This window comes from Halobacteriovorax sp. RT-2-6 (genome assembly GCF_047085025.1).
In the GTDB taxonomy this organism is placed as follows: Bacteria; Bdellovibrionota; Bacteriovoracia; order Bacteriovoracales; family Bacteriovoracaceae; genus Halobacteriovorax_A.
Window position 1 is genome coordinate 288,358 of the sequence record NZ_JBKIYH010000003.1, and the last position, 57,671, is coordinate 346,028.

58 protein-coding genes and 1 other RNA gene (2 of these 59 only partly in view) are annotated in these 57,671 nt (G+C 36.0%); 41 read left to right on the plus strand and 18 right to left on the minus strand.

What is annotated here, in order from left to right:
* The 6 genes in view from ACMAYS_RS15250 to ACMAYS_RS15275 are tightly spaced (at most 37 nt apart) and all read right to left on the minus strand, a layout consistent with a single transcriptional unit that may run on beyond the window.
* Positions 1-509, minus strand: the 5' portion of a protein-coding gene (locus tag ACMAYS_RS15250; protein ID WP_103218440.1) for an alpha/beta fold hydrolase. Its footprint begins 379 nt before the window's first position; only the first 509 of its 888 coding nucleotides appear in the window; the start codon lies at positions 507-509; its stop codon lies off the left edge, out of view.
* Positions 484-921 (minus strand): hypothetical protein, encoded by a 438-nt coding sequence (locus tag ACMAYS_RS15255; protein ID WP_103218439.1) that lies wholly within the window; start codon positions 919-921, stop codon positions 484-486. Before ACMAYS_RS15255 ends, ACMAYS_RS15250 begins: the two co-directional genes overlap by 26 nt.
* 37 nt (positions 922-958) lie before the next feature.
* Positions 959-3,037 carry an ATP-dependent DNA helicase RecG gene (locus ACMAYS_RS15260; RefSeq protein ID WP_412463564.1) on the minus strand — a complete coding sequence of 693 codons (2,079 nt, stop codon included), beginning with the start codon at positions 3,035-3,037 and terminating at the stop codon, positions 959-961.
* On the minus strand, positions 3,024-3,494 hold the full coding sequence (gene greA / locus ACMAYS_RS15265; protein WP_392993748.1) for a transcription elongation factor GreA: 471 nt from the start codon (positions 3,492-3,494) through the stop codon (positions 3,024-3,026). Before greA ends, ACMAYS_RS15260 begins: the two co-directional genes overlap by 14 nt.
* Positions 3,495-3,505: 11 nt before the next feature.
* Entirely contained in the window at positions 3,506-3,802 is a 297-nt protein-coding gene (locus tag ACMAYS_RS15270) for a hypothetical protein (RefSeq protein ID WP_412463565.1), read from the minus strand.
* Positions 3,802-4,293, minus strand: a complete 492-nt coding sequence (locus tag ACMAYS_RS15275; protein ID WP_103218435.1) for a hypothetical protein — start codon at positions 4,291-4,293, stop codon at positions 3,802-3,804. Before ACMAYS_RS15275 ends, ACMAYS_RS15270 begins: the two co-directional genes overlap by 1 nt.
* 90 nt (positions 4,294-4,383) lie before the next feature.
* On the opposite strand from ACMAYS_RS15275, the gene ACMAYS_RS15280 reads away from it, so the two are divergent.
* On the plus strand, positions 4,384-6,099 hold the full coding sequence (locus tag ACMAYS_RS15280) for an ABC1 kinase family protein (protein ID WP_103218434.1): 1,716 nt from the start codon (positions 4,384-4,386) through the stop codon (positions 6,097-6,099).
* Here the strand turns inward: ACMAYS_RS15280 and ACMAYS_RS15285 are convergent.
* Entirely contained in the window at positions 6,096-7,097 is a 1,002-nt protein-coding gene (locus ACMAYS_RS15285; RefSeq protein WP_392993744.1) for a GNAT family N-acetyltransferase, read from the minus strand. The two genes, ACMAYS_RS15280 and ACMAYS_RS15285, sit on opposite strands and share 4 nt — an antisense overlap.
* A gap of 243 nt (positions 7,098-7,340) precedes the next feature.
* On the opposite strand from ACMAYS_RS15285, the gene ACMAYS_RS15290 reads away from it, so the two are divergent.
* From ACMAYS_RS15290 to ACMAYS_RS15300, 3 genes are all read left to right on the plus strand, one after another.
* Positions 7,341-8,189 carry a flagellin gene (locus ACMAYS_RS15290; RefSeq protein WP_021267425.1) on the plus strand — a complete coding sequence of 283 codons (849 nt, stop codon included), beginning with the start codon at positions 7,341-7,343 and terminating at the stop codon, positions 8,187-8,189.
* A 257-nt stretch (positions 8,190-8,446) separates the two neighbouring features.
* The gene (locus tag ACMAYS_RS15295; RefSeq protein WP_103218432.1) at positions 8,447-9,280 is read left to right on the plus strand and encodes a flagellin; all 834 of its coding nucleotides are present in this window, start codon (positions 8,447-8,449) and stop codon (positions 9,278-9,280) included.
* 92 nt (positions 9,281-9,372) lie between these two features.
* Complete coding sequence (locus ACMAYS_RS15300; RefSeq protein WP_103218431.1) at positions 9,373-10,353, plus strand: SDR family oxidoreductase; 981 nt, start codon at positions 9,373-9,375, stop codon at positions 10,351-10,353.
* Positions 10,354-10,359: 6 nt separating this feature from the next.
* Here ACMAYS_RS15300 and ACMAYS_RS15305 read toward each other — a convergent pair whose 3' ends face one another.
* Both ACMAYS_RS15305 and ssrS read right to left on the minus strand, forming a co-directional pair.
* Entirely contained in the window at positions 10,360-10,890 is a 531-nt protein-coding gene (locus tag ACMAYS_RS15305; RefSeq protein ID WP_103218430.1) for a hypothetical protein, read from the minus strand.
* Between the two features lie 70 nt (positions 10,891-10,960).
* Positions 10,961-11,133, minus strand: a non-coding RNA gene (gene ssrS, locus ACMAYS_RS15310) — 6S RNA.
* Between the two features lie 234 nt (positions 11,134-11,367).
* Here ssrS and ACMAYS_RS15315 point away from each other — a divergent pair.
* From ACMAYS_RS15315 to ACMAYS_RS15390, 16 genes are all read left to right on the plus strand, one after another.
* A complete protein-coding gene (locus tag ACMAYS_RS15315; protein ID WP_021267549.1) occupies positions 11,368-11,556 on the plus strand; it encodes a Flp family type IVb pilin in 189 nt (62 codons plus the stop codon).
* A gap of 326 nt (positions 11,557-11,882) precedes the next feature.
* On the plus strand, positions 11,883-12,389 hold the full coding sequence (locus ACMAYS_RS15320) for a prepilin peptidase (RefSeq protein ID WP_103218429.1): 507 nt from the start codon (positions 11,883-11,885) through the stop codon (positions 12,387-12,389).
* Positions 12,359-12,673, plus strand: a complete 315-nt coding sequence (locus tag ACMAYS_RS15325; RefSeq protein WP_103218428.1) for a hypothetical protein — start codon at positions 12,359-12,361, stop codon at positions 12,671-12,673. Before ACMAYS_RS15320 ends, ACMAYS_RS15325 begins: the two co-directional genes overlap by 31 nt.
* Positions 12,660-13,187, plus strand: a complete 528-nt coding sequence (locus ACMAYS_RS15330; protein ID WP_103218427.1) for a hypothetical protein — start codon at positions 12,660-12,662, stop codon at positions 13,185-13,187. The genes ACMAYS_RS15325 and ACMAYS_RS15330 overlap by 14 nt, the downstream gene beginning before the upstream one ends.
* A 1-nt stretch (position 13,188) precedes the next feature.
* On the plus strand, positions 13,189-13,698 hold the full coding sequence (locus tag ACMAYS_RS15335; protein ID WP_146037871.1) for a hypothetical protein: 510 nt from the start codon (positions 13,189-13,191) through the stop codon (positions 13,696-13,698).
* 83 nt (positions 13,699-13,781) lie between these two features.
* Positions 13,782-14,597: a Flp pilus assembly protein CpaB gene (gene cpaB / locus ACMAYS_RS15340; RefSeq protein ID WP_103218425.1), complete on the plus strand. Its 816-nt coding sequence runs from the start codon at positions 13,782-13,784 to the stop codon at positions 14,595-14,597.
* The gene (locus tag ACMAYS_RS15345) at positions 14,597-16,120 is read left to right on the plus strand and encodes a pilus assembly protein N-terminal domain-containing protein (RefSeq protein WP_103218424.1); all 1,524 of its coding nucleotides are present in this window, start codon (positions 14,597-14,599) and stop codon (positions 16,118-16,120) included. Before cpaB ends, ACMAYS_RS15345 begins: the two co-directional genes overlap by 1 nt.
* Positions 16,120-18,375: an ATPase, T2SS/T4P/T4SS family gene (locus tag ACMAYS_RS15350; RefSeq protein WP_103218423.1), complete on the plus strand. Its 2,256-nt coding sequence runs from the start codon at positions 16,120-16,122 to the stop codon at positions 18,373-18,375. The genes ACMAYS_RS15345 and ACMAYS_RS15350 overlap by 1 nt, the downstream gene beginning before the upstream one ends.
* Before the next feature lie 15 nt (positions 18,376-18,390).
* Complete coding sequence (locus ACMAYS_RS15355; protein ID WP_103218422.1) at positions 18,391-19,281, plus strand: type II secretion system F family protein; 891 nt, start codon at positions 18,391-18,393, stop codon at positions 19,279-19,281.
* A gap of 88 nt (positions 19,282-19,369) precedes the next feature.
* Complete coding sequence (locus ACMAYS_RS15360) at positions 19,370-21,001, plus strand: RHS repeat domain-containing protein (RefSeq protein WP_103218421.1); 1,632 nt, start codon at positions 19,370-19,372, stop codon at positions 20,999-21,001.
* A 12-nt stretch (positions 21,002-21,013) separates the two neighbouring features.
* On the plus strand, positions 21,014-21,211 hold the full coding sequence (locus ACMAYS_RS15365; RefSeq protein WP_103218420.1) for a hypothetical protein: 198 nt from the start codon (positions 21,014-21,016) through the stop codon (positions 21,209-21,211).
* Between the two features lie 189 nt (positions 21,212-21,400).
* Positions 21,401-21,583 (plus strand): hypothetical protein, encoded by a 183-nt coding sequence (locus ACMAYS_RS15370; RefSeq protein WP_412463566.1) that lies wholly within the window; start codon positions 21,401-21,403, stop codon positions 21,581-21,583.
* Between the two features lie 99 nt (positions 21,584-21,682).
* The gene (locus ACMAYS_RS15375) at positions 21,683-23,047 is read left to right on the plus strand and encodes an aldehyde dehydrogenase family protein (protein ID WP_412463567.1); all 1,365 of its coding nucleotides are present in this window, start codon (positions 21,683-21,685) and stop codon (positions 23,045-23,047) included.
* A 67-nt stretch (positions 23,048-23,114) separates the two neighbouring features.
* Positions 23,115-23,732 (plus strand): hypothetical protein, encoded by a 618-nt coding sequence (locus ACMAYS_RS15380; RefSeq protein WP_392993729.1) that lies wholly within the window; start codon positions 23,115-23,117, stop codon positions 23,730-23,732.
* Positions 23,733-23,758: 26 nt separating this feature from the next.
* Complete coding sequence (locus tag ACMAYS_RS15385; protein WP_412463568.1) at positions 23,759-24,823, plus strand: PQQ-dependent sugar dehydrogenase; 1,065 nt, start codon at positions 23,759-23,761, stop codon at positions 24,821-24,823.
* A gap of 136 nt (positions 24,824-24,959) precedes the next feature.
* Complete coding sequence (locus ACMAYS_RS15390) at positions 24,960-25,172, plus strand: hypothetical protein (protein ID WP_103218416.1); 213 nt, start codon at positions 24,960-24,962, stop codon at positions 25,170-25,172.
* 1 nt (position 25,173) lies between these two features.
* Here the strand turns inward: ACMAYS_RS15390 and ACMAYS_RS15395 are convergent, their stop codons facing one another.
* The 3 genes from ACMAYS_RS15395 to lon form a co-directional block, all read right to left on the minus strand.
* Positions 25,174-25,530: a hypothetical protein gene (locus ACMAYS_RS15395; protein WP_103218415.1), complete on the minus strand. Its 357-nt coding sequence runs from the start codon at positions 25,528-25,530 to the stop codon at positions 25,174-25,176.
* Between the two features lie 4 nt (positions 25,531-25,534).
* The gene (locus ACMAYS_RS15400) at positions 25,535-25,930 is read right to left on the minus strand and encodes a response regulator (protein ID WP_158246902.1); all 396 of its coding nucleotides are present in this window, start codon (positions 25,928-25,930) and stop codon (positions 25,535-25,537) included.
* 62 nt (positions 25,931-25,992) lie between these two features.
* Entirely contained in the window at positions 25,993-28,416 is a 2,424-nt protein-coding gene (gene lon, locus ACMAYS_RS15405; protein WP_103218413.1) for an endopeptidase La, read from the minus strand.
* A gap of 206 nt (positions 28,417-28,622) precedes the next feature.
* Between lon and glmU the strand changes: the two genes are divergently transcribed.
* The 7 genes from glmU to ACMAYS_RS15440 all read left to right on the plus strand — a co-directional run bounded on the left by glmU (position 28,623) and on the right by ACMAYS_RS15440 (position 38,129).
* Positions 28,623-30,011, plus strand: a complete 1,389-nt coding sequence (glmU, locus tag ACMAYS_RS15410; protein ID WP_412463569.1) for a bifunctional UDP-N-acetylglucosamine diphosphorylase/glucosamine-1-phosphate N-acetyltransferase GlmU — start codon at positions 28,623-28,625, stop codon at positions 30,009-30,011.
* 79 nt (positions 30,012-30,090) lie between these two features.
* Complete coding sequence (glmS, locus tag ACMAYS_RS15415; RefSeq protein WP_103218411.1) at positions 30,091-31,920, plus strand: glutamine--fructose-6-phosphate transaminase (isomerizing); 1,830 nt, start codon at positions 30,091-30,093, stop codon at positions 31,918-31,920.
* A gap of 26 nt (positions 31,921-31,946) precedes the next feature.
* Positions 31,947-34,178, plus strand: coding sequence for an ATP-dependent helicase (locus ACMAYS_RS15420; protein WP_412463570.1), 2,232 nt, complete (start codon positions 31,947-31,949; stop codon positions 34,176-34,178).
* 18 nt (positions 34,179-34,196) lie between these two features.
* Complete coding sequence (locus tag ACMAYS_RS15425; RefSeq protein WP_412463571.1) at positions 34,197-36,434, plus strand: hypothetical protein; 2,238 nt, start codon at positions 34,197-34,199, stop codon at positions 36,432-36,434.
* Entirely contained in the window at positions 36,427-37,335 is a 909-nt protein-coding gene (locus ACMAYS_RS15430) for a hypothetical protein (protein ID WP_412463572.1), read from the plus strand. Before ACMAYS_RS15425 ends, ACMAYS_RS15430 begins: the two co-directional genes overlap by 8 nt.
* Entirely contained in the window at positions 37,316-37,759 is a 444-nt protein-coding gene (locus tag ACMAYS_RS15435; protein WP_158246901.1) for a cyclic nucleotide-binding domain-containing protein, read from the plus strand. The genes ACMAYS_RS15430 and ACMAYS_RS15435 overlap by 20 nt, the downstream gene beginning before the upstream one ends.
* A complete protein-coding gene (locus tag ACMAYS_RS15440; protein WP_103218406.1) occupies positions 37,752-38,129 on the plus strand; it encodes a hypothetical protein in 378 nt (125 codons plus the stop codon). Before ACMAYS_RS15435 ends, ACMAYS_RS15440 begins: the two co-directional genes overlap by 8 nt.
* On the opposite strand, the gene ACMAYS_RS15445 is transcribed toward ACMAYS_RS15440, so the two are convergent.
* Complete coding sequence (locus tag ACMAYS_RS15445) at positions 38,124-38,555, minus strand: FliG C-terminal domain-containing protein (protein WP_103218405.1); 432 nt, start codon at positions 38,553-38,555, stop codon at positions 38,124-38,126. The two genes, ACMAYS_RS15440 and ACMAYS_RS15445, sit on opposite strands and share 6 nt — an antisense overlap.
* A gap of 18 nt (positions 38,556-38,573) precedes the next feature.
* Complete coding sequence (locus ACMAYS_RS15450; RefSeq protein ID WP_103218404.1) at positions 38,574-38,999, minus strand: hypothetical protein; 426 nt, start codon at positions 38,997-38,999, stop codon at positions 38,574-38,576.
* An 82-nt stretch (positions 39,000-39,081) separates the two neighbouring features.
* Between ACMAYS_RS15450 and ACMAYS_RS15455 the strand changes: the two genes are divergently transcribed.
* Positions 39,082-40,263 carry a thiolase family protein gene (locus tag ACMAYS_RS15455; RefSeq protein WP_392993708.1) on the plus strand — a complete coding sequence of 394 codons (1,182 nt, stop codon included), beginning with the start codon at positions 39,082-39,084 and terminating at the stop codon, positions 40,261-40,263.
* Complete coding sequence (locus ACMAYS_RS15460; RefSeq protein WP_103218402.1) at positions 40,264-41,589, plus strand: hypothetical protein; 1,326 nt, start codon at positions 40,264-40,266, stop codon at positions 41,587-41,589.
* Positions 41,590-41,776: 187 nt separating this feature from the next.
* Here the strand turns inward: ACMAYS_RS15460 and ACMAYS_RS15465 are convergent, their stop codons facing one another.
* Complete coding sequence (locus ACMAYS_RS15465) at positions 41,777-42,322, minus strand: hypothetical protein (RefSeq protein ID WP_103218401.1); 546 nt, start codon at positions 42,320-42,322, stop codon at positions 41,777-41,779.
* A gap of 90 nt (positions 42,323-42,412) precedes the next feature.
* Between ACMAYS_RS15465 and ACMAYS_RS15470 the strand changes: the two genes are divergently transcribed.
* From ACMAYS_RS15470 to ACMAYS_RS15505, 8 genes are all read left to right on the plus strand, one after another.
* The gene (locus tag ACMAYS_RS15470) at positions 42,413-43,282 is read left to right on the plus strand and encodes a HEAT repeat domain-containing protein (RefSeq protein ID WP_392993702.1); all 870 of its coding nucleotides are present in this window, start codon (positions 42,413-42,415) and stop codon (positions 43,280-43,282) included.
* Between the two features lie 111 nt (positions 43,283-43,393).
* On the plus strand, positions 43,394-43,897 hold the full coding sequence (locus ACMAYS_RS15475; protein WP_021267552.1) for a ubiquinol-cytochrome c reductase iron-sulfur subunit: 504 nt from the start codon (positions 43,394-43,396) through the stop codon (positions 43,895-43,897).
* Positions 43,898-43,926: 29 nt separating this feature from the next.
* Positions 43,927-44,709, plus strand: coding sequence for a cytochrome b N-terminal domain-containing protein (locus ACMAYS_RS15480; RefSeq protein WP_103218399.1), 783 nt, complete (start codon positions 43,927-43,929; stop codon positions 44,707-44,709).
* Between the two features lie 31 nt (positions 44,710-44,740).
* Positions 44,741-45,817, plus strand: coding sequence for a hypothetical protein (locus ACMAYS_RS15485; RefSeq protein ID WP_199177554.1), 1,077 nt, complete (start codon positions 44,741-44,743; stop codon positions 45,815-45,817).
* 61 nt (positions 45,818-45,878) lie between these two features.
* Positions 45,879-48,710, plus strand: coding sequence for a c-type cytochrome (locus ACMAYS_RS15490; protein WP_103218398.1), 2,832 nt, complete (start codon positions 45,879-45,881; stop codon positions 48,708-48,710).
* A 13-nt stretch (positions 48,711-48,723) separates the two neighbouring features.
* Positions 48,724-49,362, plus strand: coding sequence for a heme-copper oxidase subunit III (locus ACMAYS_RS15495; RefSeq protein WP_199177553.1), 639 nt, complete (start codon positions 48,724-48,726; stop codon positions 49,360-49,362).
* A gap of 105 nt (positions 49,363-49,467) precedes the next feature.
* Positions 49,468-49,701, plus strand: coding sequence for a hypothetical protein (locus ACMAYS_RS15500; RefSeq protein WP_412463573.1), 234 nt, complete (start codon positions 49,468-49,470; stop codon positions 49,699-49,701).
* A complete protein-coding gene (locus ACMAYS_RS15505; protein ID WP_412463574.1) occupies positions 49,685-50,218 on the plus strand; it encodes a DUF420 domain-containing protein in 534 nt (177 codons plus the stop codon). The genes ACMAYS_RS15500 and ACMAYS_RS15505 overlap by 17 nt, the downstream gene beginning before the upstream one ends.
* Here the strand turns inward: ACMAYS_RS15505 and ACMAYS_RS15510 are convergent.
* From ACMAYS_RS15510 to ACMAYS_RS15520, 3 genes are read right to left on the minus strand one after another with little or no spacing between them, the layout of a single operon-like run.
* Complete coding sequence (locus ACMAYS_RS15510) at positions 50,208-50,993, minus strand: acyltransferase (RefSeq protein ID WP_392993697.1); 786 nt, start codon at positions 50,991-50,993, stop codon at positions 50,208-50,210. The two genes, ACMAYS_RS15505 and ACMAYS_RS15510, sit on opposite strands and share 11 nt — an antisense overlap.
* A gap of 6 nt (positions 50,994-50,999) precedes the next feature.
* Positions 51,000-52,142, minus strand: a complete 1,143-nt coding sequence (locus ACMAYS_RS15515; protein ID WP_392993694.1) for an aminotransferase class V-fold PLP-dependent enzyme — start codon at positions 52,140-52,142, stop codon at positions 51,000-51,002.
* A 1-nt stretch (position 52,143) separates the two neighbouring features.
* The gene (locus ACMAYS_RS15520) at positions 52,144-53,238 is read right to left on the minus strand and encodes a tryptophan 2,3-dioxygenase family protein (RefSeq protein WP_103218393.1); all 1,095 of its coding nucleotides are present in this window, start codon (positions 53,236-53,238) and stop codon (positions 52,144-52,146) included.
* Positions 53,239-53,337: 99 nt separating this feature from the next.
* On the opposite strand from ACMAYS_RS15520, the gene ACMAYS_RS15525 reads away from it, so the two are divergent.
* From ACMAYS_RS15525 to ACMAYS_RS15540, 4 genes are all read left to right on the plus strand, one after another.
* Positions 53,338-54,300, plus strand: coding sequence for a COX15/CtaA family protein (locus ACMAYS_RS15525; protein ID WP_392993688.1), 963 nt, complete (start codon positions 53,338-53,340; stop codon positions 54,298-54,300).
* Positions 54,300-56,051 (plus strand): heme o synthase, encoded by a 1,752-nt coding sequence (gene cyoE, locus ACMAYS_RS15530; RefSeq protein ID WP_103218391.1) that lies wholly within the window; start codon positions 54,300-54,302, stop codon positions 56,049-56,051. The genes ACMAYS_RS15525 and cyoE overlap by 1 nt, the downstream gene beginning before the upstream one ends.
* Before the next feature lie 77 nt (positions 56,052-56,128).
* Positions 56,129-56,935, plus strand: coding sequence for a cytochrome c oxidase subunit II (locus ACMAYS_RS15535; RefSeq protein WP_103218390.1), 807 nt, complete (start codon positions 56,129-56,131; stop codon positions 56,933-56,935).
* A gap of 29 nt (positions 56,936-56,964) precedes the next feature.
* A protein-coding gene (locus ACMAYS_RS15540) for a cbb3-type cytochrome c oxidase subunit I (protein ID WP_103218389.1) crosses the window boundary here: on the plus strand, positions 56,965-57,671 show its start. It continues 1,033 nt past the right edge of the window; 707 of the gene's 1,740 nt are visible here — the first part of the coding sequence; it begins with the start codon at positions 56,965-56,967; the stop codon falls past the right edge of the window.

A 57,671-nucleotide genomic window follows, 5' to 3' on the forward strand; every position in this document is an offset into this window, starting at 1 on the left:
AATTGTGACTTCCATCTATCTTTAAGTTCTTTGATATAAGGCTCAGTCATATCAATTATATTAGAATCAAACATGACATCTTGAGGAGGAAAGATTGTTCCAGAAATTAATACAATTTTTTGTACTTCTTCAGGATATTTATGAGCATAGTCGAGTGTTACATTCACTCCCATTGAGTGGCCAATATGGATACTTGTTTTAATATTTAATGCACGAACTAATGAGTTAATATCATTAATAATATTTTTGAAGGTAATTGATTCAATTCCCTGTGTCGTCTCTGACTTGTAATGTCCTCTGTAGTCATGAAGAAGTATTTTATAGCCAAGCTTTTCGAAGTGATCAATTTGGTAAACAAAGTGTCTTACATTACAAACAAGGCCATAGTTAAAAACAATAACTTGATTATGTTCTTCATCTAAGTTTTCAATATTTGTCCAATATTGAATCTTAGTTGTCTCATCAACTTGGTGATACTTCGCTTTATTTCTCCAAGAGGTCATTGTCATATTTTCCAGTTAAAGTTACGTAATGTTCTTCTAGTGATTGAATAAAGTCGTATTTTGCAGGATCTTCTTCTTTAATACGCTCAAGATATTTATAGTAGTCCTGAAAGTCATTTTCATCACTCTTTTGAAATTCTATTATTTGTATCTGTATACCTTGGCATTCAAGAATATCATTTTGTTCTAATCTTATAATTCCTTCAACTGACTTAGAGTTTACTTTGTAAGCTGAGCTTGTTTCAAAAACTAAGTGATGGCCGATGGATTTTAAAACACCAAGCTCTTTTGATAATGTTTTGTCTTCAATAATTAGATTATTGTGAACCGAGCTTCCAATATAAACTCTTGGTAGTTGAAATTGATATTCTCCAAGAGATAGTAGATCGTTAGTTTTTAATACTTTAAGATGAATCATAGCTTTATTTTATACTCGATCTGAGTTTTTTGCTAAGTTAAATCGTAGTGAAAACTTTTTCATCATGGTTCATAAAATTTATGATGGAATCAAAGTCATTAGGGTATTTTTTGATATCTTCAATCGCTTCATAGAGGATATCTTGGTTGAGTACAATATTGGCCAATCTTTTTTGCGTCACAACTCCGGATTGCTCTTGACCATATAAGTCTCCCTCTCCACGTATTTTTAAATCTTCTTCCGCAATCTTAAAGCCATCAGTATATTTTTCGATTACTTGTAGTCGTTGCATACTGTCAGGAGTTATTTCTCTATCAGTAACAAGAAAGCAGAAGCCTGGTTTATTTCCTCTTCCAACACGTCCTCTCATTTGATGGAGGCTACTTAGTCCAAATCTTTCAGGGCTTAGAATCGCCATTATAGTGGAGTTGATAATATTAATACCTACTTCAATAACAGAGGTCGCAATTAGAATATCAGTTTTATGTTCTTTGAAGTCTGTTATAGCTGCTTGTTTTTCATCTGGAGACATTCTTCCGTGTAAGTAAGCAATTCTAAATTCAGGAAAGTATTGTTTATATAGCTCGTATGTATGTTCAAGGTTTCTGATATCATCATTTTCTGATTCTTCAATGGCCGGAACAACGATATAAGCTTGCTCTTTCATTTCAAGTCTTGTTTTTACAAAACTTAAATAGTTATTTAAGTTGGCATTTGTAACAATCCTTGTTTTCTGCCCCTTCCTACCTCCTGGCATTGTTTTAATTATCGAGATATCGAGATCGCCATACTTTGTTAAACTTAGAGAGCGTGGAATAGGTGTAGCGGACATAATTAAGCAATGAGGATTTTCACCTTTTTTCATTAGCTTGATTCTCTGCTCAACACCAAATTTATGTTGTTCATCAATGATCGCTAATTCAAGATTTTTAAAATTCACGCTATCTTGAAATAAAGAATGTGTGCCGATGACAATATCGCAATCTCCACTCTCTAGTGATTCGTTAATCTTTTTCTTTTCACTGGCTTTCGTGCTTCCAACTAAAAGTTCCACTTTAAATTCATTTCCAAGAATTTCTTCAATTTCACGAAAGTGTTGTAGTGCTAGTGTTTCTGTTGGGCACATGAGTGCTACTTGTCCACCAGTCTTAAGAATTAAGTATGCTGAGGCGACGGCAACTGTTGTTTTTCCGCAACCAACATCTCCTTGAATTAATCGCATAGCTGGCGTTGTTCCTGAAAAGTCAGATACAATATCATCTAAAGCCTTATCTTGATCAATAGTTAACTGATAGGGGTAGAGCGATTTTGCTTTTTGAATCTGATCTAAACTAATCTTTAGGCTTTTCCTCGATAATTCCGTTCTCTTATTTTTTCGTAATTTGATCTTTAGTTGATCATAGATAAATTCTTCATAAATAATTCGACGTTTTGCTTGATCAAACTTGTCTTGACTCCATTCATTAGATGGAACTCTTCCGTGTAGGTATTTAAAGGCCATACTGCGAGAGAGAAGGCCTTTGTCTTCTAGAATATTACTTGGGATTATTTCTGGAATTTTGTCCCAAAATCCATTTGGTAATTTATCGAAAACCTTTTGAATATGATGAGACTTAACACTTTCAATTGTAGGGTAGGTAATACGTAAACCACTTTCGGAATCTGATTTACCAATTTCAAAAAGCTCTGGATTCACAATTTGTAACGAATCATTAAATACAGAAACGACACCTAAGAATTCAAGATGCTTTAGTTGCTCTAGTTTTTTTTGAATCGATTGATAGGCATTAAACCATTTAAGAGTAATATAGTTATCACTAAGATCATCTTTAACTGTAACAGCAATATTTAAAAGAACCGCTCGTCCTTTTCCTCTTGATTTAAAATTAGGCTTGGCCTGCATGGAAACAATCGTTCCACGTCCTCTAAAAAAGTCACCAATATTTGCATATTGAAAATTTGCAATCTCAGGTAACTTAACGATTCGCCTTGGCATCAGCCAAAGCAAATCATTGATTGTATATATATTTTTTTTATTAAGCGCTTCTAAAGTTTTGGTAGGCTTTGAGTAGAGATCAGAAATTTGAGTAGATAGGATATCCTTATTTGAACTCAATGTTCTCCACCTCATATTCAATATCACCTTTTGGTGCACGAACAACAACTTCGTCGCCTTCTTCTTTACCAATTAGTGCTTTACCTAGTGGGCTATTGTAAGAGATTAAGCCTTTTTTCATATCTGATTCAGACTCACCAACAATTTTAATCGTTTGTGATTCGTCTGTTTCGATATTTAAAATAGTGACAGTTGCACCAAAAACAATTTTGTCAGATTTAATCGTACTTGGATCAATTACTTCACAATGTGCAAGGATACCTTGAAGTTGAGAGATTCGACCTTCTACAACACCTTGTTTTTCTTTTGCAGCATGGTACTCAGCATTCTCTTTCAAGTCGCCAAGTTCTCTTGCTTCTGCAATCGTTACCTTAAGCTCTTCTCTTTCTACTTTGATCAAGTGGTCAAGCTCAGTTTGAATAATATCGTAACCTTGTTTTGTTATTGGATTTGCCATTAATAATTCCTTTATTTAAATAATGCGTTTGCAGCGGCAAGAAGATCATTCTTGCTATCGTCACCATCTCCAGCTCCCTTAAGGACGAAGTAGTCACAAAAATTAGCTTTTTCTTTTTCTACAATGCGATCAGCACTTGATTCACGGCATTCATTATATGCTGTAATGTCGTAGAACTTGCACATTTTACAACAATGAACACTAGCGTAGCAATATGGACACTCCTCTTTTAATGAGATTTTTTGTCCAGGTTCAAGATCTAGTGCCTTATGACACGCATGGCAAGTGATTTCATTATTGTCCAACATTAGAAGCTCCAGCTTTTCTCTATATAAACTTCGGGCGTATTAATTTGGTCATCAGACTTCAAGTAAATTTTTGGCTCTTGTCTCTTATTGTACTCATCAATACTCTTATAGAGTAACTCTTCATTACTTGTTTGAATTGTTTTCGTTAATAAGTAATTAAGAATTAAAACGACGGTACCAGAAGCAATAAGACTTCTCCTGGTATTTGAACTTGGGTTTGTTAGAAAAGCCGATAGGATAAGGCCTGATCCAACAGTACCCATTATTGCAGGACGCCAAATATCTTCTTGTAGCGATTGATAATCATTTAGATAACTTAGGGCCACTTTATCTTTTTCAAGATGGTAGCGAAGACCTTCACCTTTTAAAGATGAGCTTGGGTCAATAAGAATTTCTTGTTGATTAATTACTGCAATGCGCGAGCAAGTCTCATCATTTGCATGAGTCACTAGAGAAAATAAAAGCGATGTAATTATAATAAATTCTTTCACTCTTTATTTTTACCATTTTTCTGGCAATAGGGCTATGCACCTTTTGATTCTATCGTGATAAAATAATAGATATTTTCTAAAGGATATTATGTGGGCCTAATAACGACTAGTTTTAAAATAACAAAAACAATTAGAAATATTTCTCGTTTAAGGGAAATCGCTACTGTTTTTGCTAAAAATGGCCTAGATGAGTTTGTTTCTCAAAACGTAATTAATATAATTCCTAATTTTGTTTTTCCTAGAAAGAGTGAAGAATCTCAAAAAGTATCTGTCCATGATAATTCATGGGGAGACGTGATGGGTTATCGCTTAAGACTTTGCTTTGAAGAACTTGGTCCTGCATTTGTAAAATTTGGACAACTTTTAAGTACGAGAGAAGATATTTTTGATGAAGACTTCATTAAGCATATGAAAAAGCTAAGAGATGAAGTTAAACCAATCCCTTTTTCTGGAATAAAGAAAAATGTTGAGTCATCACTTGGAAAAAAAATTGAAGATGTTTTTAGAAGTGTTGAAGATCAACCGATTGGAACGGCTTCTATTGGCTTAGTTTACCGAGCAGAGCTTTTAACAGGTGAGAAAGTTGTTTTAAAAGTTAAGAGGCCAGGTATTGATCGCATTATTGAAACAGACCTTTCAATACTTATCTTTTTAGCGACACAAACGGAAAAAGCAGCAGATGATTTTAAGTTCTTAGGCTTTTCTAAAGTTTTAGAGGATTTCTCATTCTCACTTCAAAGTGAATTGAATTTCAATGTAGAAGCACTTAATTGTGAAAAACTTAAGAAAATAATTGCAAAATATGATCACTCTGAAATTTTTCATTTACCTAAAATATATAAAGAGTTTACTTGCCATGATTTATTAGTCATGGAGCTTATTGAGGGAATTCCATTTAGTGATAGTGAAAAAATCAGTGAGCATATAGAAGAGCTTGATTCAAAGTTAGATGAGTGTGTGAAAATTTTTATGCGATGTTTTCTAAATGAAGGTTTTTTCCATGCAGATCTTCATGGTGGGAATTTCTTCTATCTTCCAAATGGAAAGATTGCTCTGATTGATTTTGGACTAGTTGGAAATCTTTCTAAAAATGCTCGTCAAAATTTTATTGCTATTATTTATGCAATTCTAACTCAAAACTTCGAAAACTTAGTTTATGAGTTCTTGGATGTTGCCATCTATGAAACAGTACCGGATGTCGATAAATTAATTATTGATATTAAGAATGCAATTGGTCCGCAAATTGGACTAACAGTTCAACAAACAAATTTCTCTTTAATTATTAGTTCGATCATCACAACCCTAAGAGAACATCATATTTTCTTACCTAGTGAATGGTTTGTTGTCTTTAGAGCTCTAATAACACTCGATGGAGTAGGTCAATCGTTAGATCTTGATTTTGATATCTTTAGCCTTTTAGAAGGAGATATCAATGATATTATTAGAGATAGTTTCTCTACTGATAGCTTTATTGAAGATGGAATGTGGATTGCTAAGGATGTCTTAAGTGCGTCTCGAATTGTTCCAAGACATCTTAAATGGTTTCTCAAAGAATTTGCGAAGAATAACTATGCAGTAAAAATTAGACACAAAGGAATTTGGAAACCAATTGCATCTCTTGCCAGTAGCGTGAGATTACTTTCATTTTATGTTCTTGGCGGTGTTTTCTTTTTTGCTGGGAAGTCATTTGTTTCTGAACAAGATCTTTATAAGGGTGCATTACTCGATTACCCAACTCTTACTATAATTTTGTGGGTGCTTTCAATATCAGCAATTGGCTATGGGACTTTGAAGCACAGAAATTAAATACTATCTGCTCCAGTAATATAAATTTGAGGAATCAACTCTTGTAGCTCGATGGCTTGTTCTGGTCCAAAAAGTAGTGGTAAAAGTTCTTCTTTTTTAAATAAAAAAGATTCTTCGTTGATAGTAAGTGTTACCTTATCTAAATCTGGCTTAAAGTCTGAAATAGACACGGCATTTTTAGTGATGGCCTTTAAAAAATTCGAAAATTCACAAGTATTAATAATTTTACCCCAGGCTAGATGAATAAAAAAAGACTCTTCATCAAGTGGAGTAGGGTTTAATAGTTGAAGTCCTTTAAATTTCTCAAGTTCTTGCCTATTATTTGAAAAAGAACACTCGTGAATAATTCCTTTTAAGTCTTGTCCTTTCTCAAAGAATAGATAATCGCCATTATCGTTTGTAAAAGTCTTCATTGAAGATATTTGTTTAATATCGTTCCATTCTTTTAGAGATCTCTGAATTGAGATGGTGTCTTTATAAGATTTATTATATTTTTTTTCTAAATTTTCTTTATCAATTTCTTGAATATTAATTGGCCAGTAACCCCTCTGTCGTATTTTCTCTTCTGTTACTGGAGTATCTCCAATTACAGCAGTTAATCCAAACTGAGTGTAGCCAAGCTTCTTATAGACACTCATATTATCACTCCAAAGAATGACGAGAGAGTAGTTATCTTTATAGATGCTCTTTATGTGATTATAGAGTTCTTTAAAATGACCTTGTCCTTGGAACTCTTCCTTAGTAACAATTCCACCCAGTAATAATGTTTTTAACTCATGCCCTTTATAATGTAGTGTTACTGGTCTAACACCAATATGCGCGACGATATTTTCATTATCATCAAGAAGCAGATGACAATTGTGATGATTGCTCTCCTTCATTAGTTGATAGAAGTCAGTATTAAAGCTGTTTTCATCTTTATAATGAAAAGCCTTTTCAATTTCTTTATTGAGAGCATTTTTTAAATGAGAATATTGTTCTAGAGTTGTAAATATCATGTCGATTTATTTTACATTTAATTGCAAATAAAATCTTGAATAAAATTATCCAGAATTCAAAAGCCCCATAAACACTGAGGTTAATTCTTAACTAGGCAAAAAGTTTCGTATAAGAAATATACAATTTTTTTCTAAAGAGTTAAGAAATTGGAGCGATAAGGTGGTGTAACAATTGTACAGCTGTATGGATTTCAGCTGACTGACAGGAAGGAATCTTGTCGGTACCCAGTCAAGGAGGATCGAATGGGACTACGAATTAACACGAACGTTGCATCTCTAAACGCACAGAGAAACCTACGTGGAACACGTCTTGGTATGCAACAATCTCTAGAAAAATTATCATCAGGTCAGAGAATTAACAGAGCGGGTGACGATGCCGCAGGTCTAGCAATCTCTGAAAACCTAAAGGCTCAAATTAGAGGTCTTGGACAAGCTGAAAGAAACGCAGAAGACGGTATTTCACTAGTTCAAATCGCTGAAGGTGCTTTAGGGGAAGTTTCAAATATCCTAATTAGACTTAGAGAACTATCAGTACAAGCAGCTTCGGATACTATTGGAGCAACTGAAAGAAAGTTCCTAAACGTAGAATTCGAACAATTAACTTCTGAAGTTGATCGTATCGCTAACTCAACAGAATTCAACAGAGTACCACTACTAAACGGTACAGGTGCAGTATTTGATATCCAAATCGGTACGCGTAATGACCCTATATCAGATCGTTTAACGTTTGATGCATCATCAGCTGACGTAAACGTAGCAGCTCTTGGTCTTAACTTAGCATCAGTTGCTGATAAGATTTCTGCACAGAACTCTCTATCATCAATTGATCAGGCGATTATCTCTGTATCTGGTATTAGAGCGGACTTTGGTGCCCTTCAAAACAGACTTCAGTCAACGGTAAATAATATTGCAACGTCGATTGAAAACTTAAGTGCGGCAAACTCTCGTGTAAGAGACACTGACGTAGCAGCAGAAACTGCAAACTTAACAAAACAAAACATTTTAATGACTGCCGGTACTTCGGTTCTTGCTCAGGCGAACACTAGTACAAACAGTGCACTAAGCTTAATCCAGGCTGCTGCTCAAGGGTAATAATCCCTGACAGCGCCGGATGGCACTAGCATTGTTTAGAAAATTTTAGAGTAAAGAACACGGAGTCAATAATATGCATACTACTGGATAAGTTATGTACGGCAATTAGAGACTGCAACCTTTGATTGCTTGGCAAATATATATAGAGGAATGATTGGTTTATCCGTAGAAGCATTATTTAATTATTAACGAATTTATTGAGCTGGATGCTCAATTATCAAACAGGAGGTTTATATGATGATTAAAGGAGACTAATCATGGGAATCAGAATTAATACAAACGTGGCATCAATCGCAGCACAAAGAGCAATGTCACTTACAAATAAAAGAGTTGGGGACAACTTAAGAAAACTATCTTCAGGTGAACGTATTACAAAGGCTGGAGATGACGCCGCTGGACTGGCAATTAGTGAAAACTTAAAAGCTCAGATCAGAGGTATGAGGCAAGCAAAGAGAAACGCAAACGATGCAATCTCACTTGTCCAGGTAGCAGAAGGTGGATTAAATGAAGTTTCAAATATCATCATTCGTCTTAGAGAGCTTGCAGTACAGACTGCCTCTGACACGATTGGGGATACTGAAAGAGCATTTTCAGACATCGAGTTCCAACAGCTTAAAGAAGAGATTGATAGAATCGCAAAATCTTCTAACTTTAACGGAACACAGCTACTCGATGGAACAGGTGGCAAGCTCGAGTTTCAAGTTGGGATTCACAATGATCCAATGCTTGATCGACTTACTTACGATGCAGCAGGATCAGATGCTACAATCACAGCACTTGGACTTGCCTCAGATAGTGTGTCCACTAAAGAAGGCTCTCAAGCAGTTCTTCAAAAACTTGACGATGCGTTGGTCGCAGTCAACGGTTATCGTGCCAGTATGGGTGCGTTACAGAATCGACTCACATCAACAGTCAATAACTTGGGGATCAGTGATGAGAACTTGAGTGCGGCAAAATCGCGAATTAGAGATGTTGATGTGGCAAAAGAAACTGCCGACATGACTAAAAACAATATCTTAATTCAGGCGGGAGCCTCTGTTCTTGGACAGGCAAACCAAGTGCCAAATGTGGCGTTAAAACTAATCGGATAAACTAATCATATAGGCGACTATGGTCCTGAATAGGACATAGTTGCCTCCTCTTTTTTTTCTCAAAAAACAAATCTTACCTATATAATAGAATCATGACTGAACAAAGAACCAAGACAATTCTAATCTTTGGTATTTCTTCATTTGTGGGCTCATCACTTGCAAGCTTTTTAAAGAAAGACTACAAAATCATTGGTACTTATCATAAGAACCCTGTTTCTATTGATGGCATAACAACTGTTCCATGTGATGTTCACAGTAAGCAAGAAGTTCAGTTAATCATGTATACATTTAAACCAGACATTACAATATATGCGGTAGGTTTATCTTCAATTGTGGATTGTGCACTAAGTGAGAGAAGGGCGGATGCTCTAAATACAAGTGGACTCTTTACTGTGGCAGATGTTTGTCAGCGATATAAATCACAAATTATTTATTTATCTTCAAGTTTCGTTTTCTCAGGTGAATCATCTGAAAATTTTGAGTTAGATATTCCTGATCCAACTACTACTTATGGCAAGACTCAGGCGGCTGCGGAATTTTATATTCAAAAATCCTCTCTAAATTACTTAGTTTTTAGAGTTTGTCGATTATATGGAAGAGGCGGTGTACACGTTCGTCGTAATCTCTTTGAGAAAATTCAAGCAAAGCTTCATGCACGAGAAGAGATTGAACTTGATGACTATATTAAAACGGGCTTTCTCGATATTGACTACCTTGGAATGGTTATCAAAATTTGCATCGAAAGAGGTCTTAAGAATCGTTTGTTACAAATTAGTTCAAATGATTTTATGTCGACTTATTCTTTTGGAAAACTGTATTGTCAAAAATTTCAAGAACCACAAAAGTTAATTGCATCGGCCAAATGGCCATATCCAATTATGAGTTCAGCAAAGGTTGGAGATAATAGTTCAGGTGTTCTAAATTTTAATATGAATATCACTAATGCTGAGGGCTATCTGCATTTGCGTCTACCAACTGTAGAAGAGTCTTTAGAATATTCAGCTCAAAAGTTACGGGTAGGCCTTGATGCTAAGGAAGCACATGAGTCTAAGGATACAATTAACTATATCTAAATCTTCTTAGCGCGCAGAAAGCTTGATAAATTCGCTTAAGTAGTGTCTTACAAGTGCATCACAATCAACAACTTCATTTTCAAAACGCCATGTGATTTGATTAAATGGCCCGATGTGTGCGCGGATCTCGTGAAGATGTCCACCGCCATGAACTTGAGATTCATTAGTTCTAGCACTAAAGATGTCTTTCCCATTCGCTAAGAAGCCAATTGAAATAAGATCATCTGATTTTCTTGCAAAAATAAGACGAAGTGAATTGCGATAGATCATAAAGTCATTGATTGTATTAGCAATCTTAAAAATTTTGATCGTATTATTATCACCGCGGTATTCATTGAATTTATGGACATAAATCTCAAAAAGATCTCTGAGCTTATTCATGAAGTTAATTGAAGATTCTTCAAGTTGGAATGCTGGATTTAAGTGGTCGTTAAAACTTACAACACCACTCTCGTCCATATTGATCTCTTCGAGAGCAAGATTTTCGATCCATTTTGTTGATACTTCCGTGTTTCTTTCAAATTTTGTAATATCCATAACTTAAATTCTACTAGATATTGATGATTTGAAAAGAATTTTTTGGATTGCGCAATGGAAAGGGCAGTGTGAATGAGCTAGATGAGCGATGAAAGTTTCCGCCCGTCGTACGACAGGGGGATGTAGTGATAATCACTTTAGGCTTCCCACTGATTCATGGGCCTGCTCACCGTGACCAGTGACCACTTCCTTTCTAAGCTTTGTAGGGCGAAACAACTTTATTTGGTGCCCATCTAGCTCACTCATAAATTATACCCGAAAAACGTAAACGGCAACAATAATAGGCATAATTAAAAGCACTTGACGGTAGTATTTACAGATACTTATGAACAAATACACCTTTTTTTTGAACCAAATGCGCGAAGTGTTAAAATATTATTAAGAAAAGTTAAAGCTTTACTCAGTTATTGCCGAAACTTTCAAGTAGTTATTTAAGTTTCAACCCCGCTGAATGGGGGCGATTGAAAGGAGTATGAAATGAAAACCTTGCTAGCGTTTCTAAAAGACGAAGAAGGTCAAACATCAACAGAGTATATCTTACTTGTTGCTGTTGCAGCGATGCTTGTTATGAAGTTTAAGGAAAAGGCATCAGAGGGTATTACAACTCTTACTGATGGTGTTTTCGGGAACACGGATAACCTACTTCGCGAACTACAAGGAAACTAATTCTTCCGCTCTTTAGTTTGATGCGACTATCAAGCACTCTACTCTAGAGAGCGGAGGAAAAACTTTCTCACCAAAACCTTTTGCATACTTAATGTAGAATATTAAGTATGTCACGTCAGTCTCAAAGCGGTCAGGCTTTAATAGAGTATATTTTTATCTTAGCATTCTTTGCTGGTATTTCCATTGCAATGGCAAGGGGAATAGGGGCTTATACTACAGGCTTTTTTAAAAGTTTTGCATTCCATTTATCGCAGGAGCTTGCAACAGGCTCGTGTCCTAATGGCTGTTGGCATTCACCATATGTAAACCAAGATAGGTAGGTTAGAGTGCCCGTAAGTGTCTATGTTTTTATCTTTATTCAATTACTCTATGTTTCTTATATCGATATTCAATCTCGAAAGATTGCAAACGTATGGTCAATTGGAAACATCTTTTTATTTTTAGTTCTCGTATTGTTTTTCCCGAATAACTACATTATTGGAATTGAAACACTTCTTTACCCTCTAGGGATATTTCTCGCAGGTTTTTTACTTTTTATTTTAAAAATTATGGGCGGTGGTGATTCGAAATATTTAGCTAGTTTATTTCTTTTAATTCCAGTCGCTCATCAAGATCAAGCTTTGATCTCCCTTTCTGTTGTGACAGTGATTGTCGGGCTTTCAGTTTTTATTACGAATATTCTTAAAAATCTTGAGTTTATTATTCAGGCTTTTAAAGAAGGTAATATCGTTCAGATTAAAAAGATTTTTGGGAAGAAATTTGCGTTTGCCCCTGTTATACTTATTTCATGGATATTTCTAGGATGGAAAATAAAAAAGCATATATTCTTTTAAATGAAAGGGGACAATCGACAGTAGAGTATATTTTACTTTTTGTTGTTGTGACATCTTTTGCAATGCTAGTCTTCAAAAGTGAAGGTTTCCAAGGCATGATTGGAGAGGGCATGTTTGGTACATTGGCCCGTTCTATGGAATACTCAGCTCGCTATGGTGATAAAGGTAGTGTCGATTCATATGGAAAAACTTATGGAAATCCAGTTCATCCCCTCTATTATAATAATGATGAAGGAAGGTCTCACTTCTTCTCTCCTGTAGGAATTTATGATGAGCAATTATAAGAAGATAAGAAATCAAAATGGGCAATCGACAATTGAGTTCCTATCAACTTTTACTTTTGTGATCGCTTTCTTTTTTGTTTTTGCAAAGATTGCAATTAATTATACAAATACTTATCTTCTTCAATATGCAAATTTTATGGCATCACGAGCGTATCTCGTTGCAGATAATAAAATTCAAAATGACTCTCTTGCACGTCAAAATGCAACGGAAGTTTTCAACTCATATAATGTTGTTAATTGCGGCACTGATTGTCAGATAAAATTTAATTCAAAAACAACAAACCAGTGGTTCTTAAGTGGAACGTATCTAGATTATAAAACAAAATTCTCTGTCATGAAGGTATTAACAGGTGATATTGACTTAGACTTTCGAATTGAATCGTTTCTAGGAAAAGAGCCTACGATAAGAGAGTGTCTTGCTCAGGTTTGTCGAGCTTTTTCTGAGGTTGCCACTGATCTAGGAAATGGGAATTGTTCAAGTACGAACTCAACGATCTATGATAACGGATGTTAACTTGAGTGCAGATCAGAAAAGAACAATATTTAACAATGAAGAAGGACAGGCCTTATTTGAGGCGATGATTTTTATTCCAATTCTTCTTTATATGGTTGTGATGCTCATTACAGTAGGCAACTCAATCAATGCATCGATTAATCAGAATAAAGCAACTCGAACATATACATTTTATATTCTTAAAGGAAACTCTGATGGAATTGGTGGAAATGATATCAGAAGCTTAAGTGGGACGTTCACTGAGGTTGGAGGCTTTATGATTGGTTGGAATAAAACACTACAATCTAATAGTACACCGATTTCATCAAGCTTTAAAATTCCAACTCTTCCTTGGGCCGCAGCTGAAGATGAAAATTGCGAAGAAGCAGGTGATCCAGAGGATACAAATTGTATTAAGGTGTTCACTTTGTTTGGAGTCTGTGGTGAGACCTTCACTAAACCAGGTGATGTTTTATTTAGGGCCAATGATGCCACTATCCTTTCACCGGTCACTTCTTGTAGCTATAAGTAGCCAAAAATGCCTCATTGTAACTAAATGCTTGTTTTTTGTTAAAATATTAAGTGATTACTTAACGAAGTAAAACAGGATGTTTTATGAATACTAGAGCTTTTACGCTGGCCCTTATTATTGCAGGTGTTGCCATGTTTATGGTCCACACTTATATCGAAGATCAACAATCTGCTTTGATTAAAAAGTATGGAACAATGAGTTCTGTTCTTGTTGCTAAAGAAGATATTCGCGAGTTCGATCTACTGGATGAAACGAAGGTTTCAATTATTACAGTTCCACAGAAATTCTTAGCTCCTGGAAGTTTTAAAACAGTAAAAGAAATTGAAAATACAATTGCGACAGTTCCAATTCTAAAAGGCGAGCAAATTACAAAACCACGTGTAACATATCCTGGAGAGAGTACAGGTCTTTCAAGAGAAGTTACAGTGGGGATGCGTGCAATTGCTTTCCAAGTTGATGAAAGAAGTTCAGTAGGAAAGCTTATTCGTCCTGGTGATCGTGTCGATGTTCTAGCACCGATTGATTACACAGGTGGAGCGAGAAAAGATCAAGAAAAAATCGTTACAATCCTTCAAGATGTTCGTGTTCTTTCAACAGGGATGAGTGTTTCAAATAATATTCCTCTAATTGGTGTTAAAACAGAGGAAGTTGTAAGAAAAATGAAACTTAACACTTACTCTAATTATACAACGGTAACGTTAGAGCTTAGTCCATTTCAAGCTCAGAAGATTGCGCATCTTTATGTATTCCAACCAAATAAACCAATTCTGACTTTAAGAAATATTAATGATGGTGAGAAGGCAATGATCGAAGGAACTCGACTCTACGATATTCTTTCGGATACTGATAAGAATGAGGCAAGGGCCTTCTTTAACGAAAAATATAAGAAAAAGAATTAATGAGAATATTAACGTACTTAACTCTATTTATATTTGCATTAACGGCCAGCGCTCAGCAGGCCTCTTCTGGTATTGGGGTATCTGAAGAAAAAGTAGAGGTAGTTCTTGGTATTGATAAAGTTTTACCAATTGATTTCACAATAACATCTCGAAGTGTACAAATTGCAAATCAAAGAATTCTTAAAGTACAACCAGTTAATACTGCGGCGGGAACAAGTGAGCTTGTTTTAAAAGGTGAAGCACCTGGTATTACTTCTGTTACTGTTCGAGATCGCTTAGGTGCTATTAAAAAGCGTTATCTTGTAACTGTTACTGCAACAGAGAAGTCAAAGCTTATTGCAGAAATTAAAGAACAATTAGGACCAATTGAAGGTTTAGAAATAAACTTGAAGGGTGGTAAGGTCTTTGTTGAAGGAAAGATTATTGTTCCTGGAGATATTGGGCGAATTGTAAAAGTTTTAGAAGATTACCCAGATGTTAAGAACCTTGTTGAAGTTTCACCACAGACTTATTTAATTATTTCTCGAGAAATGCAAGAAGGTCTAAGAAGAAATAACTTAAAAGATGTAACAGTTAGATTCTTTAATAATTCATATTTATTAGAAGGAATTGTAAACTCAGAAGAAGAAAGTAACCTTGCTGTTAAAATCGCGGCGACATACTTACCTGATAGAATTCAAAGTTTAGCTAGAAGAACAGATTCTGTTCAGCAACTTGATAAGGGTGAGATTATTAGAAACTTTCTGGCCATCAATAGAAAGCCTCAGCCACCTCAAGCCGCAAAACTTATTAAAATAACTGCTCAATTTGTTGAGCTTTCAAAAGATTATAATCGTGTCTTTGGATTTAAATGGAATCCAAGCGTTGGAACAACAGGTGGACAGATCGTTTTTGGACGTACTGAAAATGGTGGAACAGTAACGACTTCATCTGCTGGTAGTTTTGGTGGAACAATCTCACAACTATTTCCTAAACTGAGTTCTGCTAAAGCAGCTGGTTATGCTCGAATTGTTCAATCTGGGATGGTGATCACTAAAGATGGTGAAAAGGCAAAGTTATCTAAGGGTTCTGAGAGGAACGTTGCGGTTGGTACTGGGGAGTTCCAACAAGCAAAAGTTATCGAAGCGGGATTTAACTTAGATGTAACACCTAAGATTCTACAAGAAGAAAAAATTAATCTTGATATTATTCTTGGTGTTTCTTCTTCTCAAGGAACAGATAAACAAACTAATAATCTCGATACGAAAATTATTGTTAAGTCTCGTGAATCAGCAGTTGTTGGTGGTATTTCAATTAATAAAACTGCTACCGAATATGACAAAGACCCACCTGATGGTGTTTCAACAACTGGTAGTGATGGAAGTGAAGAAGGACAAGTTTTTTCTTTGTTCTCATTTGTACGCTCAAAAGATGTTTCAAAATCTAAAGAGCAATTTGTTGTTTTTATCACTCCTGAGATTATTGAGAGTGCCTCAACTGGTACTGAAGATATTAAAAGAAAATTTAGAAAGAGGGGGCCATAGTGGCCGAAGGTCATATTATTACAGTCATTGGTGGTAAAGGCGGCGTAGGGAAATCCCAAGTTGCTACAAACCTAGCTTTTGCTTTCAGTGGTGAAAAGCGATCTAAGACATTACTTCTTGATTTCGATCAAAGAGCTAGTGGTGACTTAAATTTGTTAACTGGAATTAAAACAAATAAGAACTTAAAAGATCTTTTTAATTTTAATGGAAATATTGATCCACGAACTTTTCAGCCATTCGTAAATATGCACCCAAGTGGTGTTCATTATATTGGTTTACCAAATGATCCTGTAGCGACTGAAGGGATGAGTGTTGATGGAGCTGGTAAGGTACTTAAAGCCGTAAAAAGCATGTATCCACTCACTGTTATTGACGTTGGAACGGAAATCACTGATCTCACTGCAAAGGCTTTAGAGCATTCAACGATGATTTTAGTTGTGATAACTCCAGACCTTCTTGCTCTAAATCAAACTAAGCGCCTTGTTTCAGAATTAATAACAATGATGTTTCCTAAAGAAATGATTCATTTTGTTTTTAATCAGGCGCAAAAAGGTCATCCTGTAACTGCTGATGTGGCCGGGAAATCTGTTGGTCGCCCTGTTTTAGCTCAAATTCAAAAAGATGAACAAACTTGTGCAATGGCCATTAATCAGAAGAAACCAGTTATGCTGGCGGCTAAAAATAGTGCTTTTGCTAAAGGTGTCACAGAGTTAGTTCGTACAATCAATGGAAAGGGAATTCTTAGTCAATTGGCTAAGCTTAATAAACCTAATGATGTTGGTACAAAACAAGAGCGTCCAACTGGAGCTGCTGCAAATGGATGGCGAGATCTAAAACTTAGAATTCATAAAGGTCTTGTTGAAGAAATGGATCTATCTAAAGATGATGATAACGATCCGAAAGCGAAAATTATTCTTAAAGAAAAGACTAAGAAAGTCGTTATTGATTTACTTGGTAAAGAAGATACAAAAGGCATTTTAAACAATCGCGATGATATGAATAGCATTGTTAAAGAAATTCTAGATGAAGCCTTAGGACTAGGGCCTCTAGAGGACTTGCTTGCTGATTCGTCAATCTCTGAAATTATGGTTGTTGGACCTAATAAGATTTACTATGAAGAAGATGGAAAGGTTAAGCTTTCAAAAGTAACTTTTTCAAACGATAGACAGGTTCTTAACGTTATTGAAAGAATTGTTGCTCCAATTGGTCGTCGTATTGATGAAAAGACTCCATACGTTGATGCCCGCTTGCATGATGGTTCTAGGGTTCATGCAATTATTCCTCCTTCTGCAATTGACGGATGCTGTATTACAATTCGTAAATTCCCTGAAGAGAGACTTACTTATAAACACCTTGTTCAATTCGGTTCTTTCACTCAGAATATGGCGGACTTCTTACGTATCGCTGTTGAAGGACATAAGAATATAATTGTTTCTGGTGGTACTGGTTCCGGGAAAACAACACTGGTAAATATTTTGGGAAGTTTTATTCAGGCCAATGAACGTATTATTACTTGTGAAGACTCTGCTGAACTTAGTTTTCCTCAAGAGCACGTTGTTCGTTTAGAAACACGCCCTCCTTCACTTGAAGGCGATGGAGAAATTGATATTCGTTGTCTAGTAAAGCAATGTCTAAGAATGCGTCCTGAGCGTATTGTTGTTGGTGAGTGTCGTGGTGGTGAAACACTGGATATGCTCCAAGCTATGGGGACAGGGCACGATGGTTCTCTAACGACAGTTCACTCAAACAATCCAAGAGAGTGTATTGGACGTATTGAAACCCTTGTCCAATATGCGGGAGCTGGTCTTACTCCAAAAGCAATTCGTGAAATGATTGCCAACGCAGTTCATTTGATCATTCAAGCTTCACGTCTGGATGATGGTTCTCGTAAGATTACACATATTACTGAAATTGGTGGGATTCAGGGAGAGGTTGTTACTCTTCAAGATATTTTTCTATTTCAACAAAAAGATATCGATAAGAACGGGAAAATTATTGGCTCCCATCAGGCGACTGGTTTTATTCCAAAGTTTATCGAAACCCTTGAAAGACAAGGTTACAATATTCCTCGTGGTTTATTTTCGAATGCTCCTGGTGCTAGTGGTGGGGCCACACCTGCTAACGCTGATAAGAAAGCACCACCACCTCCAAATAAGAGACCTCCACAGCAGGGACAACAAAGGCCACGACCGGGTCAGCCTCAAGCTAGACCAAGACCAGGCAATGGTGCACCACCTGTGAAGAAGAAGGCTTAGGATATAGAGGTATAAATGAGTTTTTTTATTGAACAAATAGGACGAAGTGGATTAATTGGACTTATTGGTTTAATCTTCTTTCTATTTTGTTATCGCTATTCAGTTGGTATTTTTGATTTAATTGAAAAACAAACATTTGGTACTCGAACATATATTTTAGAAAAGTTTGAATTACTTTTTATCGACGTTAAGCCAGATCATGTTACGTATGCACTCCTAGCATTGTCATTTGGACTTGGAACTCTAACTCTTATTACTTTTGGTTTATTTGGAAGTTGGGGTGGTGGAGCGTTTCTTGGCCTAATCGTTGGTTTTGTAGGATTTAAGGCGCCTAAACCTGTTGTTGATTACCTCGTTAATCGTCGTATTTTAGCTTATCAAAACCAGATGGTAGATGGCCTAACTCTGCTTTCAAATGGTCTTAGAGCAGGTCTATCAGTACCTCAAGCTCTTGGTATGGTTGTTGATGAGATGCCTCCTCCTATTTCTGAAGAGTTTAATATTATCCTGCAGCAGAACAGAGTTGGGGTAACTTTAGAGGAGTGCTTCGAAAACTTGGCAGAAAGAATTCCTACTCAAGACAATGATATGTTCGTTTCAAGTGTTAATATTTTACGCGAAACCGGTGGTAATCTTGCTGAAGTTTTTGACACTATTGTCACTGTTATTCGTGAACGCATTAGATTGAAGCAAAAAATCGATACCGCCACGGCCCAGGGAAAGTTTCAGGGCTTCACAATTGCGGCCATGCCCTTTGTAATTCTAGCTATTTTCTCTGCAAATGATCCAACTCTGCTACCAAAGATGTTTTCTTCGGCCATTGGGATTGTCTTATTTGTAGTCGCCTGTGTTTTAGACGGTGTTGGAACCTTCTTCATTCTTAAAATAGTGAAAATTAAAGAATAAAGTTATTATATGTTTAAGTTTTAGTTAAAGGCCTCCGATATGCCTATGGAGAGAATGAAGATTCTTTAACTAAATAAGGATACAAGTCATGAGGATCAGTTTAAAACTATTAGTACTATGTTTGTTTTCACTGGCATCGATTGCTGGTGTAAATCTGAAAAACGGAAATTTCTACATTACGTACACGGATATTATCGTACCTGGTGGTGGGAATGACCTAGTTGTTGAAAGAACGTACAACTCTAAATCTCCTGGAAAGGGGTGGTTTGGTTATGGTTGGGGTTCTGATTATGAAACTTTCTTAGTTGTTTCAGCAGATGGTTCTGTAACAGTTCACGAGAATGGTTCAGGTGCTAAGACTCGTTTCACTCCAAGACAGGCTGTAGATCCTAAAGCAGCGGCAGAAAAAATCGTTGATGTGATGAGAAAGAAAACTTCTCTTTCGACGACAGTTGCAAAGACTCTTGTTACGAAGCTTACAAATGATGCTGAACTTAGACAAGCATATGCTAAGAAGTTCAATGTATCTTCAAACCTTGCAGTGGGAACTGAACTATACTCAAATGTTCGCGGGCTTCAAAAAGTCGTAAAGACAGCTAAAGGTTATATTAGAAAGTATAATGATGGAAAAGAGAACCACTTTGATAAAGAAGGTAAGCTTATTCAAGTAAAAGATAAGAACGGATATGTTGTTAATCTTGATTACACGAAAGAAGGTTCACTAAAGTCAATCAAGGACTCAATGGCCAAGCAAATCTTTTTTAAGTGGTATCCAAATGGTCTTGTGAAATCAGTAGAATCTGGTGCTGGTAAAAAGACGACTTATACTTATGACACAAATTATAACTTAGTAGATGCAAAAGATATTTCAGGGAATCATTTCAAGTATGATTACGATGCTAATCATAATATGACTCTTATTACTTATAAAGATGGATCAACTCAAAAGATTGCTTATGAAAAGAAAACTCAATTTGTAAAAGAACTTACAAAGAGAAGTGGTGAAGTAATTAAGTACTCATATGAGAGTAATCCTAAAAACCCTGATTTCCACTACTGGACTTTAGTAGCAAAGAAATCACCAACTAAGAAAGAAGTTGTAAATCGTTATGAGTACGAGATCAAGAAGAAACCAGACGGATCTCACTATACTTACAGAATCCTTACTGTAATTAATGGACTTAAAACAGAGACGATTTATACAGAGTGTTGTTCTCTTCCAAAGCAGATTAAGAGAGGAAATCACGTAACTAATTTTGAATATAATAAAGATGGACTACTTGTTAAAAAGGCTTCTTCAAGAGGTGACTTTGTAGAGCTTGAGTATCACAAGCAATTTAAGAAGATTACTAAAGTAGTTAACCCACGTGGTTGGACAGAGTTTGACTATGATAAGAAGGGTAACCTTAAGAAAGCTAATAACTCTAAAGGTATGTCTGTTGTTTTACTTTACGATTCTAAAGGTCGTATTTCAAAAATGATGGATTTAAATAAAAAGACTAAGCAGAAAAGAGCTCTTGAGTTTCAATACAATGCTCAAGGTAAGCCAGTTGAGATTACTATGAATAAAGTAGGAAAGATCAACGTTAAATACGATAACTACGGTGAGATTCTAAAAGTAGAATCGAAAGCAGGACATAAGATGGCCTTACAAGTTACTCAGGCCTTCCAATCACTCTTAGCAATTGTTAAGCCTGCTGGTGTAAACCTAAATATGTAATTGGAGGGATATATGAAGAAACTACTAACGCTTTTATTGGTTCTTGGATCATTTAGTATTTTTGCTGCAGAAAGTGCGGCTACTGGTGAAAAAGATGGTGAGTGTCCAAAAGTTAACTTAGATAACAGAGATACATCACCTACAACTGCTATACCATCTTCATCTGAAGTGCCGGCAACACCAGGTGGAACTACATCTGATCAACAATAAGATTCTTTTAAATTTATTATCTTATACTAAAGGGCCCGTTATGAAACGGGCCTTTTTTTGTTAAAAATCTAAACACTGTACAAAATATTACACCCTCTATTGCTCTAACTACTTAAAAAGACATTCGAAAAGTTGGCATTTTCCTTGCTTTATAAATAGCAAAGAAACAAAACCATAATGGGGGAAATTATGAAAAAGTTAGCATTAGTATTTTTATTTCTATTAAGTGTAACAAACGTATTTGCATTAGATGAGTCAGGAACTAGCTGTGATGATATGTATGCAAGCTCTGATAGTGTAGCAAGTGTAGAAGCGGAAGCTCCAGCAGCACCAACATCATCAAGTTCATCAACTCAATCGATTGGACAATAAAATTTAACTCAAACAATTATATTCAACTCCTTAAAAAGCCTGGCCACGTAGTCAGGCTTTTTTTTGCCTGAACTCCTCAAATACAGCTATAATACATTTATGGACAATAATATAACGACTGCATATTGTGCTCAGAAAGGGCGTGAAAATTTAAACTACTATGACCGTATCAGTGCCCTTGAAGCTTTAGAAGCTGAAATAAAGGCCCGTGAGAGGGATATTTTAGCTGCACTAAAAGCTGACTTAAGCAAGAGTGCATTTGAGTCTTATCTTTCTGAAATTGATTTTTGTTTACATGAAATTAAGCTCATAAAGAAAAAGTTGAAAAAGTGGATGAAGCCTAAGAAGGTTTTCTCTCCGCTTCCTTTCATGCCTGCTCGAAGTGCTATACATAGTGAACCGTATGGACAAGTTTTAGTCATCGCTCCTTGGAATTACCCATTTCAATTGGCCATGGTTCCTCTAATTGGAGCAATTGCGGCAGGCAATAAAGTTATTGTTAAACCTTCAGAGTTAGCGCCGGCCACTTCTAAAATAATTAATACAATTATAACTAACGCTTTAGATAGTGAGATAGCTGCAGTTATTGAAGGTGGTGTCGCGGAGACAACAGAGCTATTGAGTTTAAAATTTGATTATATCTTCTATACTGGAAATGGTCATGTCGGTCGAATTGTGATGGCGGCAGCGGCCAAGTTTCTAACACCCTTAACTCTCGAGTTAGGTGGTAAATCACCAGCGATTGTTGGAACGAAGAATATCGATTTAGCTGCTAAGAGAATTGTATGGGGGAAATTTTTTAATGCTGGTCAAACTTGCGTTGCTCCAGATTATATTCTAATAAAAAAATCAGATGAAGATGCTTTTCTCAAAGCGACCCAAAAATATTTAAGAAAATTCTATAGTGATGAAATTAAACAAAGTGGTGACTACGGTAGAATTATTAATGAGAGGCATTTTGATAGACTCTCATCTCTGATCAATCAAGACGACATTGTTATTGGTGGAGATGTTGATAAGGGACAATTATATATTTCTCCAACTTATGTAAGGGCCAACAAAGATAGTGCAATTATGAAGGATGAAATATTTGGCCCTATTATGCCTATTATCAACTCTGACAGTTTAGATGAGTCAATTGAGTTTGTTAAAAGCTATGATAAGCCACTTGCTTGTTATGCTTTTCTTGATTCTAATAGCGATAAGAAAAAGGTTATTGAAAGCATTAGCAGTGGTGGAATGGTCATTAATGATACGATTGTACACTTATCAAATGAAAAGCTGCCATTTGGTGGCGTAGGTGAGTCAGGAATGGGGGCATATCACGGTGAGTTCTCATTTAAGCTTTTCTCTCATGAAAAAGCCGTTATGAAGAGAAGCTTTTGTTTAGAAAATGATCTACGTTACCCTCCTTATGAAAAGAAGGTTTCATTTGTCCGTAAAATTATGAATCTACTGTCTTAATAATTTACGGTCACTGAAAGCTTTTCAATACTCAAAAACTTATATTAATTATTAGTATAATAGGGTCATGAAAATGGCCCATTTTTATATTCTTTTAGTAAGCTCACTTATATTTGCTAATTCTTCTTTAGCACTAACTATTTTAGATCGTGCTGATATCCCTGAGGTTTTTCAAAGAGAATATATCTATACATCTTCGCAGAGGCATTCATTTGTACAGACATATGGAGTTACAACTTGTGTTGCTGTCGTTATGAGTAATGCAGATGGAAAATCGATATTGGCCCATCTTGATAGTGGGACTAAGTTGAATGGCGCGATTTCAGATTTCGTGAAGATCTTAGGTGATGTTACTTCTATTCGTTTATATGGAGGACAGCCTCCTTATCGTTTAGAAGAAAATATTATTTCTGAATTATCAAAACATAGTTTATACCCAGAGCTCATTATTCGAAATGAAAATAATGAATCACTAAATATTATTCTAGACCTTAGGACTGGAGATGTTGTTGAATATGACGAAATGCATTCATCCACAGACTATAGAGTTGCTAACGAAAAAGTTAAAAGATTGAAGTTCTCTTCCCGTATAAGTCGTCATGAAGAATCCATAGGTGGAGGAGATATAATCGAAGTTGATCAGTCTAGTAATCAATTTGACTTTAATATGTTTTTACTTCCGTAATCTTTCTAACATGCTAGACTTTTTCTATGAAAAGTCTCAAAACAATTATTTTAATCTTAAGCTGTTTTTTATCAATTACTACCCTAGCTAAAGTAGCTGCAAAAGAAGTCTTTAAAACAAATGACATTATTTGGGGACTTACTTTTATCAATGAAAATGAAATTCTTTTCACTGAAAGAGGTGGAAAGATCAAGTATCATAACTTTGAAACTAAACAAACAAAAGACTTACTCGCTCCTAGTGTGAAGGCCAGTGGCCAAGGTGGAATGCTAGATATTGTCTATAAAAAAATAGGTGATAAGTCCTATGCATATTTCACATATTCTTCTGAAGTTAAAGGGGCCGTTGTTACAACTTTAGCTCGTGCGCAATACTCTAATGCTCAACTGAAAAAGTCTGAAGTTCTTTTAGAAACTAAGATTATAAGTGATACGACTCGCCACTTCGGTTCACGTTTATTATTTAAAGGTAACTTTTTATTTATGACTGTAGGAGATCGCGGAGAAAGAAAATATGCACAAGATCTCTCTTATCATAATGGTAAAATTCTTCGTTTAAATTTTGATGGTAGTGCTGCAAAAGGAAACCCATTTGAGAATAAAAGTGGTGCCCTAAAAGAAATTTGGAGTTATGGACATCGCAATCCACAGGGCATTGGGATGAACCAGAAAGGAGATGTCTTTAGCTGTGAGTTTGGGCCGCGTGGTGGCGATGAACTCAATCTAGTAAAACCTGGGCTTAATTATGGATGGCCAGTAATCACATATGGAAAAGAATATTGGGGCCCAAGCATTGGTGAAGAGAAGAAGAAGGGAATGGAGCAGCCCCTTGTGCACTGGACACCAAGTATCTCGCCATCTGGTATGGTTGTATATGAAGGAAATAAATATAAGGACTGGCAAGGAGATATCTTTTTAGCGGCCTTGGGAAGTGAGCATCTCAGAAGGCTTAAAATGGATGGTAATAAGGTTATTGCACAAGAAAGCTATCTTGAGGAGCTTGAAGAAAGGATGCGCCAGATAGCTATTTCACCGGCCGGAGAGCTCTATTTAACGACTGATTCGGGTAAGATACTAAAGGTTGTAAGGTAAGTGTTAAAAATCTAGACAGCAACGAAAAAACGTATACATCTTATACATTTACTAGTGTTTAAGTTATTGAAAATACGAGCCCTTTTGTTGGCATACATCATGCATTGAATATAGTGACTACAAAAGGAGAAGTATTATGAAAAAGTTATTTTTATTATCTGTACTAACACTACTATCAGCTCAGGTGTTTGCCGGAGTAAAAGAAGCATCGACTAATACATCTGATGATTCTATTTGTGAAACGAGGGGACTAAACCTCAAACAAAAAATGCAAGAAATTGATGAGTTAATTGCGAGTTCTGGTGGGACAGTTGAAAGAGAGACTGAGTCAAAGTCGATCAATCAATAATCTATTCACTTTCTCGTAATACTTTTAAAAGGGCCTCACGTTCTTCAACAGTGTACTCACCATGTTGATAATCATCGAGAGCGTCGAGGTCCTGAGCTTTCTTTGCGACAGGCTTCGCAAACCCAGAAGATTCTCGTTTAACATAATCCACTTTTTTTGCAGTATTATTGAATAGCTTTACAGTTATTTCTTTACCTTCACTAAGGCTAGTACTTAGGTAAAAAGCTATCGTTGAGTAAACTTTTTGAGTATAAGGCTTCAAAGGTTTATTTACACTATCAAATACTGTTGAACTTTTAGAAACTGGAAAAGCTAAAATAAGAAAACTAATTGTGAAATAAATTAAAAACCTAAACATTAAATTAACTCGCTTTTTCTGATGCTATGTCGTGAGTCAACTTGTCAACTGCTCTAAGTAGATCTTCACGCTTAAATGGCTTTACTAAGAAGTCTTGCGCTCCAGATGAAATCGCTTCAATACAAACAGATTCAATATCAAGTGAAGACATCATCATAATTTTTGCATTAGGGAAGTTATTTGCTACTGATTCAGCTAGTTCTAGACCACTAATTTCAGGCATAATAACATCAATGATAAATAGAGTTGGCGAAACGTCAAAAGATAGTTTTAGCGCTTCCTGTGCATTTCCAACACAGCCAACGACCTCATATCCTTCTTGCTCTAAAATATCTTTAACAGAAGTTCTAGAGATCTCTGAGTCATCAACAATCATTACTTTCATTTCTTCTTTTCCCATATACATTCCATTTTAAGTTAATGTTGGATAAAAAAAAAGAGGGCCTTGTTGGCCCTCATTATTTAAGCGGCAACGCCTGCTTTTCTTTTTTCTTGATGTTTTTCGTCCACTTTTTTCATTTGAACTTCTTTCTTGTAACCTGCCCAATCTACTAGAGCGATATCAAGAACTTCATCAATTGTTTTAACAGGAACAAAGTTAATCTGTTCTCTTAGGTTTTCAGGGATATCAACAAGATCTTTCTTGTTGCCCCATGGGATAACAACTGTTGAGATACCCATTCTAAGAGCAGCTAATGCTTTTTCTTTTAGTCCACCAATTGGAAGAACTTTACCTGTTAAAGTAATCTCACCAGTCATTGCAACATCACGGCTTACTGGAACGCCTGTACAATTTGATACTAGGGCAGTTGCTAGCGTGATACCTGCAGAAGGTCCATCTTTTGGAGTGGCACCAGCTGGTAAGTGTACGTGAAACTCGTGGTTTTCAAAAATATCTTCATCAATTCCCATGTAAAGTGCACGTGATCTGATGTAGTTAATTGCTGTTTTTGCAGACTCTTTCATTACGTCACCAAGTTGACCTGTAAGAGTTAGTCCTTGTCCTTTCATCTTTGTTGTTTCGATGTAAAGAACTTCACCACCATGAGATGTCCAAGCTAGACCAGTTGACACTCCAACTTCATCCTCATCTTTGTGATCTTCTTTTACGAAGATTGGTGGACCAAGGTATTTAACAACAGTATCTTTCACGATGTGTGTTTTTCCCATATCGCCTTTTGCAATTTTCATTGCAACTTTACGACATAGTGTACCGATTCTTCTTTCTAGATTACGAAGGCCCGCTTCAGATGTGTAGTGCTCGATAACACTCTCAACACCTTCATCAGTAAATACTACGTGCTCATCATTGATACCATTTTCATCCATTTGCTTTGGAATGATATATCGCTTAGAGATTTCAACTTTTTCTTCTCTTGTGTAACCAGATAGATTGATTACTTCCATACGATCTCTTAATGGACCTGGAATATTTTCAAGCATATTTGAAGTCGCAATAAACATACAGTTTGAAAGATCAAATGGTACGTTTAGGTAGTGATCTCTAAACTCTACATTTTGTTCAGGATCAAGTACTTCAAGTAGAGCTGCAGATGGATCACCTTTGTAGTCACCAGATAGCTTGTCGATTTCGTCAAGTAGAACAACTGGGTTGTTTGTTTTTGCTTGCTTCATCGCTTGAATAAAACGACCTGGCATTGCTCCAACATATGTTCTTCTATGACCTCTAATCTCTGCTTCATCTTTAACACCACCAAGAGAAATTCTTACAAACTCTCTTCCCGTAGCACGAGCAATTGACTTCCCAAGTGAAGTTTTACCAACACCAGGAGGACCTTGAAAACATAGGATTGGTCCTTTCATATCATCACCCTTAAGTTGTCTAACTGCTAGGTGCTCAAGAATTCTTTCTTTGATTTGAGTAAGTTCAAAGTGATCTTCATCAAGAATCTCAAGAGCTGAGTCAAGATCAATATGCTCTTCAGATTTTTTACTCCATGGAAGGTCACACATCCACTCAATATAATTTCTCATGATGCTTGCTTCAGATGAATCTGGGTGCATCTTCTCTAGACGTGCAAGTTGCTTTGTCGTTTCTTTAAGAACTTCTTCTGGCATACCTGCTTCTTCAACTCTTTTCTTGAATTCTGCGAATTCATCTTGCTCTGAAGAACCATCACCAAGTTCTGATTTAATTGCCTTGATCTGTTCCTTAAGGAATACATCTCTTTGATTTGCACTTTCAGTTGAAGAGTTTGTCTTCATCTTCTGTTGCATCATTAGGATTTCTAATTCACGATTTAGAATATCATTGATTGCGTGTAGGCGATCAACTGGATCTAATGTTTCAAGAATTGTTTGTGCTTCAGAAACGTGTAGATTTAAGTTTGATGCAATTAAATCCGCTAGTCTTGAGGCATCTGTAATATCTTCTAGAACCATTAAGATATCTGGAGAAAGAACTTTTCCGAGTTGAATAACTTTTTCAAGTTGTTCTTTAATAGTTCTCATTAGTGCAGTCGTTGCAATATTAGAGCTATCAGTCGTAATATCTTCAACCTTTTCAACTTTAGTAATATAGAAAGGTGATTGTTGTTCAAATGAAGTAATTCTAGCTTTTGATAAACCTTGAACTAGAATTTTGATTCTTCCATCAGGAAGTTTTCTCATTCTCATGATCATGGCAACAGTACCAAGTTCATAAATCTCTTCTGGTGCAGGATGTTCCGCAACAATATCTTTCTGACTCGAAAGTAGAATCAGACGATCTGAATGATTAATAGCGTGGTCAATAGCTTTGATTGATGCTTCTCTACCAACAAATAGAGGTAAAATCATAAATGGATAAATAACTAAGTCTCGGATTGGTAAGAGGGCCAATTCTTCCTTAAACTCAATGTTCTCACCCTCGTAATTTGTAACCATAAATCTTTCCTCCAACAGGTCGGCGCAATATAGGCAATTTGTTCTTAATTAACATCGGGCAATAAAAAAAACTCTTTAATAAAAAGAGCGAAAATGCGTGATTTTTTTGAGTTTTTTAACTGATTTTTTTGCTATGATTTAGTTAATGTGTTGTAATCGCATAGAGTGAAAAGAGACCGATATAGTCGGTTATTAGGAGTTTTTATATGTCACAGAAGACAACGAAGAAAGTTGCGGTAGTTGTATTAGCTGCAGGTAAGGGAACAAGACTTAAAATGGATATTCCAAAACCTCTTGCACCTTTACACCAAAATACTTTAGTCGATTATGTCATCGAAACATTTAAAGATTTTGGAGATATCACTTTAGTTACTGGTCATCAACGTGAACTTGTTGAAGAACATGTTAATGAACGCTTTACAGGTATAAATTACGTTTATCAAAAAGAGCAATTAGGGACAGGGCATGCCGTTCAGACTTATTTGAAGGATTTTGAAAACTCTCGTGGCTATGATTATACAATTGTGACATGTGCAGATACACCATTAATTACAAAAGAAACAATTAACGCTCTCATTGAAGAGATTGAGAAAGGTTCAAATGCAGTTTGTGCAACTTTTTCAGCAAGTAATCCTACAGGTTACGGAAGAATTATTCGTAAGGGGACAGGCTTTCAGATTGTTGAAGAAAAAGATGCAACTGAAGAGCAAAGACTTGTGACAGAAGTTAACTCGGGTCTTTATATTTTTAAAACACTTTATTTAATGGATCATGTATTCAATCTTTCTGATAATAATAAGTCAGGTGAGTTTTACCTTACGGATACCTTTAACCCTGAAGCCAATGTAACTCCACTTCTTTTTGAAGATGCTCGTGAGTTTTTAGGTGTAAATAACCTTATTCAACTTTCAGATGCAGATATTTATCTAAGGCGCTCAATTGCTCGTTTCCTGATGTTAGAAGCGGGAGTGCGTTTCTCAGATCCTTCGCATACTTACTGTTATTCTAAAAATATTGGACAAGGAACACACCTTTATCAAAATGCTTTTATCGATGACAAAACAGTGATTGGAAAAAATGTAGTGATTGAGCAAGGTGTAACAATTAAGAATTCAATCATTGAAGATGGAGCCATTATTAAGGCCAATTCATATATTACAGATTCAAAAGTTTCAAAAGGCGCTTCAATTGGACCGATGGCGCAGCTTCGTCCAGGAAGTGATATTGGTGAAGGTGCAAAAATTGGAAACTTTGTCGAAATAAAAAAATCTAAGATTGGTAAAAAGTCAGCTGTTTCACACTTAAGCTATGCAGGAGATGCTGAAATTGGCGACAATGTAAATATTGGTTGTGGCTTCATTACTTGTAATTACGACGGAGCCAATAAGCACAAAACAATTATTGGTGATGGATCTTTTATTGGATCTGATTCACAAATGATTGCACCTATTGAGATAGGTAAAGAATGTTATGTTGCATCAGGTTCAACAATTAGCAAAAGTATGCCAGATGGATCATTTGCAATTGCCAGAGGGCGTCAAGAGACGAAAGAAGGAATGGCAAGGCGTTTCATTAGGAAAAAAAGCGACAAATAGGCCCGCAAAAATTTTATTTTCGCCCGCATAATGGTATCTTTCTTTAATTAGTATTTTTTAAACATATAAGGAAGTGACTATGTGCGGAATTGTTGGGCATCTTGGGCCATCAAATTCAGTTGACGTTGTTCTAGAAGGACTTAGAAGATTAGAGTATCGTGGGTACGATTCAGCTGGAGTTAGTTTCATCAGCAAAAATGATGAGCTTCTCGTTTATAAAAAAGAAGGAAAAATTGGAAACCTTGAAGCTGAGCTTGAAGGTAAAGATATTCATGCAAGATCTTGTATTGGGCACACTCGTTGGGCCACTCACGGTGGTGTAACAGATTACAATGCGCACCCACACGTTTCAACAAAAGATGGAATTGCGATGGTTCACAATGGAATCATTGAAAATGCCAATGAAATTAGAAACGAACTTAAAGAACAAGGGATTTATTTCGAATCAGAAACTGACTCGGAAACATTTCTTGGGCTTTTAATTTTTCATAAACGCCAAGGTACTCCAATCAAAGAAGCTGTAATTAAATCATTTGAAAGAATTGAAGGATTTTCTGCATTTGTTGTATTAAATCGTGAAACAGATGAAATCTTTGCGATTAAAAAAGGTGCTCCATTAGTATGTGGAAGTAATGAAGTAAATTCTGAAGTATTTGTTTCAAGTGATCCATATGCTCTTGCTGGTATGGCCACTCGAATTTACTTCCCTGAAGATAATGTTCTTTGTCACCTAAGTGTAAAAAATAATCAGCTTTTAAATTTTTATGAGCTTGATGGATCTAAGACTCATCGTTATATGTCAAAAGAGCAAACGATCGATCACGATCCTGCATCTAAAGGTGATTTTGAGCACTATATGCTTAAAGAAATTCACGAACAGCCTGAGTTAATTCGTTCTCTAACTCAATATTACTTTCAAGGTGAAGGAAAAGAGAGTTTAGAGTCAGCAATTAAACTACCAATGGATGCAATTAGTATTACAGCTTGTGGTACTGCTTACTATGCTGGTCTTGTAATTAAAGATTACTTCGAATCAAATAATCGCATTAGATGTTTTACAGAAGTTGCAAGTGAGTTCCGCTACCGCAATCCAATTCTTAGCCAAAATGAACTAGCAATGTTCATCTCTCAGTCTGGTGAAACAGCAGATACTTTAGCTGCGCAAACGATGTGCAAAGAGAAAGGAATGAAATCACTTTCAATTGTAAACACTGAAGGATCTACTCTTTATCGTGATTGTGATGTGAATCTTATGATTCGCGCAGGTGTTGAGATTGGTGTTGCTTCAACAAAGGCATTTACTCAACAAGTATTAACTGGAAAGACTCTTTCAGAAGTTATTTCTAATGGTGGTATGTCTGATGATTTAAGAAACTCTCTTTCTTCACGCTATAGTCTTCTTGCTGAAAGAGTTGAGCAACTTTTAGATAATACAAAACCAATTAAAGATGTTGCTGATGCAATTTATAAGTATAAAGGTTTCTTCTATACTGGTCGTGGAGCATATTTTCCAATTGCCCTAGAAGGAGCACTTAAGCTCAAAGAAATCGCTTACGTTCACGCTGAAGGTTATGCTTCAGGTGAGTTAAAGCATGGTCCAATTGCTCTTATTGATGAAGAGAAAGTTAACGTTGCCCTAGTCGGTGAAGATTTATTTGAAAAAACAGTTTCGAATATTCAAGAAATTAAGGCACGTAAAGGTCTTATTGTTTCAATTGGTCCAAAAGGTAAGGAAGATTTAAGAGAGATCTCTGATCACTATATTGAATTAGACTTTGATGGGCTTGGAGACTTGGCACCACTTTACGTAAACGTAGTAAACCAACTTCTTGCTTATTATATTGCGAAGAATTTAGGGACAGATATTGATAAGCCAAGAAACCTGGCAAAGTCAGTTACTGTTGAATAAAAAGAAAAGAGTAAATAGGAATTTTAATGAAGTTAGACCACCTCAATATTCAACAACGTCAAGCCGTTAAAGAGATTGATGGACCAATGATGATCCTTGCTGGTGCAGGATCTGGAAAAACGAGAACTCTTGTTACAAAGATTGCGTATCTTTTGGAAGAGAAGAATATTTCTCCATTTCAACTATTGGCACTTACTTTCTCAAATAAAGCCGCTAAAGAAATGCGAGATCGTGTCGGACGTGATGTAAGTTGTGATGTTGGTGCTCTTCAAGTTACTACTTTCCACTCTTTTTGTGCAAAGATGCTAAGGTCTGAGGCAAATTACTTAGGCCTTAGTAGAAATTTTACGATTTATGATACTAGTGAGCAAAAAAGTGTTGTTAAAGCGATCTTAAATCGACGTGGAATTTCACAAAAAGAAACTTCTCCATTTGAAGTTTTATATTTTATTGAAGACCTAAAAAATCACGGTCATTATCCTGATCGTGATATTTCAGATAAAGATTATGAAGTAGAAAATGATGATATTTTCTACGATATGTATCTCGAGTACGAAAAAGAGCTGCACAAAGCTAACGCCACTGACTTCGGTGGCCTTATTTCTGGTGTTATTCAATTATTTGAAAAATTTCCAGAAGTACTCGAAAGATATCAAGAGCGTTTTCGTTATATTCTTGTCGACGAGTATCAGGATACGAACCGTGCCCAATTCGACCTAGTCACAAAACTAGCAAAGAAAAGAAGGAATATTTGTGTTGTTGGGGATGAAGATCAATCGATCTATTCTTGGCGTGGAGCGGATATTCGAAACATCTTAGACTTTGAAGAAGTTTATAGTGATGCTCAAATTTTAAAGTTGGAGCAAAATTACCGTTCTTCTAAAAATATTATTGAAGCAGCAGGAGCTGTAATTGCACGAAATACTCAGCGTAAAGGCAAGAGTATGTGGACTGATAATCCAGAAGGTGAATCAATTGAGATTGTTGAATGTTCTAGTGATAGAGAAGAATCTGATTTTGTCGCTGAACAATTAATCCATCATCATAGTGAAGATGGAGTCAATTACGATGAAATGGCCGTCTTCTATCGTACGAATTCTCAGTCGAGACAAATTGAAGATGCGCTTAGAAAATCAAATATCCCATATCGAGTTGTTGGTGGGATTAAGTTTTACGAAAGAAAAGAAATTAAAGATCTAATTGCTTATATTAGACTTCTTGTTAATGACAAGGACTCGCTAGCATTAAGTCGAATTATCAATGTACCAACTCGTGGAATTGGTGCCACAACTTTAAGAAAGATTGAAGAGGAGGCGATTAAGTCAGATAGTTCTCTTTGGGAAGTTGTGAATAGAGTTGTGGATAACCCAGAAGATTTTAAACATATAAGGCTTTCGTCTCGAGTTAAGTCTTCACTGTCTCAATTTGTACATCTCATTACTGAAGCTAAAGTAGCTCATGATGAGGGGGAAGCACTAGAGACCGTTTATGAAAAGCTCCTTTATGAATCTGGCTATTGGGAAATGCTTCGAGCTGCAAAGGACTATGAGTCTCAAGCTCGAATGGAAAACCTTGAAGAGCTTGGAAGTGCATTTACACAATTTGAAGATCAGAACCCCAACGGACGTTTCGGAGCATTTCTAGAAACGATAACTCTTGATAACTCAGCAATTGGACAAGAAGAAGAGAATCAAGGCGAAGTTTCTTTAATGACGATTCACGGAGCAAAAGGGCTTGAGTTTGAATATGTCTTTGTGACAGGAGTTGAAGAGACTGTTTTTCCAAGTTATCAATCGATTGAAAATGGAGAAACAGCAATAGAGGAGGAGCGTCGACTTTTCTACGTTGCTATGACAAGAGCGATGAAGAGACTTTATATTACATTTGCCCAAGGTCGAATGTTATTTGGTCAGCTACGCTTTAATGGCTTCAGTCGATTTATCCAAGAAATACCGAATAAATTTTATATATGGAAAAAGCTAGGTGGTGGACGCCAACAATCAATGGATGATGATTGGGACGATCTATGCGATCCAGTTTACGATGATGAACCAGTTTACCGAGTTGAAAAATCGCCAAGTATAAGTGCAAAAAAAGTAACTTATCCTAAGGGTTCAAGGATTGTTCACTCTCTTTATGGAGAAGGAACGGTTTTAGAATGTATCGGACCTTCAGGAGATGAAAAGGTAACGATTAAATTTAATGACGGTGCACAAAAGAAATTTATGGCAAAGTTTGCGCCACTGACTTTAATCTAAAATACCATTGGAGGGTATGTGAAAACTAAGTCACCATTAAAAATAATTTTTTTATTTTTAGCGTTTCTAATTGTTTTTTCTGCAATTATTTTAATTGTTGCTAAACGAAACTTAAAACCAGATGCAATTAGACAAGCCTTTACAACACAGCTGCAAAAAACATTACCTAATGCGGAAGTTTTAACGCAGTCTCTAGACTATTCCCTAGGCTTTAACTCTAAAGTGAATATTAGAGGAGTTGATATTCTCTATCCTCATGGTGGAAGAAAACTACCTTTATGCTCATTTGAAAATCTTCAAATAGAGATTCCATTTTGGACGATGTTAATGGGTTACGGAACAATTTCTGTTAATATTGATAATCCTAAAGTTAGCTATATAGAATTTAAGAAGGGATCAAATTGGGAAAACTCTTTTGCATCAAAAGCAGTTGTAAGCTTTGTGCAGGAAGAAAAAAAATCAATCAAGAAAAAAGAAGAAAGTGAAGATAATGGCCCTGGTCTGGCCGTCTTAAGTTTTTTCTCTGACGCCTCACTAAACTTTAACGTAACAAATATTAATGCAAATTATGCATTAAGAGATAGTGGTTTTGGTGAAGTAAAAATTGAAAAACTTGCTTTAAGAGATATTGGTTTTAATACAACTTCTGTTTTTGAACTTAAGTCTCACTTCATTCTTTCTAAAGGAAAAACAAATGAAACATCATTTGACCTTCTCATTATTGGAGAGACGGTACTAGATAGATGGTTAGAAGAGAAAAAACTGAACTTTAATGCCGAAGTTGATATTAATAATATAAAGTCGAATTTAATTGTTAAGCCATTAAAAAAATTCTCTGTAAAAATGGACGGTGATGTTGAAAAGAAATTGATGTCTTCAAAGGTTGTGGTTGCTCTGGAAGAACATCAGTTCATGAAATCGAAATTAGACTACGACTTAGAAAAGGGAATATTAAAGTTACATAATATAAATTTAGAAAGTAATCTTGAAAATATTGTTTCTTATTTTGTAAACGTTGCAGATTATGGCGTTAAAATTAAAGATGGCAATCTGAGAGTTGAGGGAAGCATCACTTCGAAAAATGAGAAGCTATTCCCAAGTCTTACAACAACAGTTGATAGCAATCTCGTTGCACTTGGAATTCCTGTAAATGTTAATGTGAAAAATAATCTCAATAGCAAGCAAATTAGATCTGCAATTGAATTGAAGTTATTGGAAGGTATTGTAAAAGTAGGTCAGTCTACACCTTTTGTTTTAGGAGTTGACCGTTTCGATTATTTAAAAACTTCTACAGTGAATTTACATTTACAAGATATTCAAATTCCGACAGAAATTAAAGAAAAGATGCCGGAACATAAAACGGTTCGAGATGTCGAAGTAAAAGATGAGAATACTGATATTGATATTTCTAGTACAAGTGGTGAGGTATTTTCAAACTATCCTGTAAAATCAAAGATTAAATTCTCGAATGTTATTTTAGGTGAATCACCGATTAATGGTCAGTTAGGTATAAGTGTAAATAGAAAGAAATTAAGTATTTCTACAAATAGGCTTAAACTTGGAACTGCTCCTTTGAATCTGAACCTTGAGTCTGAGATTCATAAAAAGGGAAAAACGACTGAGCTAAAAGCTTCATTCACTGACGTTGATATTGTAAGCGCTGCTCTTTTTATTCCAAAAGGTATTGTTAAATCAGTTGAAGGTAAAGCGTCGGGTAATTTAGATGGTAAAATGATTGGTAAAGAGTATGACTTCAATGTCGCTTTAAATATCAAAGAAGCTAAGCTGCATAAAATAAACTTAGGTAAGGTCGTTGGAAACTTATTTCAGAAGCTTGATAAGTTAGCGAGTAAAGATATTACAATTAACGGTGACATTAATGAGGTATCTTTCAATGGACGCCTAGACGATCGCTATCATCAATTTAAAAGTTATAAGGTTATTTTAGATGAAGGAAAATATGCTTTAGAAGGCAATGGGAAAATTGATTTCAAGGCTCCAGGTGAATTACTTGGAGCGGTTGTTGTTAATGAAGAAGAATTAAAGCATGATCTGAATAGAGACTATGGAACAGCTAAAATTCCTTTCCGATTAGAAGGTATTGGGTATGCGCTAAATACTGACTATAAATATACTCTCGAAGAGTTAGCAAAGAGTGCCGCAAAAAATTTATTAAAGAAAGAATCAGATAAAGTCCTTCAAAAAAATAAAGGCAAAATTAAAAAATTATTTAAGGGTATTTTTAAAAATGACTAAAAACTTAATTGCTTCGGTCGATATCGGATCGAACTCTACACTTTTGCTCGTTATTGATCGCGATACAAAGGAAATTGTTCAAGAGTTTTCTACAATTACAGGACTTGGACGAGGTTTAGATAAAGAAGGTGTTTTTCAAGAAAAATCAATGGAAGATACTTTTAAAGCTTTAAAAGAGTATAAAGAGGAATGTCTAAGATTAGGTTGCAAAAATATTATTATTACTGCAACAGAAGCTTCTCGTGTTGCTAAGAATGCACCTGAATTTTTCTCTAGAATTAAGTCTGAACTTGATTTAGATATTGAAATTATATCTGGAGAAGGAGAGGCTTTCTATACTGCTTTTGGTATTAATGAAATGATGAAGAAGAAATCCAAAAAACAACTTATTTTAGATGTTGGTGGAGCTTCTAGTGAATTAATTTTAATAAAGACAAAGCCGTTTGAAATAATTGAAACGGTTTCTTTACCAATTGGTTCAGTTCGAGTTGATGACTGGATTAGAGATGGCCAACTAAGAAATAAAATAGATGAAATTTTTGAAAGCTTTAACCTAGAATCTTATCTTGGACAGGATGTTATTGGTGTTGCTGGAACTCTTACTAGTTTAGCATTAATGTTTTCTGGTGAAGATTCTTATAATGCGGAAGCTATTAATGAATATTCAATTTCATTAGCTGATTTTAATGAAAGTACTGATCGAATACAATTAGTAGATTCGAAAGCTCTTGGAAAACAATTTGCTTTTCTTGGAAAAAGATCAAAAACAATACAGTCTGGAGCGATTTGTGCACAGACTATTCTAAATAAGATTGAAGCGAAGAATATCCATTTTTCAACTTATGGACTTCGTTATGGTACGGCACTTAGAGGAGAGATCGATGACGTTTACCGCGTATGAAACGAGTAAGGTTGAGATTGAAAGCCTACTTTTTAAAGAAAGTGCAAGTGCTGAATTTGTCTTCCTTGTGAAGTCAGGAACGCTTTTAACTGTAAAAGAACAAAGTGGAAGACTTGTACCAACTGGTACTCATAAGAAAGGTGATTTCTTAGGTGTTTCGGGGGGAATCAATCGTAAGGTTTATGATGAGTCTTGTTTTACAATTGAGGATGTTGAAGTCGTCCCAATTCCAATTACAGAAATTTCAAAAATTATCGACTCAAATGAACTGTGGCTTAAAAAAATTGTTAACACAACAATTGATCGTCTTGATAGTGCTATTAATATTTTAGCAGAACATAAAATATTCGATACAACTAAAAGTAGCGACTTTGTTTTTACTGATGAAGTAGAAGCTAAATTTAGGAAGTTAATCAATGAATAGACTATCGTTATTCTTTCTTTGTGCGTTCTTAATAGGATGTAGTGGCAATAATAATGATTGGCATGGTGGAGCTGATGCTAACTCAAATGGAGTTCGCGATGATATTGATAGCTGGATAGAGAAGAAGGCCAATGGAAATGAGAGACTAAAAAATGCTCTTGTTAATCTTGCTAAGATAAATCCTGCCAAGTGTGAATATTCTATTAAGGCAAAATGTCTTGATCAGTTGAGTGAGGATGGAATACTTCTTCAGATAGAGCTATTAGATCTTCAGTTAAATACAAAAGAGTTGAGGGCAGAATTTGAGGGCAATATCAAGAACTGCCCCCAAATCGATGATCGTAAAATTAATTATAAATGTGATTTATAGACTTAGTCGTCCTCTGTTGTTGAGGGCGACAATAGTATCTGTGACACGCTTTCTTGCTCTTTGAATATCGCGTGCTTCATTTGCACCAAGATTTTTTACTAGGTAAGAGTAGGCTTCTTCTGCCGCTTCTCTAGGTAAAATTGTAAGAACTTTCTTTTGAAAAGATTTCTCACATTCTTTAAGTGCAACACCAATCACTGGTGCCTTAATAAATTTAACTACTTGATTTAAGTCGATCTCATCTAGTGCATAGATCGTATCGAAAGTAATACTTTCAGCATAAAGTTCTTTAGCAAGTGTAGGATTTCTCATTTGAATATTTTTCAAAAGAGTCGCCCTTTCATCCGCATTCATAAACTTCAGCATCTCAATAATTTGAGCCTTTCCATTTATAAATACACCACCATTTTGCTTATTAGCTTCCATTTACTTTCCTTTGGGAGATTAAGCCTCTTCCCATTTCATTTTTTCTTTCATGTATTTCTCTCGTGCTTGCTCAAGCGTGTCTTTGTGGGACTCATTCATTTGCGAGATCTGATTATCATGAGTTTCTTTAAGTTCTGCAACTCTGGCCTGATGAGACTTTTTCATATTTTCAAGCTCAAGCTCCATGCGACCATGTTCTTCTTTAACAAGTTCAGTTTGCTTGTCTCTAATTTGCTTTAACTTAAGTTCTGTACTGTTTTCAACACTTTTAATTTCTGTTTCATAGTGTTTGTTGAGTCTTTTTAGGTCTGCAAGATGCTTTTTCTCAGTCTTCTGATACTCCTGAGAGTTCTCAAGCTTTGCCTTCTTTAGTTGATAGGAGTGTCGCTTGTACTCTTGCTGTTTGAATCTCTCTAGCTGTTGGCGATTGATTTCTGTTGACATAAATTACTCTTCTTTGACTAGGACATAAAAGCGTCCTAATATATTTTAGTAAGTATTTAACTGTAAGTGAATGGAGGCAAATATGTCCTTAAATAAAGGCCGTCGCGTATTTTTAGTAGGTGGAAAACGAACACCATTTGGTAAATTTGGTGGTTCTTTAATGGATATTAAGCCAGTTGACTTAGCTGTTGCTGCCACAAATTCACTACTTAGTGAAACAGGTGTTAAGGCCGAGCTAATTGATCAGGTAATCCTGGGCAATGTTGTTCCTTCATCAACAGATACTATGTATGGGGGAAGGCATCTCGCTTTAAAAGCCGGCTGCGCTGAAAATACTCCTGGAATTACTATTAATCGACTATGTGGATCGGGTATTCAGGCAATTCTCGATGCTGTTCGCCTAATTAAATTAGAAGAAGCAAGTTGTGTACTTGCTGGTGGAACTGAGAATATGTCGATGGTTCCTCATTTAACTTATGGTTCACGTTTTGGTACGAAATACGGATCATTGAAGAATGTTGATATGCTCCTTGATGCTCTAACTGATCAACATGCAGGTTGCCCAATGGGGATAACTGCAGAAAATCTTGGTTCAAAATATGAGGTGTCTCGTTCGGACTGTGATGAATTCGCACTTTTATCACACCAACGTGCAACTGCAGCTTACGAGGATGGAAAACTTCAAAAAGAAATATGTGAAGTAGAAATTAGAAAAGGTTCAGTTAATAAAGACGAACATTTAAGAGAGGGTGCTTCTCTTGAAGATATGAATAAACTTCGCTCATCTTTTGTAAAAGATGGACTTGTTACTGCAGGTTCTGCTTCTGGTATTGTTGATGGTGCGGCTGTTGCACTTGTGGCAAGTGAAGACTTTGTTAAAGAGCATGGGTTAAAGCCTATTGCTGAAATTATTGATGGTGCAGTCGTTGGTGTTGACCCTACGATAATGGGAATTGGTCCGGTGCCGGCAATTCGTAAACTTTTAGCAGATAATAAGATGGAACTTGATCAAATTGATCTTGTGGAAATAAATGAAGCATTTGCAGCTCAAGCACTTGCTTGTATGAAAGAGCTTGCCCTAGATATAAATAAGGTTAATATTTGGGGGGGAGCGATTGCATTAGGGCATCCTCTTGCGGCATCTGGAACTCGTATTACGACTACTTTGGCAAATCAACTTGCAAGTGAAGGTAAGGAGTATGGAATTGCGAGTGCTTGTATCGGTGGTGGCCAAGGAATTGGTATTTTAATTAAAAGAGTTTAAATGAAAAATATTAACGATGAATTAAAGTTTTTTCATCATGATTATGCATCTTTTCGCGATTGGCTTTGCCTGGATATCCAAAATGTTACTTGGCAAGGAAAGTACCGTGAAGATTTTGAACGTTTTTGGGATGTATTCTTTGATGAAGACTTAACTCTTTTTGAAATTTCAAAAAGATTTTATTATATCATCGACAATATTCACGTAGGTCCACTTGAGTCTTGGTTTACTTGGCTTAGGGATAAATTTATTTGTTTTGTTTTTATTTCTCGAGATATTTCAATTGAAGAGCTTGCTAAAAATTTACACCAAAGTGAGCGTGATACTTCAATTTTACTGCGTAGTTTTTTTGTCGAGGTTTTTCCTCAGCATGAAGATTATATAAATGAGCATTTCACAATTAACGATATTCTTTCTAGGAATCGTGATTTTAGCGCCAATAAGTTAGTTACTGAACTAGGTGTTGATCTGACATTTTCAGGAAGCCATAATCACGAAATCTTAACTTCGATGGAAGTTACTCTCTATCAAGAGTGGATTTATTTTGTAAAAAAAATGGAGAAGGATTTTCGTGGAACAACTTTTAATATCTCAAGGTTAAAACTTAGAGATAATTTAAGTGCGAAAATGCAGAGCCTTGCTCAAGTCTTTGCCTTCATTGGGATCGCAATTTTTCTTGTGTGGGCCATTGAGTTTGCAAATAGAACTTATGAAAAATACTTATCAGATAAGATCAGTGTTTACGAGCCTCAGTTTCGTTGGGAAAATGAAGGTTTAAAGTTCACTGATGAAACAATTGCTGATCAAGAGCAAATTGCGCAATTTGAATTAGATATTAAAGATATTGAAAATGTTGATGATACTGAAAACTTCCTAGGGGAAACTTTAGAAGATGAAGAACGTGATGAAGTAGAATCGGAAGTTGTACTAACTTCTATTGATACACTTCCGCGTGATATTTCGTCAGCAGATAGAGAGCAGTCTTCATTTGAAGAAGATATTAAAGGTGGTGGGTATCGTGATAGTCGTTACGGTAACACAAAAGTTTATCGTGTTATGATGAACTCCGCTGATACTGATGATACGAGAAAACGTCTTGGTAAACTTCTCGACCTGTATCAAGTAACTCAAGTTGATAATGTAAAGCCTGGGCTAGCGGTACCTGGTGGTTTCTATTACAACCTTTACGTTCCAAGATCTTACTTGAAAGAATTTATGGCCCAAGTTAAAGGGGATGACTCCGTAATTATTTACGAATCAAGAACACGAACACGTCGTAACCCACCTGGAAAAAATAAGGTGTTTATTTGGCTTAAGGCAATTTAGCCCTTCGCGATAGCTACATCTGCCCATCTGGAATACTAAAGCATCCGCAAAATTGATTGGCTAAGGCCAATCTATTGTTTGCGGTGCTAGCCCACTAATCTTTAGCTTTAAAATTATTCGAGAGGAGTGTATTTATACACGACGGTTCGTCTCAAGGGCCGACGATTTGGAAAACAGTCGGAAGGATCTACATCTGCCCATCTGGAATACTAAATAGCGTCTTTACTTCACGAAGTAATTGGTGAGTCTGACCAAGGAACCACCATTGTCTAACAAATCCAATCAGCATTGAAGCGATGAACCCATATGCAACACCAGAGTGAGTTGTCTTTTCAACCATATTCGTATCATGTGCACCACCAAGAAAGAATGCAATCATTCCTAGAATGATCATTAGCATTGTCCAAGGAATAGTTTGTCTCTTTGCAAGATCAGCTTTGTGAACATACCTTTTAACTTTTTCTCTATAAGGAGTTAAATCACCTGGTGCTTCATCAAAAAGCTCATTTAAATTTTGTTCGCTAGTCACTATTAAATTGATGTTATTAACTAGGCGTGAAACACCGATGAAATAAAACATCACAAATGCTTGTGCGAAGATTGTATAAAGATAGGCTGGAATGGCCAATTTAATGTGGCTAATTCCCACATCAATAAATCCTAGTGCTACGCAAGTTGTTAATCCAATTGCAGCAACCATGATAACGATCAGTCCTCTAAGTAGATAGGCCATAATTTCACCTTTTATAATTGTCAACTATACTCTAATTTGCTAATTCTTATCCCATATTTAATAAAACATTTACTATAAGGCAATTTCTTCGTGAGCGAGAAAAATCAGAACACTAAGTTAGATAAAAAACTACTCGAAAGTAATCCGGTAATGGGCTCTTTAATGGTTCCTATTGCTATCGTACTAGTAGGAGCACTGATCATTTTTGGTGTGACTAAGATGCTTTCTAACGATCACTCTTATAAAGACCTTGTTCACGAGATGAAGTCTAAAACCTTTGGTAATAAGTGGATTGCAGCATTAGAGCTTTCTAAAGTTATCTCTGCTGGAGCAGTCAAAGAAGAAGATATCCCTTGGTTAGTAACAAACCTAAGAGATATTTATAAGACGACAGTAGACCCAAGAACACGTGACTTCATTGTCGTGGCCATTGGTGCCCTTGGACATGAAGGGGGACTTCCAGTTCTTGAGCATGCTCTACAAACAAATAATCCAGAAATTAATTTTCATGCGATGGTTGCACTATCTAAAATGCCTAAAGGTATTTCATTTGATTGGAGCATCGTAAAAAGCTTTATTGAGAAGAATGACGCGGCCATGGTTCAGGTAACAATTCTGACTCTAGCTACTCATAATGTTGATGGTACAGAAGATTTATTTATTAAGAGGCTAAATAGCGACCTTGGTTTCTCTGTGAGATATGCCGCAGCAACAGCATTAATCGCTTATAAGAGTGATGAAGCGATCCCTACTGTAAATGAAATTCTTACTCTAAATGATGAGTCTTTAGGTAAGAAGTTAACGGTTCAGGAGATCAGTGGTCTAAAATTTAATGTACTCACTGCATTAAAGAGAGCGAATTGGAAAAAGATGGCGCCAAGCGTCGAGAAAATGATTAATATTGAGAAAGATATAAAAGTAGTTAGTCTTGCAAAGGAAGTTTTAAATTCGTTGAAATAGTGATAACATCCTTCAAAGTATAAAATGAATTTGCAATAACTTATGAATCATAAATTGGGTCATCGTGACTTAAATTTGTGTATTTATGATTAGAAATAGAGGTTTTTTAAAATGTCTGATGATGTAAAAAAACAGTTAAACCGAAGAGAGTTCTTTAGTTTTGTTACTGTTGGTTGGGTAGCCTTCACTTCTGCGGTAGCAGGATTCTTAACTTTAATTTTCCGTTACACGTATCCAAACGTTAACTTTGAACCAGAAATGGATTTCGTCGCTGGTCGTCCTAACGATTATGAAGAAGGTGTAGATGAGCGCTGGAAGAATGGTTACGGTGTTTGGATTGTAAAAATGGAAGGACGTCTTTTCGCTCTTTCAAATATCTGTACACACTTAGGTTGTGTTCCTAACTGGCTTCCTGCCGAGTTAAAATTTAAATGTCCATGTCACGGTTCTGGTTACTATCAAAATGGTATCAACTTCGAAGGTCCAGCTCCAAGACCGTTAGAGAGATATAAAATCTCACTAAATGCTGAAGGAAAAATCATTGTCGATAAAACAAAAATTTATCGTTATGAGAAAGGTCAGTGGGACAATCCACAAAGTTACTTAAAAGTTTAATTTAGATTAATAAATAGGAAGGAATAACAATGGCTAAAAGAGGTGTTGTTGATTACATTAGAGAAACTCAGGTCTGGAAATCGATCTTCAGACACGGGCCTCCAACGAACGCAAGAAACAGAGCAGCTGTCGTAGCTGGTAACGTGTTTTTACACTTACATCCAATCAAACTAAAAAAATCAGGGGTTCAGCTTGGTTATACATGGTGTATGGGTGGACTTACATTTTTCATTTTCTTAGCGCTAACTGTTACTGGTGTACTTTTAATGTTCTATTACAGACCAACTGCAGAGTACGCATATAACGATATTATCGCACTTAAAGAGCACGTGCCTTTAGGGATTATGCGTGAAATTCACCGTTGGGGTGCTCACGCCATGGTTATTACTGTGTGGCTTCACATGTTCCGTGTATTTATGACTGGTTCATACAAACCACCTAGAGAATTTAACTGGGGTGTTGGTGTTATCCTTTTAGTATTAACTCTTCTACTATCATTTACTGGTTACCTACTTCCTTGGGATCAGCTAGCGATTTGGGCGATTGCCGTTGGTTCGAACATGGCAAAAGCAACACCTTTCTTAGGTCATGGTGGTCCAGGTGCAGCTTTAGCTCAAATTGGTGACTTCGTGATGGTTTCTGATAAAAACGACGTTCGTTTCCAGCTTCTTGCAGGACGTTTCGTTGGGGAACCAGCACTACTAAGATTTTATATTCTTCACTGTGTATTCATTCCACTTGTTGTTGGTGTTCTAATTGCAGTTCACTTCTGGCGTGTAAGAAAAGACGGTGGGATTTCAGCTCCACTTTAGAAAATATATTTTGAGAGAAAGGGATATATAAATGAAAGAACTTATAAACTGGCTGGCCGATCCGATTAGATCATTCCCGATTACGACGGTCCTATTCTTCTTCATGATGAAGTACTATCGTGTAGTAGGAAGCAAGAAATTTGCTAAATGGGCACTTATTGCTGCTGCACCTATTACAGTTTGGTTTTGTATGGATGCAAACTTTAGAGCAATTATCCTATGGCCAGATAATATTCCAATTAACATTATTATCGTTCTTATCGCTTGGCTTACTTGGTATGCACTTTATAGAGCAGCAGAGAATGACAAGAGAATTGAAAATGGTGAGTGCCCAATCGAAGCACTTCCAGAAAATAGAGAAAAAGTATGGGTATGGCCTAACTTAGTATTTACTGAGTTAATGTGTATGATCGGTACGACAATCTTCTTAGTAGTATGGGCGATTATCTTTAAAGCTCCTCTAGAAGAACCTGCAAACACTACTTGGGCACCTAACCCGGCGAAAGCTCCTTGGTACTTCCTTGGTCTACAAGAAATGCTTGTATACTTTGACCCTTGGATGGCAGGGGTTGTACTTCCAGGTCTAATTCTTGTTGGTCTTATTGCAATTCCATATATTGACACAAACCCAAAAGGGAATGGTTATTTCACAATTAAAGAAAGACCAATCGCTATGTGGGGATTCTTATATGGTTGGATCGTACTTTGGATGTACCTAATTATCGTTGGTACTTTCTTACGTGGTCCAAACTGGACATTCTATGGACCATTTGAGTTCTGGGACTTTCACAAGGTTGTTTCTGAGTACAACGTAAACCTTTCAGAATTTGTATGGCTTAAGTGGCTAAATACTCCAATGCCTTCAAATATCGTTGTTAGAGAGATTGTGGGTATTATCCTAACTCTTGTTTACTGTTGTGTACTTCCTGTTGCAATTGCTAAGTCAAAGTACGGGAAGAAGATTATCGAAAACACTGGTCAGATTAGATACTATATTTTCATCATTCTTGTACTTGGTATGACTTCATTACCAATTAAGATGGTTCTTAGATGGCTATTTAGCTTAAAGTATATTATCGCTCTACCAGAGTGGGAACTTAACCTATAAGCGAATCTGGATATAGATATATAAAGATACTTAAAGAAGAAGTAATAAAGGGTATATAAAAATGTCAAAGAAACATGAGCCAGGCATGGCCTATGATATGAAAAAACTGAATAAGATCTTCGCGATCTTTTCACTGGTTCTTTTGGTCACGGTAATATGGGTTTTCCTAGATGATTACATGAGACCTTGGAAAGCAATTCAAATCGAAGCAATGAAAATTGAAAAAGAAAAAATTGCTAAAGATATTGCTGAAGAAGAAGCAAAGATCAGTGCTGAAAAAGTTAAAGTTCTTAATGACGAATTAGCGGCAGCTAAGAAATCAGTTGAAGCTAAGAGCAAAGATATTGCTGCTATCGAGAAAGAGCTTAACCAAGTAATTAAAGATATTAAAAAAGAGCAGATCGTTAATGGTCGTCTAAACTCAGACGTTGCTGCACTTGCTTTTAATTACGGTGTTGCTCACGCAGAACATGCATCGAATGCAGGCTCTTTATTTAAAAAACTTCAAGAGAAGAAAGATCTTTTTGCAAAATCGACTGATAAGAAGAAAGCTCTTCAAGATAAAGAAAAGAACCTTAAGAAACAGCTAGCTGACTTTAATACTGATATTGATGCTATTAATAAGCAAGTGAACGGTATTGTTGGTCGTCTAGAGCTACTTAAGGGTGCTGAAAAGAGAAAAGAAGTTACTCCGGTATTTGCACTGAGAAACTTACCATTTATCGATTTCATGGACCCAACTGTTAAGGTTCAACAAGTAGTATTAGAAAATATTACTGACGATAGATTCTTTCAACACGTACCAAAAGTTGATCGTTGTATGACTTGTCACACATTTATTGATAAGCCAGGTTACGAAAATCAACCAAACCCACATAAGACTCACCCTAACTTAGACCTTATGGTTGGAGCTAATGGTAAGCACCCAATGAAGAACTTTGGTTGTACTTCATGTCACGGTGGTGAAGGGCATAGAGTTAATGACTTCAATGCAGCTGCTCACATGCCTGCAACAGAAGAACAAAAACAAGATTGGATTGCTAAGTACAACTGGCACGAGCCACACAAAGTACCTATCGTACAATTAAGACGTGGTGATTACGAAGCTGGATGTGTTAAATGTCACAGTGGTGTTCAGTATATTCCACAAGCGACTACTTTAAATGAAGGTCGTCGTGCTCTTGAAAAATTTGGTTGTTATGCCTGTCACAAGATTGAAGGTTGGGAGCATAAGAGAAAACCAGGTCCTAGTTTAGAGAAAATAGCTGCTAAGCTTGATAAAGATTTCTTTAAGAATTGGGTTTGGGAACCAAAAGCATTTAATAAGCATGCAAAAATGCCTCAGTTCTTTAATAACGATAATAATAACTCACCAGAGTTTGTTAAAAAGAATATCGCTGAAGTAAACGCAATCGCTGAAGTTATTTACGCTCAGTCTGAAAGCTATAAGCCTTTCATGAAATACACTGGTGGTAATAAAGAAAAAGGTAAGCAACTGGTTGGTGAAATCGGATGTCTTGCTTGTCACGGTGTTAAAGACTTTGCACTTGAGTCTCAAAAAGTTGATGCTCATAAAGGTCCTTACCTAGATGGTATTGGTTCTAAAGTTAAAGATGCTAATTGGATGGCTTCATGGCTTAAAAACCCAAGTCACTTCCAAGAAGATACAATTATGCCTTCTTTCAGACTATCTGATAGAGAAGTTAACGATATTACTGCATACCTAATGAGCCTTAAAAATAATCAATTTGAAAAGCTTAAGTTTGCAGATATGGATAAAGGTGCAAGAGATGAGATTCTTGTAACTTACTTCTCTGCTTTTGATACTGTTGAAGTTGCAAAAGCTAAGCTTGCGACAATGAGCGATCACGAAAGAACAATGGAATTAGGACGTCGTTCAATCGGTAAATATGGTTGTTACTCATGTCACAATATTAAAGGTTTTGAAGATCGTGCACCAATTGGTCCAGAACTTTCAAAAATTGGTTCTAAGCCTCTAACTCAATTTGGTTTCTCTCATGAGAAAGTTGAGCACTCAAGAGAAGCTTGGATTAAAGCGCACCTACTTAACCCAAGAAGATGGGACAATGGTGTTGATAAACCATTTAAAGATCTACTAAGAATGCCTCAGTTCCATATGAGCGAGAAAGATGCTGCTCTAATTACAACAGCTCTTATCGGTCAAGTTGATCAGAAGATTCCTCTTAAAGGTGTTAAGAGATATGATGCTGCTGAAACTGTTGCAAATGAAGGTATGAAAGTTGCTGTTAAGTTTAACTGTATTGGATGTCACCAGATCGATGGTGAGTTCGGTGATATGCTGAAAATTTACGATGATGTAAACGAAGCGCCTCCACGTTTAGTTGAACAAGGGCACCGTGTACAAGCTGATTGGTTCCATTACTTCCTTGGTGATGTATATGAGATCCGTCCATGGCTTAAGTTAAGAATGCCTTCTTTCAACATGAGTAAAGAAGAAAAAGAAAAACTTGTTGATATGTTCCGTGTAAAAGCTGACCAACCAATCTTTGATGAAAATGAAAAAGTTGTTTGGGAAAGTAGTGAAGAAAGACGTGCTGCTGTTAAATTATTTAACGATTTAGCATGTGCTTCATGTCACACAACTGGATTCAATAGTGATCCTGCACTTGCTCCAGATCTTCACTTTGCTAAGAGAAGATTAAGAAAGAGTTGGATTAAGAAGTGGCTTGAAGGTCCAGATAAGATTATGCCTGGTACAACAATGCCTTCTTTCTGGCCAGAAGGAGAGGCTGCGGATCCAGAACTTCTTGACGGTGATGCTAAGAGACAAATCGAAGCAGTTACTAAGTATGTACTTGAGTTAGGAAGTGATTTTTACTCACCAAAAGCTAAGAAAGCTGGAAAGAGATAACGGGAGTTTATAAATGGCAGGACATGCTAATACAAAAGATTTAGTTCATGACGGTGTAATTAGTTATCCAAATGACCCTCAATTTGGACACGCGAGTCCAAATAAAATTGGGATGTGGTTATTTCTTGGAACTGATGCCATGTCATTTTCAGGCTTATTAATTGCTTATGCTGTACTTCGTGCAACTAAGCATTGGCCAAACCCTGTAGAAGCTCTTGGTGGAGTACACCTTTCAGGGATTATGACTTTCATTCTAATTTGTTCTTCTGTTTCAATGGTTATGGCGATTGATGCTGTAAAGATGAGACAACCGAAAGCAATTAGAGGTTGGTTACTTGCAACGATTATCGGTGGAGTTATCTTCCTTGGTATTCAAGCATATGAGTATATGCACCTTATGTCAGATATGGGGATGACATTCTCAACATATGAGCATGGTAATAACTTATTTTCTTCGACATTTTTTGCAATTACAGGTTTTCACGGGCTTCACGTACTTTCAGGTGTAATATTCCTTATTTATATGTACGTACTTGCTCTTAAGGGACGTTTTGACAAAGGTGACTATGGACTTCTAGAAGTGTGTGGTCTTTTCTGGCACTTCGTTGACCTTGTTTGGATTCTAGTATTTACATTTATTTACTTAATTTAATTAGTGAACAATATGTTGTAAGAAAGGCCCTACCTATGTAGGGCCTTTTTTGTTTTGACCTAAAATAATGGACTAAGCCTTCCGAAAGGTATATAAGGCAATTATATGAAAAGTTTCTTATTACCAATTGGCATATTAATTCTAGTACTATTTTCAGACTACGTTTTTGCGTGTCCTGGTTGTGCTGGATCTATGGATAATCCAAAGGATGCTAGGTTAGTTTGGATTCTTGTGACTTTCATTGGACTAATCTATATTCCGTTTTTTATTCTTTATAAAACAATTCACAAATATAGAAAAAACTCAGTAGCTTCTAAGATTCATGAAGAAGAACAATAGTAATTTCATCTATACATTACTTTTTATTTTAAGTGGTCTAATTGCACTTTTTCTCGTTTGGTTTATTTACTTCAAACCAGAAGCTGCAGTTAAGTTATGGTGGGTAGATTATCTTCCAATGCTAAACGCTGCTTTAAATACAATTTCTGCGACATTATTATTTGTAGGCTGGAGATTTATTAAAAATAAGAATGTTTCTGCACATATTAAATGTATGTCAGGGGCGACTGCCACTTCCGCTCTCTTTCTTGTTTCATATCTTCTGTATCATCACTTCCATGGGGATACGAAATTTATAGCGCAAGGTTTTGTAAGGCCTGTGTACTTTTCAATTCTAATTTCACACGTTTTATTAAGCATTGTTATGTTGCCAATGATTTTAATTACTCTTTGGAATGCTTTGACTGGTAGTTTTAAGAGCCATAAGAAATGGGCAAAGTGGACTTTACCCATTTGGCTTTATGTTTCAGTAACTGGTGTAATGATTTTTTTCTTTTTAAAATATCTTAATTACTAGATTCTTTTTTTGCTTTCTTTCTATCTTCTGCATTTAGTCTTGATTTTGGAAGTACCGCTTCATGTGGTGAAACAACAACTTTTTCGCCAATAATAACATCTCCCATAATCGAGGCTTTTAATCCAACTGTTGCACCTCTCTTAATAACTGTTGGCGCAATAACTAGAAAACCAGCTTGAGCATAATGAGCAAAAATTGTGGCAGAGCCGCCAATTGTCACATAGTCTTCAAGTGTAATCAGACATGGATCAGAAATATTTGTCGTATTGATTACACAATTTTTTCCAATCTTCATTCCCATCATTTTATAAAAAAGAGTGATTATCGGAGTTGCTTGAAAAAAATCTAAAACTGTATAGCGTACTAGTTGTGTTAAAGCATTGTGATAATACCAAGGAAGAGTTTCTAGAGAAATCCAACTCCCTTTAAATGGTTTCATCTTCAGAGGATAAATCCAATTAAAGAATGGTACGATAAAAATTAGAGTTAAAGCGTAGGCTGCATAAGACATAACAAATGCAAATGACATCGCTAGGGCCTGAATAATGAAGTGTTGTCCTGCTACATTTTCATATGCCGTAGTTAAAAAAATGTATCCAGGAGTCAATCCTAGAGTAATACAAATAATATAAACTATAATTGGAGGTATCATCGCTGCCATATATCCAATGGCCTGATATTTTCTAAAAATATTTTCTAAAACCTTAGCAAGACCCTTCTTATTAGACGCTCCTGATTGAAGTTCTTCCTGTGATTGCTTTTTCTTCTCTTCCATTTTTCCCTAACCAATATCTTTAATAATTTTAATAAGCTTAATTATATCATCACTATCTTGATAAATGCTAAAGCCAAAACGCAAAATATTTCGGCGGTAATCAACATTAACTCTCTTTGTTTTAAGACTTTTGGCATACTCTTCACACTCTAAAGCTGTGGTGAAAATAAAAGCGATAAAGTGTCCTCTATTGGCCGTTGTTACAATTTTATTTTCTAAAGTTGTCCCTTTTATTCCAGACAGAAAGTCAGCTTGGTTTTTTTCAACGTGTAAGTGAATATCATGGACAGTTACCTTTTCATTCTTCCATAGATTTAAAACAGCATTCATACGATAGATTGCCGTGAAATCCATGGTTGATCCAGCAAATCTAAAACCATCATTACTAAATGGAACCTTATCTTCACTAAAATTTGTCAGGTCTCCCATCTGTGCAAACCAACCAGTATTTTTTGGCGTAAGTTTTGTATTTTTTGGTGATATCAGAAAGCAAGATCCTTCTCCTGATCCGCAGTATTTATAACCCCCGGCCATGTAGAAAATTCGATCTTCTATTTCTTTTAGATCTGTTGGGAGGGCCATAAATGCATGGTAGGCATCAATTACAATTTCAGCTTTAGAATTGATTGCTTTTACAAATGAGATGAGATCCTTAATAGCAAAAGAAGAATTAAAAAATACTTGGCTAATAAAGATTAGATCATATTTGTCAGTATTTGCTTCTTGAATAAATCTATCGATAAAGTTTTTATCATTACTATTTTCAATCTTAGTTACATCAAAAATATTTTCTTCTGAAAGACGATTGATTTGACGATCAAAAGAGTAGAACTCACTATCAGTTGTTAAGACTTTTGCTCCATTAGGAAGAGCTGAAAGTATACGATAAGCAAGCTCATGTGTATTCGGTGCAAATGTAATTTGCTCTGGTTTAGAAATATTTAAAACGTTTGCAATATTCTTTTGTAATTCGACAAACTCATTGGAAAAAAATAATCCCCATTTTTCATCAACATATTTAGCGCTATCATCCCAGTACTTGATCTGTGCATCTCTAGTGACATCTGGCCAGTAGTGGTGTGAGTGAGCAGCAAAGTGAAGTTTGCCCTCGTTTGCGTTTAGAAATCTTTTAAAATATTTCTTATACATTCTAATCTCTGTAATTAAAGTTCATAGCTGTTTTTAACTTTTCAGGTAAAATTGGTCTCTGCGATCTTGGAATAATAAAAGTTGATAGATTAAAAAGATCGATGAATGAACGATTGTTATCTGCTGCATCTTTTAAGTATTGATGTCCTGAAGATCCACCTGTTCCAATTTTAGTCCCTAACATTCTATGTGCCATAAGTGCATGCTTATAACGCCAAGTCGTAAAGTTCTCATCGATATCCATAAGGTGTGCAAGAACAGTATATGGAAGTGTTAGGATAGGCTCATCTCGATAAAGAAGAACAAAGAGGGCATTTAGAGTCGCTTTTTGAGAAAGCCTTCTTTTTCCTTCTTTTACTAATTTATTATATTCTACAGAATTAAAAAGTGTTTCAAATGTATCGCGTGTACTTTTAAGGTTTGCCTTTTGTATCTCTAGCGCCTTAGGTGGAAGTGTTGCCATATTATCAAGGACAGTAAGTTCGTCACCACATAACATATCTTCAACACATGCCTGATACTCACTCCAGAAATCAAATTCCTCGTTAAAGGTAAATGGCATTCTTTCTAGCCATTTCTCAAGAGCAGAAAATAATGTTGACTCAGCTTCAATTTTTAAAAGCCTTTCTTTATCTTGATCATTCAGTCTTCCAAGGAAATATTCACGATCAACTTCTTTCCTTTGATTTGTCGAAAGTCCAAGCAGAATTTCAATTTCTCTAAATTGAACACTTTGGAATCCTGAAGCAGGGACAAGTAAATCTCTAAATTCAAGAAAATCCATCGGGGTCATTGTTTCCATCACTTCTAATTGGCCAAGAAGTAGAGTTTGAACTTTTTTAATGCGCTCAAGTCTTGAACAAACAGTTGAAAGCAATGATTCTTCAACTTTATCTACTGAGAAAATGTTTTTTATCGAGTGTAGTTCGTGAAGTATTTGTTTGAACCATAATTCATATACTTGATGCACGACTATAAAAAGTGTTTCATCGTGTGCTTCATCTCCATATTTTTTAGAGAGAGGATTTTGTGTATCGAGTAATTTATTCAGTTCTAAATAGTCACCATAATAGACAGGACCGTGATTTTTGTGCATATTGACTCCTATATAGAAATACTATCCCAACACTTTGAAATTGAAAATTATTCATATTTCTAGTTGGGTTAAGAAAGTTGAAATCAAGCTGAAGTTGAAATGGAAAATTCTAAAAAATTACGATTCAAAAAGTTTTTGCCTGTAGTCATAATCACTGTTTTTGCACTTATTCTCATTGGAGGGATGGTAAGAAGCACCGGAGCTGGAATGGGATGTCCTGATTGGCCAACTTGTTTCGGTAAAATTGTTCCTCCTACAAGTGTTGATCAACTTCCAGCTGATTATCAAACTCGTTTTGCAAAGCCTGGTCGCATTGTTGCTATTTTCAATCCTGTACATACATGGACGGAGTACTTCAACAGAATGGCCGGTGTATGGACTGGTATTGCTTCGATCATTTTAGTAGTACTATCATTTGCTTATAAGAAGGATAATAAGAAGGTTGTATGGCTTTCTGGATTGGCCTTGTTTCTAGTCGTTTTAAATGGTGGTGTAGGAGCAATGGTCGTTAGTTCACATCTGCATCCAGCTGTTATTACAATTCATATGTTACTCGCGATATTTCTTGCATTTGCGCTTGCCCATTTAAAATATGAGGTAACGGAACTCAAATTTCATCGCAAACACTGCGTTGATCGCTACAAAGACTTCTTGTGGGTTCTTGTGGGACTAGTTGTGATTCAAATCGTTTTAGGAACTCAAGTGAGAGAGCAAATTGACTTGATAACTAATACAGAGCCGAATTTAGCTAGGACAAATTGGGTTGAACGACTTGATATGATTTTTTATATTCACCGTTCTTTCTCAATCTTAGTACTTCTTGGATTTTCGTATACTCTTAGAAAAATCATGGAAGAGTTCAAAGACAATTCATTTGTACAAAAGAAGTGTATCTCAATAATGTTAGTGTTAATTGGTGTCATTACAGCAGGAGTAGTCTTAGCTTATTTAGCATTTCCAGCCTTTGCTCAGCCAGTTCACTTATTATTTGCTATTTTACTTTCTTACTTTATTTATGAGTTATTAATCATTCTTAAAAAATCTCAAGAGGTGGAACTGTAATGTATCGTACACTTGCCTTCATCAATATATTATTAACTTTAGGTTTAATTGTCATTGGTGGGTTAGTGAGTGCGGACTTCACTGGCCTAGAGTGTACTTCTTGGCCAATCTGTTATGCAGCTACTGTTGATAAGTCATCAATATATCCAATTCTACATAGAGTTTTTGCTGGAATTATCATTGTTTTAAATACATTTCTTTTTATTAAGCATCCAAAAGAAAAGTCTGTTCGTTTAGGACTATTTCTTTTAATTCTTCAGTCGCTACTGGGTGGAATTAACTTCATTTATAAGCTTCCAACTCTTGTCAGTGTTTTCCACTTAATTTTAAGTTTTGCTTATATCGCAATCTTTTCTCAGCAATTTTATCCTGTTATCAAAAAACAAGAACTGAATTTAAAAGGGTATTCACCTTCGTCGAAAGATCTTGTCTTTATTATGTTACTAATTGCATTTGGACAGTTCTTCTTTGGTGGTATTGTTCATCAAACTGCAACAAAAGATGTGTGTGGAGTAGGGGATAATATTAATATCCTATGCCAAACAGCAGAGGGCCTTCGCTTTTGGCCTACTACTGTAGCAGCACAAATACACTCTCTTCATAAGTATTTAGGAGTCTTGTTTCTAGTAGTTCTACTAGCGTTTCTCTTTAGTATAAGAAAAACAATTACTTTATTACATGGAAGAGCATTTAAACAATTCTCTCTTTTATCTGGAAGTTTAGTTGGACTATTTTTAGTTCACTTATTTAATGCAAAGAGATTGTTCTTACTAACTGATACTACTTACTTCCAAGTACTTCATCTTTTATTAGCAATTATCATTACGCTAAATTTACTTTTCTTATTTCAGTGGTTCAAGCGTTTTGAGGAAGTGTTTTTTGGTGGTTATAAGCATACTGTAGCAAGTGACTTGTTAAGCTTAACTAAGCCACGACTCGGTCTACTCGTCGTTTCGACTATTATTTCAGGAATTTTACTTACTGGACAATATGTTGATTTCTTCTATCTGATTAATGCACTTATTTTTTCAATTTTAATTGTCATGTCTGCAACGACAATTAATTGCTATATGGAAATTGAAGTTGATTCCAATATGGTTCGTACTAAAGATCGCGCCTTACCAGCAGGACGAATAAAACCAATTTATGCTGTTGTTCAAGGATGGCTGCTTTTTATTCTCGGATTTAGTCTAACTTATATTTATGTAAATAAAGTTACTGCGTTACTCGGTGCGTTGGCATTTTTTTCTTATCTTTATGTCTATACTCCGATGAAGAGAACTAGTCCTGCTGCGTTATTTGTTGGTGCACTTCCTGGGGCAATTCCTCCTGTAATGGGGCGCACAATTGTGACAGGTGAAATTGATGGTCTAGCAATTTTATTGTTTGGTATTTTGTTTATTTGGCAAATTCCTCACTTCATGGCCATCTCGATTTACCATAAACAAGATTACGCGGAAGGTGATATTAAGGTTTATCCTCATTACTACTCAATTGCCAAAATGAAGATCTGTATTGCTCTTTGGACATTACTCTTATTTTTATTTAGTAGTGCCGGATATTTCTTTGGTCTCAATTCTTGGAACTTTTTTATCGCTTCATTAGTAGTTAATGGGCTATTTTTTGCGCAGAGTTTGCAAAGTTTTTTTATTCATGATGAGCCGAGTTACGTAGCTTGGGCCCGACAATATTTTTGGGGTTCTATAATCTATTTACCACTCTTGCTATCATTGATGATTTTCCTTAGCTAAATCGTGGAAAATGTTATAAAAAAGGGTTAAAATTTATCAATTCAAATTAATAAAGTATTTCAATAGAAGGAAGGTCTATGGGATTTTTGACACCTGTTTTAGCTACAGTTGTTAGTACAACTTCTAAGCAGATGAGTCTTTGGGAAAGAATGAAACCACCTGAAGATATCTCTGTGCACGGTCACTTGATCGATTGGTTATTTGGCTACACTACTTACATGAACCTCTTTTTCTTTGCATTAGTATGTGCAGGATTATTTGGTTTCTCTTACTTTTATTCAGCTAAGAGACACCCAAAGCCTTATTATACTTATGGGAACAAGAAGATTCATATCATCATTGCGACTGTAATTGGTCTATCGGTATTCCTTGGAATCGATATGAACATTACAAGAATGTCGAATGAGGATTATGTAAATGTTTTTGCTAAGTGGCCAAAAGAGGACGAGAATCCACTTCGTATTCAAGCGCTTGGTCAGCAATGGGCATGGCACTTTAGATATGCTGGTGCAGACAATATCTTCAACACAGAAGATGATGTTGTTCAGTTAAATGACTTAAGACTACCTGTTGGTCGTAAAGTTGTTATTCAAGTACTTTCAAAAGATGTAATTCACTCACTATATTTTCCAAATGCTCGTCGTAAGGTTGATGCAATTCCTGGTCGTTTAACTCGTCTATGGTTTGAACCAACTAAAGCTGGTACTTGGGATATTGCTTGTGCAGAAATGTGTGGAACATATCACTACAGAATGAAAGCTTCTCTAACTACTTATTCAGCTGAGGACTACGCAACTTGGATTGCGGAAGCTCAAGAGAAAGCTATTCATGAGAATGACCCTGAAAACCCTGAATTATTCTGGGGTTGGAAGTGGCAGTACTAATTTTAAGATAACTTTTAGGAGAATATAAAATGGCATTTTTCGAGCAACATATTCACTCAGAGCCAAAGACTTTCATCTCAAAGTATATTTTTTCTTATGATCACAAAGTGATCGGAAAACAATTTCTTTGGTACGGAATCATTGGTCTAGGTTTAGGTGGGATGATGGCCCTTATGATTCGCTGGACACTAGCGTTTCCTGGAGAGGCATTCCCAATTCTAGGTAACTTACTTTTCCCTTCAACAGGAGGAGTTGTTCCACCAGATACGTACGCGATGCTTTTCACTATGCACGGTACGATCATGATTTTCTACGCAATTACACCAATTCTAATTGGGGCGTTCGGAAACTATCTTATCCCATTACAAATTGGGGCAAGAGATATGGTCTTCCCATTACTTAATATGCTTTCTTTTTGGATTGCAGCTGCATCAGCGTTAATCCTTGTTGCTTCTCTGTGTTTACCACTAGGTGCTGCAGCAGGTGGTTGGACTTCGTACCCAACTTTATCAACGCTAATTGGTTCACCAGGGGCCGGGCAAACTCTTTGGACTCTTGCTCTTTTCCTTCTTGGTGTATCTTCAACGATGGGTGCGGTTAACTATATTACAACTGTTATCGTTCTTAGAGCTCCAGGTATGGGATACTTTGATATGCCACTATCTGTTTGGGGTCTATGGCTAACAGCTATTTTAAACGCAATTTTCCTTCCAGTACTTGGTGCAGGTCTTTTACT

Excerpts from the sequence above, each read along its gene's own strand:
- ACMAYS_RS15495 (WP_199177553.1), top strand. The coding sequence starts at position 48,724 with ATGGCAGGACATGCTAATACAAAAGATTTAGTTCATGACGGTGTAATT.
- ACMAYS_RS15490 (WP_103218398.1), top strand. The coding sequence starts at position 45,879 with ATGTCAAAGAAACATGAGCCAGGCATGGCCTATGATATGAAAAAACTG.
- ACMAYS_RS15290 (WP_021267425.1), top strand. The coding sequence starts at position 7,341 with ATGGGACTACGAATTAACACGAACGTTGCATCTCTAAACGCACAGAGA.
- ACMAYS_RS15360 (WP_103218421.1), top strand. The coding sequence starts at position 19,370 with ATGAGGATCAGTTTAAAACTATTAGTACTATGTTTGTTTTCACTGGCA.
- ACMAYS_RS15515 (WP_392993694.1), bottom strand. The coding sequence starts at position 52,142 with ATGTATAAGAAATATTTTAAAAGATTTCTAAACGCAAACGAGGGCAAA.
- ACMAYS_RS15465 (WP_103218401.1), bottom strand. The coding sequence starts at position 42,322 with ATGGCCTATCTACTTAGAGGACTGATCGTTATCATGGTTGCTGCAATT.
- ACMAYS_RS15315 (WP_021267549.1), top strand. The coding sequence starts at position 11,368 with ATGAAAACCTTGCTAGCGTTTCTAAAAGACGAAGAAGGTCAAACATCA.
- ACMAYS_RS15525 (WP_392993688.1), top strand. The coding sequence starts at position 53,338 with ATGGAAAATTCTAAAAAATTACGATTCAAAAAGTTTTTGCCTGTAGTC.
- glmU (WP_412463569.1), top strand. The coding sequence starts at position 28,623 with ATGTCACAGAAGACAACGAAGAAAGTTGCGGTAGTTGTATTAGCTGCA.
- ACMAYS_RS15365 (WP_103218420.1), top strand. The coding sequence starts at position 21,014 with ATGAAGAAACTACTAACGCTTTTATTGGTTCTTGGATCATTTAGTATT.
- ACMAYS_RS15535 (WP_103218390.1), top strand. The coding sequence starts at position 56,129 with ATGGGATTTTTGACACCTGTTTTAGCTACAGTTGTTAGTACAACTTCT.
- lon (WP_103218413.1), bottom strand. The coding sequence starts at position 28,416 with ATGGTTACAAATTACGAGGGTGAGAACATTGAGTTTAAGGAAGAATTG.
- ACMAYS_RS15475 (WP_021267552.1), top strand. The coding sequence starts at position 43,394 with ATGTCTGATGATGTAAAAAAACAGTTAAACCGAAGAGAGTTCTTTAGT.
- ACMAYS_RS15400 (WP_158246902.1), bottom strand. The coding sequence starts at position 25,930 with ATGGGAAAAGAAGAAATGAAAGTAATGATTGTTGATGACTCAGAGATC.
- ACMAYS_RS15355 (WP_103218422.1), top strand. The coding sequence starts at position 18,391 with ATGAGTTTTTTTATTGAACAAATAGGACGAAGTGGATTAATTGGACTT.
- greA (WP_392993748.1), bottom strand. The coding sequence starts at position 3,494 with ATGGCAAATCCAATAACAAAACAAGGTTACGATATTATTCAAACTGAG.
- ACMAYS_RS15330 (WP_103218427.1), top strand. The coding sequence starts at position 12,660 with ATGAGCAATTATAAGAAGATAAGAAATCAAAATGGGCAATCGACAATT.
- ACMAYS_RS15460 (WP_103218402.1), top strand. The coding sequence starts at position 40,264 with ATGAAAAATATTAACGATGAATTAAAGTTTTTTCATCATGATTATGCA.
- ACMAYS_RS15445 (WP_103218405.1), bottom strand. The coding sequence starts at position 38,555 with ATGGAAGCTAATAAGCAAAATGGTGGTGTATTTATAAATGGAAAGGCT.
- cpaB (WP_103218425.1), top strand. The coding sequence starts at position 13,782 with ATGAATACTAGAGCTTTTACGCTGGCCCTTATTATTGCAGGTGTTGCC.
- ACMAYS_RS15385 (WP_412463568.1), top strand. The coding sequence starts at position 23,759 with ATGAAAAGTCTCAAAACAATTATTTTAATCTTAAGCTGTTTTTTATCA.
- ACMAYS_RS15380 (WP_392993729.1), top strand. The coding sequence starts at position 23,115 with ATGAAAATGGCCCATTTTTATATTCTTTTAGTAAGCTCACTTATATTT.
- ACMAYS_RS15305 (WP_103218430.1), bottom strand. The coding sequence starts at position 10,890 with ATGGATATTACAAAATTTGAAAGAAACACGGAAGTATCAACAAAATGG.
- ACMAYS_RS15520 (WP_103218393.1), bottom strand. The coding sequence starts at position 53,238 with ATGCACAAAAATCACGGTCCTGTCTATTATGGTGACTATTTAGAACTG.
- ACMAYS_RS15480 (WP_103218399.1), top strand. The coding sequence starts at position 43,927 with ATGGCTAAAAGAGGTGTTGTTGATTACATTAGAGAAACTCAGGTCTGG.
- ACMAYS_RS15285 (WP_392993744.1), bottom strand. The coding sequence starts at position 7,097 with ATGATATTTACAACTCTAGAACAATATTCTCATTTAAAAAATGCTCTC.
- ACMAYS_RS15450 (WP_103218404.1), bottom strand. The coding sequence starts at position 38,999 with ATGTCAACAGAAATCAATCGCCAACAGCTAGAGAGATTCAAACAGCAA.
- ACMAYS_RS15420 (WP_412463570.1), top strand. The coding sequence starts at position 31,947 with ATGAAGTTAGACCACCTCAATATTCAACAACGTCAAGCCGTTAAAGAG.
- ACMAYS_RS15455 (WP_392993708.1), top strand. The coding sequence starts at position 39,082 with ATGTCCTTAAATAAAGGCCGTCGCGTATTTTTAGTAGGTGGAAAACGA.
- ACMAYS_RS15270 (WP_412463565.1), bottom strand. The coding sequence starts at position 3,802 with ATGTTGGACAATAATGAAATCACTTGCCATGCGTGTCATAAGGCACTA.
- ACMAYS_RS15440 (WP_103218406.1), top strand. The coding sequence starts at position 37,752 with ATGAATAGACTATCGTTATTCTTTCTTTGTGCGTTCTTAATAGGATGT.
- ACMAYS_RS15375 (WP_412463567.1), top strand. The coding sequence starts at position 21,683 with ATGGACAATAATATAACGACTGCATATTGTGCTCAGAAAGGGCGTGAA.
- ACMAYS_RS15435 (WP_158246901.1), top strand. The coding sequence starts at position 37,316 with ATGACGTTTACCGCGTATGAAACGAGTAAGGTTGAGATTGAAAGCCTA.
- ACMAYS_RS15300 (WP_103218431.1), top strand. The coding sequence starts at position 9,373 with ATGACTGAACAAAGAACCAAGACAATTCTAATCTTTGGTATTTCTTCA.
- ACMAYS_RS15505 (WP_412463574.1), top strand. The coding sequence starts at position 49,685 with ATGAAGAAGAACAATAGTAATTTCATCTATACATTACTTTTTATTTTA.
- ACMAYS_RS15395 (WP_103218415.1), bottom strand. The coding sequence starts at position 25,530 with ATGTTTAGGTTTTTAATTTATTTCACAATTAGTTTTCTTATTTTAGCT.
- ACMAYS_RS15255 (WP_103218439.1), bottom strand. The coding sequence starts at position 921 with ATGATTCATCTTAAAGTATTAAAAACTAACGATCTACTATCTCTTGGA.
- glmS (WP_103218411.1), top strand. The coding sequence starts at position 30,091 with ATGTGCGGAATTGTTGGGCATCTTGGGCCATCAAATTCAGTTGACGTT.
- ACMAYS_RS15390 (WP_103218416.1), top strand. The coding sequence starts at position 24,960 with ATGAAAAAGTTATTTTTATTATCTGTACTAACACTACTATCAGCTCAG.
- ACMAYS_RS15295 (WP_103218432.1), top strand. The coding sequence starts at position 8,447 with ATGGGAATCAGAATTAATACAAACGTGGCATCAATCGCAGCACAAAGA.
- ACMAYS_RS15500 (WP_412463573.1), top strand. The coding sequence starts at position 49,468 with ATGAAAAGTTTCTTATTACCAATTGGCATATTAATTCTAGTACTATTT.
- ACMAYS_RS15370 (WP_412463566.1), top strand. The coding sequence starts at position 21,401 with ATGAAAAAGTTAGCATTAGTATTTTTATTTCTATTAAGTGTAACAAAC.
- ACMAYS_RS15345 (WP_103218424.1), top strand. The coding sequence starts at position 14,597 with ATGAGAATATTAACGTACTTAACTCTATTTATATTTGCATTAACGGCC.
- ACMAYS_RS15510 (WP_392993697.1), bottom strand. The coding sequence starts at position 50,993 with ATGGAAGAGAAGAAAAAGCAATCACAGGAAGAACTTCAATCAGGAGCG.
- cyoE (WP_103218391.1), top strand. The coding sequence starts at position 54,300 with ATGTATCGTACACTTGCCTTCATCAATATATTATTAACTTTAGGTTTA.
- ACMAYS_RS15325 (WP_103218428.1), top strand. The coding sequence starts at position 12,359 with ATGGAAAATAAAAAAGCATATATTCTTTTAAATGAAAGGGGACAATCG.
- ACMAYS_RS15430 (WP_412463572.1), top strand. The coding sequence starts at position 36,427 with ATGACTAAAAACTTAATTGCTTCGGTCGATATCGGATCGAACTCTACA.
- ACMAYS_RS15485 (WP_199177554.1), top strand. The coding sequence starts at position 44,741 with ATGAAAGAACTTATAAACTGGCTGGCCGATCCGATTAGATCATTCCCG.